Source organism: Aquimarina megaterium XH134 (genome assembly GCF_000520975.1).
In the GTDB taxonomy this organism is placed as follows: domain Bacteria; phylum Bacteroidota; class Bacteroidia; order Flavobacteriales; family Flavobacteriaceae; genus Aquimarina; species Aquimarina megaterium.
On sequence record NZ_JACB01000001.1, the window covers coordinates 346030 to 403700 of the forward strand.

Annotated in this window: 61 protein-coding genes and 1 tRNA gene (2 of these 62 only partly in view); 11 read left to right on the forward strand and 51 right to left on the reverse strand. The window is 34.0% G+C overall.

Annotated elements, in window-relative coordinates; translation table 11 throughout:
- The 20 genes from Z053_RS0101580 to Z053_RS31290 all read right to left on the reverse strand — a co-directional run.
- A protein-coding gene (locus Z053_RS0101580) for a hypothetical protein (RefSeq protein WP_025663279.1) crosses the window boundary here: on the reverse strand, positions 1-210 show its 5' portion. 144 nt of this gene lie to the left of the window's left edge; only the first 210 of its 354 coding nucleotides appear in the window; the start codon lies at positions 208-210; its stop codon lies beyond the left edge, outside the window.
- Positions 207-551 (reverse strand): hypothetical protein, encoded by a 345-nt coding sequence (locus tag Z053_RS0101585; protein ID WP_025663280.1) that lies wholly within the window; start codon positions 549-551, stop codon positions 207-209. The genes Z053_RS0101580 and Z053_RS0101585 overlap by 4 nt, the downstream gene beginning before the upstream one ends.
- Positions 552-562: 11 nt before the next feature.
- Positions 563-802, reverse strand: a complete 240-nt coding sequence (locus Z053_RS0101590; RefSeq protein WP_025663281.1) for a hypothetical protein — start codon at positions 800-802, stop codon at positions 563-565.
- A 5-nt stretch (positions 803-807) separates the two neighbouring features.
- A complete protein-coding gene (locus Z053_RS0101595; RefSeq protein WP_025663282.1) occupies positions 808-1239 on the reverse strand; it encodes a hypothetical protein in 432 nt (143 codons plus the stop codon).
- A complete protein-coding gene (locus tag Z053_RS29745; protein ID WP_025663283.1) occupies positions 1236-1676 on the reverse strand; it encodes a peptidoglycan-binding domain-containing protein in 441 nt (146 codons plus the stop codon). Before Z053_RS29745 ends, Z053_RS0101595 begins: the two co-directional genes overlap by 4 nt.
- 37 nt (positions 1677-1713) lie before the next feature.
- The gene (locus Z053_RS0101605; RefSeq protein WP_025663284.1) at positions 1714-2235 is read right to left on the reverse strand and encodes an LPXTG cell wall anchor domain-containing protein; all 522 of its coding nucleotides are present in this window, start codon (positions 2233-2235) and stop codon (positions 1714-1716) included.
- Between the two features lie 11 nt (positions 2236-2246).
- The gene (locus Z053_RS0101610; protein WP_025663285.1) at positions 2247-2741 is read right to left on the reverse strand and encodes a hypothetical protein; all 495 of its coding nucleotides are present in this window, start codon (positions 2739-2741) and stop codon (positions 2247-2249) included.
- On the reverse strand, positions 2738-3196 hold the full coding sequence (locus tag Z053_RS0101615) for a hypothetical protein (protein ID WP_025663286.1): 459 nt from the start codon (positions 3194-3196) through the stop codon (positions 2738-2740). Before Z053_RS0101615 ends, Z053_RS0101610 begins: the two co-directional genes overlap by 4 nt.
- An 11-nt stretch (positions 3197-3207) precedes the next feature.
- Positions 3208-3396, reverse strand: coding sequence for a hypothetical protein (locus Z053_RS0101620; RefSeq protein ID WP_025663287.1), 189 nt, complete (start codon positions 3394-3396; stop codon positions 3208-3210).
- A gap of 4 nt (positions 3397-3400) precedes the next feature.
- A complete protein-coding gene (locus tag Z053_RS0101625) occupies positions 3401-3901 on the reverse strand; it encodes a hypothetical protein (protein WP_025663288.1) in 501 nt (166 codons plus the stop codon).
- A 40-nt stretch (positions 3902-3941) separates the two neighbouring features.
- Positions 3942-4400, reverse strand: coding sequence for a TIGR02594 family protein (locus Z053_RS0101630; protein WP_025663289.1), 459 nt, complete (start codon positions 4398-4400; stop codon positions 3942-3944).
- Positions 4397-6130 (reverse strand): YncE family protein, encoded by a 1734-nt coding sequence (locus Z053_RS0101635; RefSeq protein WP_025663290.1) that lies wholly within the window; start codon positions 6128-6130, stop codon positions 4397-4399. Before Z053_RS0101635 ends, Z053_RS0101630 begins: the two co-directional genes overlap by 4 nt.
- A complete protein-coding gene (locus Z053_RS0101640) occupies positions 6127-6882 on the reverse strand; it encodes a hypothetical protein (protein ID WP_025663291.1) in 756 nt (251 codons plus the stop codon). Before Z053_RS0101640 ends, Z053_RS0101635 begins: the two co-directional genes overlap by 4 nt.
- A gap of 3 nt (positions 6883-6885) precedes the next feature.
- The gene (locus Z053_RS0101645) at positions 6886-7404 is read right to left on the reverse strand and encodes a hypothetical protein (RefSeq protein ID WP_025663292.1); all 519 of its coding nucleotides are present in this window, start codon (positions 7402-7404) and stop codon (positions 6886-6888) included.
- 48 nt (positions 7405-7452) lie between these two features.
- Positions 7453-7680: a hypothetical protein gene (locus Z053_RS0101650; RefSeq protein ID WP_025663293.1), complete on the reverse strand. Its 228-nt coding sequence runs from the start codon at positions 7678-7680 to the stop codon at positions 7453-7455.
- Positions 7664-8470: a hypothetical protein gene (locus Z053_RS0101655; RefSeq protein WP_025663294.1), complete on the reverse strand. Its 807-nt coding sequence runs from the start codon at positions 8468-8470 to the stop codon at positions 7664-7666. Before Z053_RS0101655 ends, Z053_RS0101650 begins: the two co-directional genes overlap by 17 nt.
- Positions 8471-8496: 26 nt before the next feature.
- Positions 8497-9270, reverse strand: a complete 774-nt coding sequence (locus Z053_RS0101660) for a hypothetical protein (protein ID WP_025663295.1) — start codon at positions 9268-9270, stop codon at positions 8497-8499.
- Positions 9271-9289: 19 nt separating this feature from the next.
- Positions 9290-9952 (reverse strand): hypothetical protein, encoded by a 663-nt coding sequence (locus Z053_RS0101665; RefSeq protein WP_051475973.1) that lies wholly within the window; start codon positions 9950-9952, stop codon positions 9290-9292.
- Between the two features lie 100 nt (positions 9953-10052).
- Positions 10053-10955, reverse strand: a complete 903-nt coding sequence (locus Z053_RS0101670) for a hypothetical protein (protein ID WP_025663297.1) — start codon at positions 10953-10955, stop codon at positions 10053-10055.
- A 107-nt stretch (positions 10956-11062) separates the two neighbouring features.
- Positions 11063-11233 (reverse strand): hypothetical protein, encoded by a 171-nt coding sequence (locus Z053_RS31290; protein ID WP_160170041.1) that lies wholly within the window; start codon positions 11231-11233, stop codon positions 11063-11065.
- Positions 11234-11594: 361 nt separating this feature from the next.
- Between Z053_RS31290 and Z053_RS0101680 the strand changes: the two genes are divergently transcribed.
- Positions 11595-12662, forward strand: coding sequence for a phosphoribosyltransferase-like protein (locus Z053_RS0101680; RefSeq protein WP_025663299.1), 1068 nt, complete (start codon positions 11595-11597; stop codon positions 12660-12662).
- Positions 12663-12683: 21 nt separating this feature from the next.
- Positions 12684-13304, forward strand: coding sequence for an NADAR family protein (locus Z053_RS0101685; protein WP_025663300.1), 621 nt, complete (start codon positions 12684-12686; stop codon positions 13302-13304).
- Between the two features lie 12 nt (positions 13305-13316).
- Here the strand turns inward: Z053_RS0101685 and Z053_RS0101690 are convergent, their stop codons facing one another.
- A complete protein-coding gene (locus tag Z053_RS0101690) occupies positions 13317-13532 on the reverse strand; it encodes a hypothetical protein (RefSeq protein ID WP_025663301.1) in 216 nt (71 codons plus the stop codon).
- Between the two features lie 178 nt (positions 13533-13710).
- Between Z053_RS0101690 and Z053_RS0101695 the strand changes: the two genes are divergently transcribed.
- The 3 genes from Z053_RS0101695 to Z053_RS0101705 all read left to right on the forward strand — a co-directional run bounded on the left by Z053_RS0101695 (position 13711) and on the right by Z053_RS0101705 (position 16785).
- On the forward strand, positions 13711-14958 hold the full coding sequence (locus tag Z053_RS0101695; RefSeq protein WP_025663302.1) for a TnsA endonuclease N-terminal domain-containing protein: 1248 nt from the start codon (positions 13711-13713) through the stop codon (positions 14956-14958).
- The gene (locus Z053_RS0101700) at positions 14955-15905 is read left to right on the forward strand and encodes a hypothetical protein (protein WP_025663303.1); all 951 of its coding nucleotides are present in this window, start codon (positions 14955-14957) and stop codon (positions 15903-15905) included. Before Z053_RS0101695 ends, Z053_RS0101700 begins: the two co-directional genes overlap by 4 nt.
- A gap of 184 nt (positions 15906-16089) precedes the next feature.
- Positions 16090-16785, forward strand: coding sequence for a hypothetical protein (locus tag Z053_RS0101705; RefSeq protein WP_025663304.1), 696 nt, complete (start codon positions 16090-16092; stop codon positions 16783-16785).
- A gap of 85 nt (positions 16786-16870) precedes the next feature.
- On the opposite strand, the gene Z053_RS0101710 is transcribed toward Z053_RS0101705, so the two are convergent.
- From Z053_RS0101710 to Z053_RS0101800, 19 genes are all read right to left on the reverse strand, one after another.
- Positions 16871-18169, reverse strand: a complete 1299-nt coding sequence (locus Z053_RS0101710) for a hypothetical protein (protein ID WP_152538242.1) — start codon at positions 18167-18169, stop codon at positions 16871-16873.
- A gap of 23 nt (positions 18170-18192) precedes the next feature.
- Positions 18193-19236, reverse strand: coding sequence for an exodeoxyribonuclease VII large subunit (locus tag Z053_RS0101715; protein WP_025663306.1), 1044 nt, complete (start codon positions 19234-19236; stop codon positions 18193-18195).
- Between the two features lie 196 nt (positions 19237-19432).
- Entirely contained in the window at positions 19433-20251 is an 819-nt protein-coding gene (locus tag Z053_RS0101720) for an adenine nucleotide alpha hydrolase family protein (protein WP_025663307.1), read from the reverse strand.
- A gap of 8 nt (positions 20252-20259) precedes the next feature.
- Positions 20260-21207 carry a zonular occludens toxin domain-containing protein gene (locus tag Z053_RS0101725; protein ID WP_152538243.1) on the reverse strand — a complete coding sequence of 316 codons (948 nt, stop codon included), beginning with the start codon at positions 21205-21207 and terminating at the stop codon, positions 20260-20262.
- 7 nt (positions 21208-21214) lie between these two features.
- Positions 21215-22174, reverse strand: coding sequence for a hypothetical protein (locus Z053_RS0101730; RefSeq protein ID WP_025663309.1), 960 nt, complete (start codon positions 22172-22174; stop codon positions 21215-21217).
- A gap of 6 nt (positions 22175-22180) precedes the next feature.
- Positions 22181-22636, reverse strand: a complete 456-nt coding sequence (locus tag Z053_RS0101735) for a hypothetical protein (RefSeq protein ID WP_025663310.1) — start codon at positions 22634-22636, stop codon at positions 22181-22183.
- Positions 22637-22656: 20 nt separating this feature from the next.
- Positions 22657-23145, reverse strand: a complete 489-nt coding sequence (locus tag Z053_RS0101740) for a hypothetical protein (protein WP_025663311.1) — start codon at positions 23143-23145, stop codon at positions 22657-22659.
- Between the two features lie 23 nt (positions 23146-23168).
- Entirely contained in the window at positions 23169-23435 is a 267-nt protein-coding gene (locus Z053_RS0101745) for a hypothetical protein (protein WP_025663312.1), read from the reverse strand.
- Between the two features lie 5 nt (positions 23436-23440).
- Positions 23441-24109 (reverse strand): hypothetical protein, encoded by a 669-nt coding sequence (locus Z053_RS0101750; RefSeq protein WP_025663313.1) that lies wholly within the window; start codon positions 24107-24109, stop codon positions 23441-23443.
- 18 nt (positions 24110-24127) lie between these two features.
- Positions 24128-24487 carry a hypothetical protein gene (locus tag Z053_RS0101755; protein ID WP_025663314.1) on the reverse strand — a complete coding sequence of 120 codons (360 nt, stop codon included), beginning with the start codon at positions 24485-24487 and terminating at the stop codon, positions 24128-24130.
- 3 nt (positions 24488-24490) lie between these two features.
- Positions 24491-24835 (reverse strand): hypothetical protein, encoded by a 345-nt coding sequence (locus tag Z053_RS0101760; protein ID WP_025663315.1) that lies wholly within the window; start codon positions 24833-24835, stop codon positions 24491-24493.
- Complete coding sequence (locus Z053_RS0101765; protein WP_025663316.1) at positions 24832-25851, reverse strand: DUF7192 family protein; 1020 nt, start codon at positions 25849-25851, stop codon at positions 24832-24834. The genes Z053_RS0101760 and Z053_RS0101765 overlap by 4 nt, the downstream gene beginning before the upstream one ends.
- 9 nt (positions 25852-25860) lie before the next feature.
- Positions 25861-26760: an AAA family ATPase gene (locus Z053_RS0101770; RefSeq protein WP_241459801.1), complete on the reverse strand. Its 900-nt coding sequence runs from the start codon at positions 26758-26760 to the stop codon at positions 25861-25863.
- 85 nt (positions 26761-26845) lie between these two features.
- The gene (locus tag Z053_RS0101775) at positions 26846-31189 is read right to left on the reverse strand and encodes a strawberry notch C-terminal domain-containing protein (RefSeq protein WP_241459802.1); all 4344 of its coding nucleotides are present in this window, start codon (positions 31187-31189) and stop codon (positions 26846-26848) included.
- 28 nt (positions 31190-31217) lie between these two features.
- Entirely contained in the window at positions 31218-31640 is a 423-nt protein-coding gene (locus Z053_RS0101780; RefSeq protein WP_025663319.1) for a hypothetical protein, read from the reverse strand.
- Entirely contained in the window at positions 31637-36937 is a 5301-nt protein-coding gene (locus tag Z053_RS0101785) for an Eco57I restriction-modification methylase domain-containing protein (protein WP_025663320.1), read from the reverse strand. The genes Z053_RS0101780 and Z053_RS0101785 overlap by 4 nt, the downstream gene beginning before the upstream one ends.
- Before the next feature lie 703 nt (positions 36938-37640).
- Complete coding sequence (locus Z053_RS0101790) at positions 37641-37853, reverse strand: hypothetical protein (protein WP_025663321.1); 213 nt, start codon at positions 37851-37853, stop codon at positions 37641-37643.
- Positions 37854-37943: 90 nt separating this feature from the next.
- Entirely contained in the window at positions 37944-38249 is a 306-nt protein-coding gene (locus Z053_RS0101795) for a hypothetical protein (RefSeq protein WP_025663322.1), read from the reverse strand.
- A 67-nt stretch (positions 38250-38316) separates the two neighbouring features.
- Positions 38317-38811, reverse strand: a complete 495-nt coding sequence (locus Z053_RS0101800) for a C2H2-type zinc finger protein (RefSeq protein WP_152538244.1) — start codon at positions 38809-38811, stop codon at positions 38317-38319.
- Between the two features lie 472 nt (positions 38812-39283).
- Here Z053_RS0101800 and Z053_RS0101805 point away from each other — a divergent pair, with 472 nt between their 5' ends.
- Positions 39284-39847: a GNAT family N-acetyltransferase gene (locus Z053_RS0101805; RefSeq protein ID WP_025663324.1), complete on the forward strand. Its 564-nt coding sequence runs from the start codon at positions 39284-39286 to the stop codon at positions 39845-39847.
- Between the two features lie 4 nt (positions 39848-39851).
- Complete coding sequence (locus Z053_RS0101810; protein ID WP_025663325.1) at positions 39852-40943, forward strand: helix-turn-helix domain-containing protein; 1092 nt, start codon at positions 39852-39854, stop codon at positions 40941-40943.
- A 54-nt stretch (positions 40944-40997) separates the two neighbouring features.
- Here the strand turns inward: Z053_RS0101810 and Z053_RS0101815 are convergent, their stop codons facing one another.
- From Z053_RS0101815 to Z053_RS0101835, 5 genes are all read right to left on the reverse strand, one after another.
- Positions 40998-42155 carry a glycosyltransferase gene (locus Z053_RS0101815; protein WP_025663326.1) on the reverse strand — a complete coding sequence of 386 codons (1158 nt, stop codon included), beginning with the start codon at positions 42153-42155 and terminating at the stop codon, positions 40998-41000.
- A 38-nt stretch (positions 42156-42193) separates the two neighbouring features.
- Positions 42194-42493: a hypothetical protein gene (locus Z053_RS27715; RefSeq protein WP_025663327.1), complete on the reverse strand. Its 300-nt coding sequence runs from the start codon at positions 42491-42493 to the stop codon at positions 42194-42196.
- Positions 42490-42981, reverse strand: a complete 492-nt coding sequence (locus Z053_RS0101825) for a hypothetical protein (protein ID WP_025663328.1) — start codon at positions 42979-42981, stop codon at positions 42490-42492. The genes Z053_RS27715 and Z053_RS0101825 overlap by 4 nt, the downstream gene beginning before the upstream one ends.
- Before the next feature lie 21 nt (positions 42982-43002).
- Positions 43003-44367 carry a hypothetical protein gene (locus Z053_RS0101830; RefSeq protein WP_025663329.1) on the reverse strand — a complete coding sequence of 455 codons (1365 nt, stop codon included), beginning with the start codon at positions 44365-44367 and terminating at the stop codon, positions 43003-43005.
- Positions 44368-44625: 258 nt separating this feature from the next.
- Entirely contained in the window at positions 44626-44919 is a 294-nt protein-coding gene (locus Z053_RS0101835) for a hypothetical protein (protein ID WP_025663330.1), read from the reverse strand.
- Between the two features lie 257 nt (positions 44920-45176).
- Here Z053_RS0101835 and Z053_RS0101840 point away from each other — a divergent pair, with 257 nt between their 5' ends.
- The 4 genes from Z053_RS0101840 to Z053_RS0101855 all read left to right on the forward strand — a co-directional run bounded on the left by Z053_RS0101840 (position 45177) and on the right by Z053_RS0101855 (position 48685).
- Positions 45177-45932, forward strand: a complete 756-nt coding sequence (locus Z053_RS0101840; RefSeq protein WP_025663331.1) for a hypothetical protein — start codon at positions 45177-45179, stop codon at positions 45930-45932.
- 128 nt (positions 45933-46060) lie between these two features.
- Positions 46061-46828, forward strand: coding sequence for a hypothetical protein (locus Z053_RS0101845; protein ID WP_025663332.1), 768 nt, complete (start codon positions 46061-46063; stop codon positions 46826-46828).
- Positions 46829-46925: 97 nt separating this feature from the next.
- Positions 46926-47288, forward strand: coding sequence for a hypothetical protein (locus Z053_RS0101850; RefSeq protein ID WP_025663333.1), 363 nt, complete (start codon positions 46926-46928; stop codon positions 47286-47288).
- 29 nt (positions 47289-47317) lie between these two features.
- The gene (locus Z053_RS0101855; RefSeq protein WP_025663334.1) at positions 47318-48685 is read left to right on the forward strand and encodes a tyrosine-type recombinase/integrase; all 1368 of its coding nucleotides are present in this window, start codon (positions 47318-47320) and stop codon (positions 48683-48685) included.
- A gap of 116 nt (positions 48686-48801) precedes the next feature.
- Here the strand turns inward: Z053_RS0101855 and Z053_RS0101860 are convergent.
- The 6 genes from Z053_RS0101860 to Z053_RS0101885 all read right to left on the reverse strand — a co-directional run.
- Positions 48802-48874 (reverse strand) — tRNA-Met (locus Z053_RS0101860).
- A 187-nt stretch (positions 48875-49061) separates the two neighbouring features.
- On the reverse strand, positions 49062-49244 hold the full coding sequence (locus tag Z053_RS30640) for a CPXCG motif-containing cysteine-rich protein (protein WP_081748194.1): 183 nt from the start codon (positions 49242-49244) through the stop codon (positions 49062-49064).
- 813 nt (positions 49245-50057) lie between these two features.
- Positions 50058-51428, reverse strand: coding sequence for a TolC family protein (locus Z053_RS0101870; protein ID WP_025663336.1), 1371 nt, complete (start codon positions 51426-51428; stop codon positions 50058-50060).
- On the reverse strand, positions 51400-54627 hold the full coding sequence (locus Z053_RS0101875) for an efflux RND transporter permease subunit (RefSeq protein ID WP_025663337.1): 3228 nt from the start codon (positions 54625-54627) through the stop codon (positions 51400-51402). Before Z053_RS0101875 ends, Z053_RS0101870 begins: the two co-directional genes overlap by 29 nt.
- A 2-nt stretch (positions 54628-54629) precedes the next feature.
- Positions 54630-55796: an efflux RND transporter periplasmic adaptor subunit gene (locus Z053_RS0101880; RefSeq protein WP_025663338.1), complete on the reverse strand. Its 1167-nt coding sequence runs from the start codon at positions 55794-55796 to the stop codon at positions 54630-54632.
- A 179-nt stretch (positions 55797-55975) separates the two neighbouring features.
- On the reverse strand, positions 55976-57671 hold the 3' portion of the coding sequence (locus Z053_RS0101885) for an ABC-F family ATP-binding cassette domain-containing protein (RefSeq protein WP_025663339.1). It continues 227 nt past the right edge of the window; the window shows 1696 of its 1923 coding nt (coding positions 228-1923); its start codon lies beyond the right edge, outside the window; its stop codon occupies positions 55976-55978.

Genomic DNA, 57671 nt, shown 5'->3' on the forward strand with positions numbered 1-57671 from the left:
TAAACTATCCGTCATCAATTCCATTTCCGCTATTTCTTTATCCAAAAGATCATTATTTTCCTTCAAAACAATGTTTTCCCGTTTCAACTCTTCAATCTCTATTTTTTGAATTTGATCTATCACACTTTCTTCTTCAGGAAGAACAAGAAAAAAAGTAATGACTACCCCTATAACTATGACAAGAGGTAGTATCCATTTATAATATTTCATAAAAGATCTTCATTAGAGGTATCAACCTTTTTCTTTGGAAGGAACTTATCAAAAGCAAACTCAAACAAAAACTTGTGAAATCCTGTTGCAAAGATGAATGACACGGGAATCCATAATAATTGTGACAGTTCACAGTCTCTTACGAAAAAATAGATAACTCCATATACCAATCCTATGATTGCTACCTGAACTCTATTTTTAAGTCTAATATCTGTACCATTGCCTATAAATTCAGGTAGTTTATAGTACTTTATCGCCTGAGTAATTAGGATAAAGGAGAAGATATACACCCAATCGAGGGCATTTAAAAATTCCGAATATTTTTCCATAACTATTTCCATAACTTTTAGATTTAAAGGGTTTGTTTAATGTTTATAATTTCTTTTTCGATAGCTGCCAACTGCGTATTCGGCAATACATTCTTGACTACATTCGCAACCACAATTATTGCTACTCCAGATAAGAGCAATCCCATAATGATTTTTAACAAGGTTTGATTGGTAAGGGTAATAGTTACTTCTGTTTTAAGCCCATCCTTGTCCACTAATGCATCCAGAATATTTCCGAAGTTTCTTTTTTTTCTTCTTTCCATTAGAATTATGCTTTTATGAGTTCGTGAATTGGTGTTCCCATTTGATGTTTATCATAAGTTACCTTATCAACACCTTCTTTTTTGAAAATCTTTTTAACCAGTTGCTCCGTCTGTTCATCGAACACTTTTGTAATTACACCTTTCCAACCGTGATGTCTAAGTAACCATATTTGTAATCGTTCTACTTCTTTCCCTGTACTACCTTTGGTCAATAACCAAGGTTTTTTAGTAGTAACCTCTGGAGCTATCTTCTCCATTTCCTGTCTTTTTATTAAGCAAGGCTCATCTTGCTTTATTTCTTTTTTAGTAGCTTCTAAACTTGGTTCTATAGGGTGTGAAACCATCTTAGGATTTCTTATTTTATTCTTAACAAGGTATACGGCTATAATGCCGATACTAATTCCTACTCCTGCAATAATCCAATCGTTTTTAATCATCTCTTAATCGTTTTTAAAGCTGTTCGCATTCCATTAATATCTTGTTTGGTAAAAAATGCTTTTTGCAAATACTTCTTTGCTGCCTTGTTTGTCTTATTTCCGTACATTCCATCTATTCCAATACTGTCCTTGTGGATTTTAGTGATATAGGACTGTAGTACCTTCACATCTCTATGACACGTTCCGTATTCTAATGGATACGCACTACTTACACATCGAAACCGTTTCACTTTTACAGGTGTATCCACTGTATCCACATCTCCATTTGTAATATCTCCAGAGGATAGAAACAATTCTGTTTCCTTTTCCTTCCTTTTTTTGTAATACCAGTATCCAACTCCTCCTAATAGCAAAGCAGTAAAACCAATACCTATCCAAATTTTCCCATCTCCTTCACCTGATTTAGTTCCTTTTGATTTTTTAGTTGCTACTCCCATATAATTCTGTTTTTAATACTTTTTTATAATAAACTGCCTATGTTAGTAACCTGTAGTTTGGTAGTCTACGAACGGGATCATGGACTAGTTTTTTCATTTCACTATCGCTTAGAAAACCTCTTAAATATTGCCACATATCTTTCTTATGATTAAAATAAAATGCCTTTGACAAACTTGCTACTTGCGTTTTATCTTGTAATCTTTTAAACACATTTTCTACAGCTTCCTCATCGTCATTAAAGCGTCCTTTTGCTCTTTTTAATTCAAGGGCATATTTACTGGCAGTACTTGTTGAAAGTTCCTTAATACGCTTCCTTCCCAACCATTTTTTCACATCTTTGATATAATTCATATCAAAAGGGTTTTTCCAGTTAGGTTCTTCTACTGGTGTGGCACTTCCCCCTCTTATCACTTTTACAGGTTTTCCTGAGTTACTAATTGTAGAAAAAGAAATTTCTTTTGATTTTTTTCTACGTTTAATAAAAAAGTAAGCTCCTACACCCAATCCAGCGATTCCGACACCTCCGATAGTCCACCACATTGTTTTTGTCATTTTCATTGCTTTAATTTTTATAATTTTCTATACTTCGGTAATCTTGAAATGATGCTCAAAACTGTCTTAATTTCATCTTTATCAAAACGATCTTTTAATTGGTCACTGAGTGACATCTTATAAGTACTCAAGTATGCTTTTGCCACTTGTGATACCTGTACCTTATCCTTTAGATTTCTAAATACTGCATATACATTTTCTTCCGCATCTCCCCCTCGATACCAAGGTTTAAATGCTTTATGGATCTCATTTGCATACCGCGTTGTTGTGGATTTCTTCAGAACTACGACATTTCCGCTAACTTTGTTCAATACCCGTCCCACATACTTTGCATCCAGAGCTTCTTCGCTCATTAAACCTTTGCTCACAGGATTCAGCATTTTACCTAACTTTAGTAATAGGGTATTGGCAACTTTATCACGTTTTCGATTTCGTAAAGTGACATAGGTAGTACCAACTAATATTAGTCCTACTGTTCCTGCTGCGATTTGTAACCCAATTACTTTTTTCATTTATTCAAAAATTTTATTCCAGCTCCTAAAGATTTACCCATTGGGGTAATACTAGCTATATCCGTTACATCTGCCTTTTTTGCCGTATTCCATAATACCATACCTATCATTACTAGCACCAACGTCAATGTTACTGGAAGGGCTACGGATGCAACTTTAGATAAGTTTTTTCCAAGCCCCATAAAATTGCTCCCAATTTGGGATGCATCTGCAATCGCTCTAGTAGCTGCACTTGAAACATCTATTTTATTCTTGCGTAGCCATTCATTGAACTTACCGTTTGTTGTACAACTAGATGCCCCGTTTGTTTTCCAAGTCACTAGCCAGATTGTCCTTGCGTTATTTGTACCCAAGTCAGCCTTGAGACTGTTGAAATAGCCTACCCATATTTCGCAGGGATCTCCAGACTCAGGAATCAGAAATGATTTGTTTTGTATGTTTACTTCAACGGGCATACTATTTTTCTTTATCTTTTAAATATCGTATTGGACTGTTCTTTGATTTCTCTTTTGGATAACCCCAAATCTTCCAAAGTGGCTATGATTCTTCTTTTGATTTGAGCTTCTTTACGATGTGCTTCTTTTTTATCACGATTGATATAGATATACCGACCAATAAGAAACCCTACGCCCAATGTGATTATGGTATTTTTCATCTACCTACTTTTTAACCTTTTTAAATATGTTTTTCTCGTCAATCCCAATTTCTTCTAACCAAATAGAAACCTCAAAGCCCGGATTATCTTCTCCTTTTTTAGCAGGAGCTTCGTTAAATCCAAGTATTTGAATGCTTGGAAATTTTAAGATGTAGAACTTAACAATCGTCTCTAATGTGGTCAATTGATCTTTTGTACGTGTGTCCTTCCCTTTAGTTTCTTTTTCTGTTCTCCCACCGACATATCCAATATGTTTACATATACCGTATATTCCTTTTTTCCCTTCAGAGATTCCCCATAGATCTACAGCTGTAGGATTATCTTCTGAAATCAAAGTTTCCATTGCTCCATCAGGTTGAATCAAATAATCAAGCCCTGGTCTTTTCCACCCAAACCCACCTTGTCGAACATCAGTAGTATGTAATTCAATAATGTCTGATTTTGTTACAGGTGTTCCTTCTCCTGATTCTGTGCTTTGAATGATTAAATAATCTACTTTTTTCATCTTTTAAATTTTTAATGTTATTACGAGTTCAACACCTGTATTATGCTGCATCTATAATTGGCTTGAAATTGCTTTTTACAATGGATCGAAATCCAAGAAATCGATAGGTTGGATATCTTTTAATACATACTTGGTTGTTCTGGTTGCCACCTAATACATAGATGTATTTTTTATCCTCGCTATAGCCGATAAAGAAACCAACGTGTCCTCTCCAATCACTTTTTTTTACTCTCCAAAAGACAACAACATCTCCTTTTTTTGGAGTAGTTACTTTAGTTCCTACCCTTAACCAAGAGCGTGCGTCTAGTTTTCCGCTTCTATAATACCCTGCTTTCATAGCCACCCAATTTGCAAAGGTGGAACACCAAGCGGTTTCGTCTGTAATCACCCATTTATGACCGATTTCCTTAAAATATTGGAGAATGCGAGAATTGTGGTTTCTACCTACAACCTCTGTAATTCCGTATTCTGCCAACGCTATATCTAATACATTGTTCATACCTTGCTGTTTTTCTGATTAAGTACTGCATGTTCTAAAATGTTTTCTGTTTCAAATTGTTTGTAATAAGTTAGTATGGTGATGGTTTGTTTTCCTGCTATTTTAAATACCCATCCATTTTTACCATCGATGATCGCCCCTTTCATTTCAAATACTTCGGCTACATTCCCAAAGTTTTGAGGATTATGATAACTGGAAAAGGAGATGGGCTTTACCTGTGTAGTTCCTGTCACGCTTTCTTCTTCTAGTTTTAAGACTTTAAAGCGCTGCGTTCCAGACAAAATAAATTTGACGTGTTGTACAATGGCAGGGTTGAAGGTAAAATCTTCCCGTTTTGCATAATATCCTTCATTAATAAGTATCACATTACTCTCCCTGCTATACGAAATCAGTGTAACTACACCCGTTGTGCTATCACTACTAAAAATCATACCTGTAGTACTGTCAATCCCCATTGATGTCCCTACCGTACCTAATGATAGTGTATCGATTACGGTATCGGTATCAATTATGGAATAGGTGTTATCTGCTCGATTTCCGACATACAAAAGACCGTTATTTGGATTGTATAGAATACGATACGGAGCTGCTCCAACTGGAATTGCTGTACTTGGTATATTCGTATCCAAATCGATAGGGATAACCGTACTCTCTCCAGAGGAAACCACATATAACTGATTATTCTTAGGGTTGTATCCAGCCGTAGTAAGTTCATTTCCTATATTCTCTATAGTAGCAGATACTTGATTATTGGCATCGATACTTGATATACTATTTGCTCCTGAATTGATAACATATACTTGACCGTTATCTGGTCGAATAGCAACACTTTTAGGAGCTTTACCCACTGCGATTGTTGTCAGTATTGTTTCGGTTATAGAATCAATAACACTAACGGTATCGTCCCCAATATTAGTTACATAAACATTCGAATTAAAAGCATTGAAAGTAATTCCAATGGGGCGTTTCCCTACTGGAATAGTAGTTGTAACTTCTAATTGCTGATTAATCACCGTTACGGTGTCACCTATAACATTCGCCACGTAGACCTTTCCAAAGTTTGGGGAACTAGGTTGGCTATTCACGGTCAGGTCTACGGGCGATGCCCCATAGGGGCTGCTACCATTAGCAGTTATAGGAATCAGGGAAATAACAATTCCGTCACTATTCAATACACTAATATTATGGGATAATTGATTGGCTATATAGGTGAATCCATTATAAGGGTTCACTACTATTCCTTGTGGATAAATACCTGTACTTCCATTCGCACTTGCTATGATCGTTCTAAAAATATGATCTGCAATGTCTCCTGGTAATGCAGGAGAAATAGGTGGTTTTTTATTGCCAGCCCATAAACGAACTTCACGCTCTATATCAGAGGTATTCGTTAGGGTTAGTTGTGTGGTTTCATAGTTTTGCTGTAATTTTTTATAAAAAGTTGCATTGTTGAGATTTACATTGGCTTTGCCCAATACTTTAAAGGGATTTTTAGGCTGTCTTTTATAATATGGATAATCTGTTTTGATAAAAGAATCATACGGATCTATACCTTCCAAAGCTTCCTGAAATGCATCTTCTTCATTCTCCTTTTTTGGAATAGCATTTGCCCCACCTTTTATAGGTGCTTCTATTAGACTTGACCTCTTACGGTTTCTCCCAAGCATTGCCCATAATGCAGCAATACCGATCCCAGTCATTATAAATGCTATTTCCGTGCTTTTCTTCATTGTGTTAATACATATCCGTCTATAAATTCAACTATTTCTTTTGTTCGTTTCACTTGTATTTCACCCACTAATTCGGGATATTGACTAAAAATTTTTGTAGCAGCGTACACCGCTTCTATTTTTGGAAAGCCAAAGTCTAAATAATGCCGAATCCCGCATAAATCCGCTGTAGTCTCACTACGGGTATTTAAAAACCAATGACATCCTTCATGAGATAGTATAGCTACCCGTACTGGAATCGTATATGTTTTAAACAATCGTTGCGATATCTGTACCCTTGGCATCTTACGATGTATTCTTGCCGGTGTAATCAGTTCTTTTCCAAATTCATTAGTAATTGCGGGTAAGTATTGAAACAAAAACTCATTATTTGGACTATCATAAAATCCTGAAGGGACATGCCCTGCCTTTTGAGCAAACTGGATGGCAAAATCCATAAATCGCTGTTGCTCTGGTGTTGCCCAAAATTGTGGATCTCCCATCATAACCACTTTAAAATCCACAATCTTAATCCCTAAATCATCTCCCGTATTTTTATCATACACTTCTAGTTCCAATTCTTCTGGCGTGACTGGCAATGGAATTTTAATACATCTTTTTTGTCCTTTTGTCAAAAAAGCTTTTCTACGGAAATAATGTGTATTGGGTACGGTTGGGTCATACACCTTAAAACCAACATGCATTGCCTTTTTTACCTTGATGGTAACTGCCAAAGTGAAACGTTTTCTATTGGATGGAATAGGTATAAGCATCTATCAGTTTTGTTTAATGTGTACGTACTTGCCTTTTTGACTTTGGTAGATCGCTAGCCCCACAATGGATAACATAACCACGACACCTCCAATAATTAAAATAGTGTTGGTATTATCTTTTTTTTGAGGAGCTGAAATAGTACTTTTATTATCTCCGCCATATATTTTTTGATCTCCTATATCTACTCTAAAATCAGAAGGAGTATTCCCCACTTGTTCAGGATATGTATTGTGTATTGGAGTTGGAACGGGTTTACTAATAATAGTATCAATTGCCCCTCCAATGGCAGCTCCTCCGCCTAAGTCTTTGTACACATCTCCTAACTTCGATAAAAACCCTTCTTTATCCTGTTTTCTTAGGATACGGTCTGATCTTCGTTTAGCTCTACGTTTAGCTCGCCTAGCTTTTCTGGCAGCCCTTCTTTTCGCTCGTTTTTCTTTATTTCCAAAAAACAAGAAATCATCATAGACATCATCGTCTATATGATCTGCTAATAACATTTCTGTTTCTCCTGCTATCATAGCTATTTTTTTAGATTGAATTCTATATTTTTATCTTCTCAGTCACCCTTACAACACGTATAATACACGTAATGTCGAGTCTTGTGGATCAAATGGGATTACACCGTATGGTTTACCTACAAATGGATACCCTTTCGCTTTGCCCGCAGCGAGTTCAACATTATTTACCATAACTGGTGTTTGTCCTACATTTTTTACCGAAGCGTATAAAACTCCCAAAGGAATTTCCCCTGCTTCTGTAAAATCTTGCTCTGTTATGTTAGCTAATACGTCCATTTGCTTCGGATTTCGTTTTAAGTTTATATGCTACAATACCAACAACAACAACACTTAGTGCTGCTATTCCAATAATGTTCTTTATTGTCCGTTTCTGTTTGTCCTTTTGCTCTTTTGCATTCTTGGCTTCGCTTTTTCCTTTGGACACTTCTCTTCCTTCTTTGCTCATATCTTCATCCATTAATGACATATCTTCCATAATTGGTAATTCCTCCTCCAAAGGTGGAATGTTCACTTTTGGTATTCTTCTAGGCATTACCCTTGGTTTACGCTTTCCATATCTTCTCTTGTATGGAATAACAATATCCCTAGATACTTTTGGTTTTTTTCTCTTATAAGGCTTGCTAGTAAATACTGGAGGTTTTCCCTTCAGTAATGGATTACCTGGCATTATGGGTCGCCCCCTTCTGATACTGTAAGGAAAACCACGACCTTTTTTTATACCTTTCAAATCCCGATGCATAGGATTGCCGAATGGTACTGGTGGCAATCGAAAGGGTTTTTTATTCGTCCTTGGTTTGGTGACTAAGGTATTTCTAATAGGTCGGCGCATTGGTTTTGCATACCTTCTATGCACCGTTCTCACTGGGCGAATTCTACGCCTTCTCCTACCGATACCTATAGCACGTAACACTCTATTTTTAGGGTGTTTTCTTATCAACCTACCTAACCTTCTTCGGTTCTTTTTTTTACGAAGTTTATGCCTAATTACATGATGCAGAAAAGGATCATATTCGGCAGTTTCTATATCACTCTCAAAATCATTTAATTCTATGGGATAATCGATCATAATTGCTGTGTTTTATTATCCTTAGTTTACCTATTGGATATGGGTTGTGGTGGCACATAAGGCATCATAGGTTTTTGACTATTTGATTTAGCCATAAAAATGCCTGCTATTAACAATAGTCCAACACCTCCGCCTACCATTAGCATCATATTGGATTTCTTCTTTGACTCTGCTTCCTTCTTACTTTTTGCTTCATCTTCCCTTCTTCTACGTTCTGCTTCTTCTCTTCTTCTACGTTCGGCGGCTGCGGCTGCGGCTGCCTGTCTTCTTCTAGCTTCTGCTTGCTCCCTTCTTCGTTGCGCTTCCATTGCTTGCATTTTCATCTGAAAATCCCTTCGAACTCTTGCTGCTTGTGCATCTGCTTGTCGTTTTGCAGCAGCAGCACGAGAAGCTGCCAGTGCAGCAGCATTTCCTCCTCCGCTTCGTCTTCGTCGTCGCCTTTTCTTTCCAAATAATCCTCCGATAATACCCACAGCTCCTTTAGCTAATGCACCCCAGAACTCATCTTCATCCTCATCTCCATCATAAGAACTATACTTACTCCTATCTAATGCAAGCATTTCCTTTCCTCGAAATTGAATATGAACAGTTAGTAAATTGCTCAAATCTTCTTGGAATTTTTCATTGGTAGATTTTAATACTTCGACCACTTCATCTGCTAATTCTTTTTTAGTAGGTTTTTCTTCAAACCTCACACCGTACTTCATTAGCAGGGTCATCACAGGTTTCGGTTTGGTCAATATCAAATGACTTATCAAATTGATAGTGTCATTATATTGTTGTCGCATATTCTGTTTCATCTCTTGTCTTTCTTTAAAATTATGTTGCCAATTGCCCTTTGACCGTAGTCGTACCCACTAAATACCCAGCGATAAATACCAATCCTAAAAGAACCAACTCATCTTTCCCAAGCATAGATGCTTTTTGTGGTGTTGGATTAGTAGGTGCTGAGATCGTAGGTGTTTTTTCCTTATCCGTAAGTTTTCGTTGTCTTACCTCATTCCATACCATCTGAACTTCTGATGCTAATTTTTGATCTTCAGGGTTCGCATTTGATTTCTTAACAATACGATCATAATAGCTTTTCACTTCCTTATCAGATGCATCCGAAAACTGATCTAAAAAACTATCTTCGTCTCCTGATCCATTATAATTGGAATGCCCACAAGCCCCACAAAAGTTATCTTCACTATTGTAACTATCATTGCTACAAGAGTTACAAGGCTTCTTCTTTTCTTTGGGGTTTAATGCTAGGATCGCTTTCTTATCGGGGTGTATCTTCAGTAATTCAGTAATGATGGATTTACCTTCTTTTTTAATCAACTCTTTAGTAGCTCGAACTAAAGTATGGAGACTCTTAGGAGCTTCATATCCACAATCATAGATGATCTTGCGAACGGGCTCAGGATTACTAAATACGATATAGTCTATACTATTCTGCGCTAAACCCTTCTTAATTTTCTTTCCTTTTGATGTTTTCATAAGCATTTCATTTGTCTGTTAAAAAGAACAGCCAAAGCCTTGGGAATATTCCTATCGCTTTGGCTGAATCACTTTATTTAGTTGTACTGCTTATAGCTAACTATCTCCGTCTACGTAATGCAGACATTGGATATCTTCGTCTTGGTCTATATCTACGTATCGGTCTTCTACGAAAACGTCTACGTCTTCTAGGACGCATACCAAAGGCTGTCTGTCTCTTTCTTCTACGGATTAAGTCAATCTGAGGTAAACCTGTGGTTCTTGGCACGCTGGATAACTCCGCTACATTATGTCCTTTTAAAAGGTTACCCATATTTGCTCTTGCCTTGATTGTAAAGGTGAATACTGCCGTAGTCTCTGGATTTACCGTTACACGTAAAGAATCCTGACCTGTTACATTTAACTCAAAATTGTCATCATCAATTAATTGTTGGGTGAAATTTTGAGGTGAGGTTGCATTACGAGGTTGATATACACGAATGGTATTCGATCCTGTAGCCGTCCTTTTGGTAAGCTTCAACACGTTGTCAAATTGTAAAGGGTTCGAAACCGAATACTTCATCCCTGAAATCTTAAACGGATTTGCCTTTGATTCTTCTTTTACTTCGTTATGACTACTTTCCTCAACATCTACCGTAACCCCTGTAGGTTGTGCTGCATTTTCATTTCCTCCGAAAACAATTGCTTCGGCTGCGTCACCTGAAGTATTTTTAACTACTACGGTAAGGGTTCGGTCATTCGGGTCAATCTTTCCGATCGAGGTGTGGGTATAGTCGTCATAGCTATCATCTTCATAACCATCATAGTCATCATAACCATCTTCCTCATATTCCTCATCATAATCATCATAGCCATCTTCATTTCCTTCAAATCCAGAATCGAAGTCATCTTCACCATCCTCATCGTCATAATCATCATACCCTTCCATATCTCCTCCTTCAAAATCATCATAACGATCTTCCGCATCGTCCTGATATCTCATTAATTCATCATTGTAACTCATTTTCTTTGATTTTTTATCCCGCTTAAAGCGTGACGTTTAACTTGTTTAGCGCCTCAAATCCTTTCAATCGTCATAACTAAAACCGCTCTGCGATCCTCTCTAAAGGGTTATGCTTTTTTACTGGCGATTTGAGATTTCTTTGCTGCTGCTAGTTTTTTTTGCTTTTTCTCAACCCATTTTGGACCTAAATAAAATGTTCCAAGTGCTGTAAAAGCTATTGCGGATACCACGATAACTGCTCCAATAGCTCCGTAGTCCAAATCTTTTTCGTTTGCCATTTCTCTATTTATTTTACGTGAATATTTGGCGATGGTTTCTAAACCGTTGACTGCTAAATTCAGGAGGTATTTTGGAAAAAACACGCAACTTTTTTGCTACGCGTTTTCAAAAAAATGAAGAATATGGAACTGATGGGGTGCCCCGAAGGGCGTGGCGTAGTAAAACTTTTTTATAGCCAAATGCAATCTCCCTTTTATTTCACATATTATCTTATGTGAATAACAAATTGATCTTACAATTTTTCGTTTTAAATTTGTACTATGCTTTCTTGAAAAATGAATAAGAATTAATCATTTTTGTTATTATGAAGAGATTTATTGTCTATAAAAATTAATCTAATTAAAATTACTCCATCTTAGAATGATTGAATTTGCTGAACAGATATATAAAATATTAAAAGATTATCAATGCGATTATGAGAATAGAAAATTTGAAATTAATGTTGAGCATATCATAAAATGGGCGAGCCAATTTGATGATGATGCAGAATTTGTACTTTCTGAATTACTTCATTTCCTACCAGGCGTTTATATTTCCAAAGAGAAAGCCAAATCTTTTTTACGTGAAAGGTTATTGGAAATTCAAGAGTTTTATAACTATAAAACTATGAATGAGCTTGTGTTAAATACTCATTTTTTTGATGTACAAAAAAAATATAAGAGTCAATCAGAAATATTGAATATTGTTGATGAAATTCTGCAAACAGAATATATGATAAATTATAAAGATCATGTAGATAAACCTAAAACAAACTTTATATATTTTGATGATCTTTTAGCAACTGGAGGTACGGTATATGGCGATTTAAGTAATTGGTTAGCATCTAAAGATGAGGATGATATAGAGAATTACAAATCTATTCTAAACAAGTCCAAAACTCTGGCTGTTAGCTTATTTTGTTATCATCAATTGGGCTTTGGCAATATGGAATATCGATTAATGAAACAATTTGATGATAAGATTCGGAATAGATTAATCATTGGTCATAATTATAAAATTGAAAATCAAGTTAAATGGTCAGAACAAAAACTAAATTGTATGTACCCCACAAAGGAACAATCAACTAGTTCTTTAGAATATTTAGCAAAGCTTGAAATTCCTTATGAAAACAAAAGTGTTTCAGCTTTCAGGCCTTCTAATATGCCAAAAGAAGAAACTTTTTTCAGTAATGCAGATAACCGAATCAGACTTGAAAATATATTTTTAGAAAAAGGTATAGAACTATTAAATAAAGTTCAAAAAGATAGTCCTGATACAAGAAAACGACCTTTAGGAGATACGGTTCGTTCTCATAAAACATTTGGTACAGGAACATTATTTTTTACGTGGAGAAACATTTCTAATACTTGTCCATTAGTCTTTTGGTGGGATGTGCCTGGACACAACTGGATACCGCTTTTTTGTTTAAAGAACAGAGGTATGTATTAATTTTTTTTTATATTGTAAAAAATGAAAATTTCAGAAAGAGTATATAAAAAAAATAAAGTAATAGTATTTAAAAACACTAAAACTAAGTTTGGTGGACTTTCTAATATGGCTGGCGGTTACTCTATAAGGGTAAATGACGTTATTATCCCTTCTGCAGAAGCTCTTTATCAAGCCTGCCGTTATCCATTATTTCCTGCTGTACAAAAAGAGATTATAGAACAGAATAGTCCTATGACTGCTAAAATGATTAGTAGGAAATATTTGAATTATACCAGACAAGATTGGGAAGAAGTGAAATACTCTATAATGTATTGGGTTTTAAAAGTTAAGCTTTCTCAAAATTTTGATAAGTTTTCTCAAGTATTAAAAGAAACTGAAAACCAAGCCATTGTAGAACTTTCTAATAAAGATAAAGATTGGGCAGCGGTAGAAGTTGAAAAAAATCAACTTATTGGTAAAAATGCATTAGGTCGTTTATTAATGCAACTTAGAGAAGAATTCATTTTTAATAATAATAGTATTGAATGTGTTCAACCTATTGGCATAACAGGTTTTTTACTTTATGGCTCTCAAATTGAAGCTGCTTGTAACCCCATCACAGAGTTTGAAAAAAATATGCTTTTTGACTTAGATTACGCTTAAATTCTGATAAACCTAATTGACAAATTCTAAAGTCCAAAATATAATACTATTCTCATTTTCTATATCTGTTTTTTCATAAAACTGAATAGATTTACCATTAATGCTTACTGTTCTCGTTTGATGAGCATCATCTGGAAACTTACTTACATATTTGACTATATAGATAGCATCTTTGCCTGTAACCTTATAATACTCTAATAGCGTATCTTCTATTCCTATTTTTGTCATTAATTCTTCGATATTACCCAAGATCACAAAAATAGTAACAATTTACAAAACACAAACCTACTTAAAACCAAGTATCATACAACTTGATTTAATCTATTCTTCAGTAGAAAAATCTAAAAAAAATAGATAAATTTAGAGTTCAAAACTTAATGTAAACTCTTAGAACCTAAATATTAAAATGACTCCTATTGGTCAATACTTTATAGATGTATTCTATGGAACCTTAATAACTTCCAGACCAAACGCTAAGAAGAAATCCAAGAAAGATCGAAATATTGAAATTTTGAGAAAGTGCTATGATTTTGATAAATCATCATTTCTTGATTTTACGGATATAGCCTTTGAATATAACCTAACCAAAGAAAGAATTCGTCAAATACATGATAGTTCTTTACAAAAAATAGTAGCTTCTGGGAGTATTAATTCCAAAGACACCATACCCTCCATAAAACTTATTAATTTTACTAAAAAGACTTTTGATAAACATAAGATTAATAATGATAACATTCAGGTAATTCTATTTTGGAAAGAAAACCTACCTGAGTTCCCTGGAGAAATAGTTACCCGCTTACTCTCCCATTTAATTTTTGAGAAAAAAGAGGAGAGAGTAGCTATTATTAATCAATTTAAAAGATGGAGAACCTCTGAATTTAAGAAAAAACGTAAAGCCGAACAGAACAAGTTTCGTAGAGAAGGTGAACTCAAACTAATAAACCAAAACCAACAAGAAGCATTACGAAATGTGATATGGTTTGATAAAAGGACAAAATGGAAATTAGATAGTATAAAATTGACCCCAAAAAGGCAAGTAAATACTGATTCGGATTTTATTTCTGGTACTATAGAGAGTAAAAAATGCGGAAGGGATATACAATATGAGTCCGGTTTAGAATTGGACTTCATAAACAACATCGAGCAATTTCCAATAGTAAAAACCTATGTCGAACAACCGGTAACTATAGAATATATTTTCAATGGAAAATCACATATATACACTCCTGATTTTGCTGTTTTCTTGAACAATAACCAAGGTGTTTTAGTAGAGGTAAAAGATTTTACAGGAATGGTAGATGCAATAGTACAGCGAAAAATAGAAGCCCTCATAGATTATTGCCAGAAACATGGTTTTGGTTTGCTATTGACTACAGGAAAAGATTATATAGATAAGCTCATGTGTCATACATACAATAAAGATTTTGAGGAAGAATTAAGAAGAAGGTTACAAGAAAAAGGTGGAAGAACAATGTTTTTCAAAGAGTTCAAAATGATAAGGGAGCAATATAATGCCGTGTGGATCGAACTTTTGGTAATTGTTCTTAAAAATGACTGGTGTCTATATCCTATGCCATTCAAGTTAACTATGAGAAACAATCGACAAAAATTTAGAAAGACTATTGTGACCCCAATTTTAAACAAATACAAATGATTACATTAAAATTTATGTCATCTTCACAACTCAATATCAATTCCAACTCCTTTAATTTTGAATGGTTGCGTATTCCAGTTTGCATCATCAAAACAATAACTTTTCCGTTTACAGAAAAACTACATTATTGTATTAAATATCTTTTTTTAACCCCTATAGTTTTACTATTATTTTCTTGTCAACAACCTGGCAACGAAATAGAGTTGCCTTCTTCTAGTTTCTCTAATTTTGACATAAAGAAAAATACTAAGGACTACTTTATAAGTGTAAAACAATTAACTGACAAAAAATATCAAATTATATACAGGGATACTATTGTTGCGAGATTAGATTCAACACTTCACAGCAAAATAATTGATTTAAAAGAGAGTAATAGAGGGTATCACGAATATCCTTCAATAATGCTAAGTCTGGATAAAAATTTACCTTATGATGATTATAAAGAATTGACGACAGAATTCCGTAAACTCTATTACCACAGGTTTGTATTAAAACTCGGTAATCATGAACACTTTAGAACCTATATGTTTCCTTACCAAAAAATTGAAAATAAATATCTTGAACCTAGAATTTCAACTAATAAAGCTCCTTCTATATATAATGAGTTTAGGTCTTATTTTGAAGAAAATAAATATGTGATTTTTAGTCTAAAAAACGAATCATTTATTGTTAATGATTCAAAAGGAAATCTTATTGAGGATTATGTGGAATATGCATTACAACATAAAAAATTCATAACATTTTACACTTTACATCCCAGTGCTACTTATCAAGATTACATTGATTTAATTTCACATATTGAATCTTTGCACACAACTATTAAAGACACTATTGAACATCAAACCAACATAACGTATCAAGAACTTAATGATACTTATATGTTTGCTCTCATGGAAGAAATGTACCTACAACATTACAGTACTTTTGATGATAGTCATAATCATTGATCTATTTATACAAAACCGTAACTAAAAACGAAATTCTCTTTTTGCTAATTGTTTGGACTGGATAATACCAACCCAGCCTAACGTTTATATAAATCATATTAATAATTTAATTCGAGGTATATTTGAATATCATTGCTCACAAACAAGTGATAATGGAAAGTATTAAACTTGGAATTACCTGAATATGATCTATGAAAACACCTATATAGGAACTTTTATTTACCTTTTTGGATATTATGCTGGTATAAACGGCTTGGAAAAACTTACGTCTTTTAACTTATATCAACAAACACCTAAAGACAAAACAGTAGGGGATTTATTAAGTTCAATTGGAGGTAGAAATTTTATTTTCGAATTTAAAAGAACTAAAGAAAGAATAAAAACAGAATTTGATAAAAAGCAAAGAGTAAAACTATTGCAATTCTTAGGAAAGAATCAGGAATATAGATTATTATCACAAAAATTACATTTTATTGCATATCCGGATAATAATGATTTTATGATTGATTTTTATATTAAGGTTAAAAATATTAATAATCTAAAACCTTTAGGTTTTAAATCGTTCTGTAATGGGATTTTGAATGATAGTCTTAGTTTCGATTCAAACGATACTTCTGAAAAACTTGGAGGAACTCATGATGAGCTTAAAAAATACATTTTACTATTAAATCAATTTTCTCCACCATCTAAAAAATCTGGTGGCGGCCGATATTCAGGGATAATGGTGAATTATAATAAAGAGAGGAATGAAATTAACTTTTATGAATATGAGGATATCTTAACATTAAAAAAAGAAATAATACTTGATTTAGGCATAGAAAATAAAAAGACTAAAAATATAGATAAAGACAAGGATTATGGACATTATAATAGCTTGTAACTTTTGTGTTGAAAAATTTAGATGAATATCCCAATGATATTATTATATTTTTATTCCAAATTAAATTTAACTGTTCAAAGTACAACTAAAAAGAGATGTATCCGGAAAAATCAAAATCATCGAAACGTGAATTAATTTTATTCTTTATTTGACCAATAGTATGCGAAGCATCTCTTCGATTATAAATCTGCCCATTTTTATCTATTCTTTTGAGTAAAATTTTAAAGTCTTCTTCTGAAAACTTGTCTAAATTAGGAAGAATTAGCATATTATAACGATTATCCGCTTCGTTATAATTACTACTTTCCCCAAACATTTCTATTAAAAATAAATTTGCTTCTTCAATATCTCCATTACTTCTTGCATATTCTGCAACTTCCATTATTGTTTGAGCAGATATATGTGCATAATCATATTCTCTATTCCAATCCTTTCGATATTTAATAATATTTAGCAAATGAGTTCGAATATCTCCTGAAATAAACCAAGCATAAGTTTCTAAATCAGCATTTTTTCGTGTAACACTTTGTATTAAAACCTTTGCACTATCGGTCAGTATATCAAAGAACTCTGGATAATAATTTAAAAGTCTAATATAAAGTACTATTAACTTTTCATTAAAATCACTGTAGTAATCTTTTTCTTCAAGTATGATGTTTTGATACTTTTTAAAATTATTATCAATCATCAATTTAAGAGCTTTAAAATTAATCTTTCTATTCTCTTGTGACTTTTCATCAGTGGTTTTGAACACAATTCTCCAAAGTGATTTAAACACACTATTTTCTACTTTTGAATTGAATTTCTTAAAATATCTGGAAAACAAATGTTTTTTTAAATCTTCTTCGTTATCTATATCTATCATTGATTTAATTCGAGAAAGATTATCCAGAAAATCATGAAAAATATTCTTTGATAAAATTGGTGGTTTTGTTAACACACCTTCTAACGCATTTCTAATGTGTGCTCTTGTAGTTTCTTTATTAGGTTGATATAAATCGTAGCCATCCGATAATAAAACGGGATGGGCACATAAGTTACGAAGGCTTTGTAAACTGTTAAGGTTTGATTCATCAGCGGGTTCTAATAAATTTGTTCTTTCAAAAACCCAATTGACCAATTTTTTCTCCCAATCAGGGGATTTAGGATTTTTTTCTTTTAATTCTTCAATTTCATCCAATATTTTAATCGCTTTTTCATCAGCATATATGTCCTTTAAATCTTGTAACTTATATAATAAATCAGTAATTACAATTGAATAAAGCATGACAATTGCTGACCTATAACTATTCCCATAATATGATTTAACAACTTCATTAAAATATTCCTTAGTCCTAGACGAATGTATTTTTTCTGTTGCAAACTCAATTGAGAAATCTCTCATAAAACTTAATTCAGTTATTAAAATTATTTTAAAAAATATATGATTAAAAAGCTGAGTATCATAAAAACAATACAACCAATAAGGATCTTGGTAAGTTGAGTAATTCTTTGTGACAAGATCTCTTTTTCCGCCTTAAACACCTTCATTTTTTGTTGTATTTCATCTTTATGCAATTCCTTATTTTTTACGATAACATGCTTCAAGTTATCTTGACCATTCTTAATAGCTCTATCTTTATCAACAAGTTTTTGCAATGCTGTTCCAAACGCACTGGGTGTAGCATAGCCAATGTCGGCAACTTTTTCCAGTAAAGTTTGATCTTCTTGATGACCTATTGCGGTTATAATTGGAATATTAGTTTCAAGAAATTTTTTACATAAATCTTCTTCATTAAATATCTCTAAACCAGATCCACCACCTCTTACAATTGCAATTGCACAATATTTCTCGTATTCTAAAGTATCAAGAAGTTCAAAATAAGGAGTTTTTGAAGAAAGATTAATACGTCTTATTTCTATATCATAATAATCTTTATCTTCTAGTTGATTGTAGAAATCATTAACAATGATACTTGTTGCACCTGTTAAGAAGAGTAATTTTGGTTGTTCCTTACGATAAAGCTGTTCAAAAAAAAGTGCTTCAACATTCACTAAACCTCTATCATATCTTTCTCTTATTAAATTATATTTACTTTCTGGAATAAGTTGTATTTCTTCTTTACTCTTTTTAAAAGTATCGGGAACAAACAATATATTTAAACTAGAATTCCATATTGTTTTAGTAATCTCAATTCTACCAATAAAATCATAATATTCTCCATTGGTAAGAATACGTTTCTGTTTTTCAGTAAGGAATAAAGTAATGAATTCTTGAGAGTCAGTATCTTTTAATTTATCATAATAGTATCCTCCTTTTCCTCTTTTACTGTCAATATAATGTCCACTGATTTTAAATTTTTGACCATTACATGATGAATGTAATGAGTTTCTATATACAGAAAGTAACCCATTAACATTTAATTCAATAATAGATGATGTAGAAGACTCTGTAGTTCCTGTATCACTCATTCTTTATGCATTCTAAAATATTGCAGTATTAACCTATCTCAAAAATAAGTGTTTAATTTAATATCCATAGAAAAAAAATAAGAGGAATTCTTCTCTATAAGTAGAAATATGGTATAACCGTAATTCCACACTTTTCTTTTCATACTTTTATCCTATCCTTTGGTAAGTTACACTCGTGTTTTAAAAACAACCTTTCTTAAATCCCACAAACACCACTACACTCATCTATTAATTCTGGAAACATATTGAGTTGTTTTGATGCTAATTCTTTGCCTTTTAGTATATCTACTATAACTTCTTTAAGTGGTCTACAGGAGCGATGTAAATAGCATTCATTATTAATACCAGGATAACACCTTATCTTTTCATCCAATGAAACCGTAGCAGCAAAATTATCAGGTTCATTTTCATAAATCCATAACCAATAATTATCGGAATGGTATGGACATATTACACAACTAGATCGAACAGGAACAGGGATTCGCTTTGCCTTAAAATTGTTTATGCAATCAATACGTTTTATTCTATTTTCTATTAATGGAAATCTATGTTTAATCCATTTAACATTGGCTTCTTTCATTCGTTGCATTTCATCATAACTTATACCTAACCATAAGGACACTTTTTTGACTTTTGGTAATAGCTTACGAATCTGTCTTCTTACAGGTCGGATTTTATAATCACCAGTACATTGTCTCCTGATAATTGCTTTTTTACCCGTAATGGGATTTTTTGTGTAATATGGAATACCTTCTGAGCTTTTCCGGTCACCATGTAGATACGCCATCGCATCTTTAAAAATGTTTCCTGAAGAAACTACATCAATTGTAAAATTGTATTCTTTATCAACGTATTTCATCAACCACTCCAAGTAATTATACACTCCTTTAGGTTCATTCCCTGTATCCGAAAATATTGCGTGTGAAGGCACTTTATCAAATTCCCCTCTAAGTCCACGTAATAGAAGATCTGTGGACTGTGTTCCAGCCCCCAATGAAATAATAGTATGTTCCATAGTTTTTTTTAAACTGGATTCGCCAGTTTGTCATCGTGATAGCGCAAGTAATCTGCAATCAGCTTAATAATAGCCGCATTTCGATTTGGATAAATCGCTTTGTCATAAAAATCCCGTTCATTCAACATCATACGAATAGTCGACTTTTCTTCCTGATCGATAAACCGTTTGCAAGCCCTGATATATGCAGCTCTGGTACATCCGCTGACTTTTCGTCTACGCATATCGATATACACAAAAAAGCTTCTTTGTTTTTTATATTCCTCTTCTGTTGTAAACTTTCCTTCATCCATAGCCCTTGAACATAGGTCATACTGTTCATTAATAATGAGTTGAGCTATTCTAACAATAGGGTAATTTGGGATTCTTTCCTTATATTTTGTGATTGGGTCAACTTGATGATGAAGCCGAATCCAAGTACAAGCTTGAAACTGAGTGGTAGTAACTTTTCCTAACGATTGATGTGAAAATAATATATCGATCCCTTTATGCCTTACAGTTGTCAATGCCCCTATCAAAGATTGACCTTTTGCACCCGTCATATAACTATCTGTATCGTCTAATACTATAAGTCCATTTTTAAAATGATTAACGATTTTTTCAGCTACTTCTCTCTTTTCAATATTACTCATTGCTTTACTACCTTTCTTGAAAGGAAGGATTCTTCTAGCTGCAACTTTTGTTAGAGCTTTAATGTGATTAGGGCTTACAGTTCGGAATGTGGGATAGTCGTGTCCATTCGTATCAAATGCCAAAACCTTTCGACCTTTTTTACCTTTTTCTGGATTATCTCTCATATAAAACTTGATCTCCAGATTGGTTCTATAAGTTTTTCCGACTCCCATCTCTCCAATGATAAGCATCACAAACGGATCACGTTCTAAATCTTCATTACTGTATACAATTGGTTTTCTACCTCTTGTAGATCTTTTCTTAGTACGCGATTTCGTTGCCATACCTTCCTCATTTTGTGCTATCTTCTGCCACTTCGATAATCGAGTTTTCCATTCTTGGTTCTTCATCATACTCTTCTTGAACAATTACAGGGTCTATTACTTCTTTTTCGTTTATGGATACTTCATCTTTCCTTGATTCAGGTTTTCCATTAATTTCCTCATAAGCTGCGTCAAGTATGTCTCTTCCATCATCATCAGTTTCCAAGTCTTGATCTGAATACCCTTTTTCCTCCCGCACGATATCCAAAATACGCTCTACTAACAGGTCATTTTCTGCTTTGATCTCCATAACTACGCGACCTTTCTTAAATAGAATGGATAACACCACAGCCATTAACTGTCTCTCTGGAGTCAGTTTTTTTGCTTTTCTTTTTAAGATTTGAACCAGCAATGGTTTTATCATTGCTTTATCTTCCTTATCAAGTTTGATCCGCTTTACATTCTTTTCATTCTGAATCTCAATGAGTTCTATTATTTCTTCAAAATCATAAAACTCTTTGTGTTTTTTGATCTTGACAAAAAACCCCCCTCCTAGATCAATAAGATTGTTAACCGTTCCAAAAATGCTATCAGCAGCTTGTTTAGCAGCATCCGTCGGTAATTCAAACTCCTCCTTCTCGGTATCATTCTTTGCCCCTGAATCTTCATCATCCGTATTTGAATCGCTTCTGATTTCTTCTCCAATTTCCTGTTCTGGTGCATCCAAAGGCGTTTCATCTCTTACATCAAAATTTTCTTGCTTCATTTCTTTTCTTGACTTTTGTTCTTCCATTCTTGGGGCAGTCCGTTGTCCTGATTTATCTGGTTTCCAGATATTCCAATCATTAGGTTTGGTTACACCCGCAATTTCCTTTTCAATGACCGCCTGATTTAATGGACTAAGTTCCTCGTCTTGTATATTTTCAAAACCAATATCTGTTGGTTTTTTTAACACATCTATCACTTCTTGTGCTAACTCTTTCTTCATATCTTCTTAATCTATTTTTGTTATAAATTGAATAAGGTTTTCCTCTAGTGCTTCGTACTTACCAACAAAGGATTTATTAAATTGAGGAACTGACAAAGCTTCTTTACATTTATTGATGTGGTAATACGCCCCAAATTTTCCCTGATCAAAATGTTTCGCTATCTCACTATAACTTAACCTTGTGTACTGGTTCAAAATATGATAGCTTGCCATACGCGCTTCTTTAAACTCCTTGGTAGTTTTCCCTTCTACATTTTTATGCTCAACTCCAAAAATTTTGTATCCTTCAGAGATCACAAAAGTTGTAATCAGTTCAATACGCTGCTTTTTATGTTTTCGAATCTTCGTCGTACCTGATAATTGCCGTATAATTTTAATGGTCTTTGGCATCCCAAATTTCCCAATCAGCTTATCAATTCCTTGCTGTAAGTCTGAATACTCTTTCCCCTGTATTTTTTCCATACTGCATCCCTTTCATTAGTTTAGTTACTTGGAATTATGTCAAATCGGTAATAAAAAAAAGAGGTTCTTTTAAGCGTGTGTTTACCTATTGTTTCACCTCCTGAAATTCTGGTTTTTAACCCCATAGCAACCAGTTTTGACCTTTTAATACCTTTGGTTCTTTTCATCTTTACTAACTCATCCAAAATCATTTCATCAGATTTCGCCTTGGTTGAAACCTTTTTTTTGGGTGGAGTTTTCTTGATGACTTCTATTTTCTCTGGAGAAGAAGAATGCTCATTATTTGTAAGCTTATCCTCATATTCTTCCTCAATATCTTCTAGGATTTCGATATCTAATTGTTCTACTTGCTCCAACAACTCCTGAAGGTCAGGTTCTTGAATCGTTTCTAATAGTTCATGTAATCGATAAAAAATGTCGATCTTCTCCTGTATTGGTTCTGGAAGGTCTATAACTTTTAACTTATTTTCCTTCAAGAAATGTTTGAATTGAATCACCTTATATTCCATAACTTTTTCTTGTTTTTAAATGATTATGCCATCTGGCTATTTCTTTTTTCACTTGTTACCGCATTTTCAATCCCCTTCGATATGAGTGCGGTTAAAACAGAAGTGACAGCAACTACCGTAAGTGTTTGTAGTAATTCCTTACCTTTTGGGATTCCAAACTTGAAAGATTTACTATTTGCATTCTTACCGAGGTTGTAATACAACAATGCTTCAGCTAAACCAATTGCTACACCTGCACCAGTTACAATCATTACTGTCTTATCTCTTTTCTTATTTTTTTCTCTTTTCATACTCTCTATTTAGCTTCTATTTTTTCTTCTATTTTTTCAAAGCGCTCCTCTAGTTCTTTATTATCTTTCTGTCCTCGGATAGCGTTCATCCCATAGATTTTTAACAGGCTGCGATGCGTGTTTTTAAGTAGTTTTTTGGATTCCTTTTGTACTTCAAGATTCCCTTCTAGCTTCTCAGGAATTAAATTTCCTAAAGCGATAATATGCCCTCGTATTTTGATATAGGGTGAAGGTTTTGGTTTTGGCCCTTCTTCTTTTCTTTTCTCTTCGTTATACTTTTTAATCTTTACACGACATTGTTTGATTTCGTCAAGAACTGCATCCACATCCTTTTTGGTTGCTGTTCTTTTAGGTTTGTCTTTTGTACTACTTTTTTGCTCTTTTTTAGATGTAGATTTCTTTTCATCTTTTTTAGATGGACTCTTTTTTTGTGATTTTGAGGTTTCTGGTTTTTCTTCCTCCGGATCTGCACAAGGGTTTTGGACTACCGCATCTGGAGATATTTGTATGACCACATTGTATATCTCTTTAATATTCTCTGCTGCGTTTTTTTCAAAAATTTCTTTGGATTTAACTTCTGAATAATCATTAATAAGTTCTTGTACTTCTAATCGTAATTCTTCTGGTTGTACTTTAGAAATATCTAATTTTAATAAATCCTGTATTGTTGCCATTTTTGTTGTTTTTAAGGGTTATGCACTCTTTGTATTCAAGCCTAGATTTAATTTGATTTTCAAAATTTTAATCTTCCTTGCTCGCTCTCTTTCTCGAATTTGTATTTCCTCTACGGAAAGTTCCTTTTTTGATTCTGCATTTTCCTTTGAAGGGGTTTTTGAAGCGCTTTTGGAATCACGGTTCAATAGCATATATAAAAGTTCGTCTGCTTCTTGTACTTTAACATTGGCAATACTGAACCCTTTAGACTCATTTTTAATTACTTCAAAGGCTTGTACGGGATCAAGTTTCCTTTTGGTTCTTGTTAAAATTTCTTCCTGATTCTGGATCTCAACTGCTTTCAGGTCTTTTACTTTTGTATCTTTTGTCTTGTACATAATTTAAAGGGTATGATCGATTGAAAATTCTTGTTTATAAAGTGTTGTCAAACTCAAAAAGAACTCGTTCGCTTCTTCTTGATCCGAATAATGAATAGAACAGTTTTGTGGAGTGCCATCCATATCAAAACATTCGTAACGATAGCATTGTACTGGGCGATCAACATTGCTAATATCAATGGTTGTCCACCGTAAGATTCTGGTTTTTTTATGCATCGATGATTCCATAATTCTGAAATCTCTGCAATGCTCCTTGTACGCCTTATTAATCTCAACGGCTCTATTCATCATAGTATTGATGATATTCTTGGTAATATTTTGAGTATCCTCAGTATTCTTCTTTTTCATTTTCCAATAATTTGCTGGGTGTAATTCTCTATAATCTGTGTGACTTCATTGATTGCTGCGTCTATGGAATAACTCTGTTCAAAAACAGCATAGCGATCTTGCTTCTCTGTTATTTCCTTTACAAAATCTTTCCCCATATTTTCCTTTAATGATCCTAACCCATCAGGTATGTTTAGTCCAAAATGATCGCTTAATGCAATAAGTGACTTAAATCCTCTATAGCGAAAATATCTTGGGTCACTGGTCATCAAAAGCAATTGGTTCTTATCTAATCTATCTTGAAACCTCTTAATTCTAATAACACTCATAGCTACACTGCTATTAAAAGAAGTCCCTAATAGTGCATTCACTTCTACTGCCACTCCTCGTATCTCCATAAACTCAACTAATTCAGCACACGCCAAACCAACATATAAGAGTGCATCACCTTCTACTCTTGCATTACCTCCTGCCATCAGATATAATCTCAAAGCTGGATAAGAGGATTTTCTATCTTTGAAATAAGCAAACACACTTTTGACCGCAGTCGTTTTATTTGAGGTGTCTAATTCGATTTGAAGTTGACTAATAGTATTTTCAACTGGATTTTTTGACGCGCTAGGTTGTAATCGATATAATCCCATAGCTGCGCGATCAAAGGAAAAAACTCCTAAACCTCTGTCATTATATGCCACCTTTGGTTTTGAAAGGATTTGACTATCCATTAGCTTTATATACTCGGCTAACTTGTCTTTGATCTTAGGCTGAATTGTCCGCAATAGTTCCATTCCAAGAAAGTATCTATGCGTATTCAATTCACTTACGTTTTTTGGGCTTGGTGATCCATACCAAGTACTACCTCTCCTAATCGATGTAGTTATTCTTTCATTCATCCGTTTCAATACGCCACGATTATTTTCATTCAAGGAAGCAGATTGTATATCCACAAAGTCATTAAATACTTGTACACTATCGAAAAAGGAATAATAAGTGGTTCTTCTTCCTCTCTTTTTTATATGTATTTTAGTTACGGCCATAGCAATTCCTTATCCTAATCTCTTTTTATATTCAGTCTTGAACTCATTCAACATTACTACTCCTTTATATGAATTAAGGAAGCCCTCCAGATTTACTTCGAGTTTGATCTTCTTTGCCTTATCATCATTCATTACCATAAAGTAGCTCTCCAATGCATCCTTCAAAGTTTTACCGTTTGGCACTTTTCGATAGGGCTTTCCATGTTCATCTTTTAGTCCCGTAGCCCTTTTCATCTCCAGTTCATAAGCACGTTCCATATTGAGCATTGTTCTAAGGGTCATTATATCCTCAGTATCATCATCACCTATTTCTTTCCCTTCATAGGCTAAAATGGCTTTACGTATTTTTATACATATATCCGCTACAGGAGCATAAACTAATTGACGTTCCAAAACTTCATTAAACCCTATCCTATATATGCACCCACTAAAGCGATCTAAAAGAGATGCATCCTGCTTGTTATTTCCCACATAATTCCCACTTGCTCCTTTGCCTATAACATTTCCTGTTGCAATGCAGCCAAAATCATGGTGTTTTACAATGGGTTCATTAAGTCCATTAAAAATGATGGCTTCAGATTTGGAACTCTTTGCCAATGCATCATTTAATAAGCCTGCGGTATTGGCATCCAATTTGGGCATCTCATCAAGGATGATAATTTTTCCATCTCTCCAAGCTTCTATAAGCGCACCTTCCTTGTACCCTGAAATCGTCTGACCTCCCTTAATGTCAATAGGTGATGTCCATTGATTACAATTTACCACGACAAAGGGTAATGCTTTCTTATCATTTTCGGTTCTTCCAAATAAGGCATAGGCTACCTTTTCTCCTAGTGTCGTTTTACCAGTACCAGCACTTCCTACCAGAAACACATTATTTCCGCTACTCAAATCATCCAGTACCTTCATAAAGTTTGGAATTTGCTTGATCTCTGGAATATCCAAGGTGTATGTTCTTCTTTTCATATCAATTCTATTAAATGTTGATTACTGCTTATGAAGCGGTTTGAAGACTATGATATAGCCTTAACTGATCCAATACTTCATCTATAGCATTAATTTCCTCTATCATATCTTCATAGGCTGTTCTTCCAAGTTCCTCCTCGTTATACCTTCCAAAAACAAACTCAGGATTTCCGTCTTCGTGGGGGTTGTTAGTGATAAAGAACCCCAAAGTATCTTTAGCTTCGTAAAGCGCTTGTTTTGATGCTTCTTCAACAATTGTCTCAAATTCTTTTTCTACTGGAGTACCAATAATTGCTTGCTTCCACGCTCTATAAGGAATCACCACATTTCTGAAAATGGGAATAAGGGAATAGTTGTATTTTTCTTTATCACTTAGGGGTCGAGTATAGGATACCGTACCAAAAGTATATTTTGTGTCTCCTGGTTCTTTGTACTCTGCAAACCCTGTAATTGGATTACTTCCTTGACCATAGGGTCTACCCAATTCATAAGAATAGTTCCCTTCAGTTTCTTTAGTATTCTTATCCCAATCTTTTTGATTTTCAATTTCCCAATCTTCTAATTCTTTTGCTTTACCTAAAAACTGTAAACCATAGGTGTCCAATTGTTTTAAAAAAGCCTTTAGATTGTTCAAGTGAAGTTCTCCTGTCATTTCACCTCCATTTTGTACAAAGTCTGGTAATTCATCCTCAGTCTGACCTTCTGAATGCCTAATTAATTCCCTAAGTTTAGGGTCAATAGCCATTTTATAATTCTCTCCTTTATGGATATATACCTGAAAATAATTCTCTCCAATTCGTTTGAAACGGAGCTGATTCTTTTGATCTGAAAAGAATTCGTCAATAGAAAGGGCTTTGATACTATTGAAGGCTTCTGACATTGGCAAGAGGGCTTTGTTTATGCCATCTTTACCAAATTCTTTATCCATCAGAATGCCATTCTTAATTTCACCTGTTTTGGTATTGTATTTTACTAGCTTGTTTTCTCCTCCGATAGCTCCAGATGCAGCAACAATATTTTCAGTTAAAATCTGTCTGCGTTCTCGTTTAGAAGATGCCTTTTTTATCAGTTCATTCCATTCTATTGGGATCTGCTTTATTTCTTCTTCTGAAATATCAGCACTATGTGTATAAATCAAACTTATATACGCGTGTTCTTCAGGCTGTAATGAATAAGAAATAAGCCTACGGGAATCAGCTACTGCAAATCGTAAATGTATGTTACCATAGGTGTATGGATTTTTGGCAGATGTACCCAACGAAATCCCTAAAAACATACCCCAAGAAGGTTCTTTGGTAGGATTTAGAAATGGTATTTTCAATACTTGTCCAATAGCAAAATAACCAACATATTTTACAATTTGTTTCTTGGTATATTCTAACTTTTGAATATACTCATTTACTGCACTAAGTTTTTCTTCAATCAACTCTTGCAGTTTTTCTCGGTCATTCGCTATTTTATCATTTTCCTCCTCATCGGTACCACTTCCTAAATCAGGTAAACCCTTCAGTTCTTCCCGAAGTTTATGAACAACCTCCATTCGTTTTTCCCTACGTTCTTCAATAAGCAATGGAAATTTCTCGTTGATATCGCGGACTAAGTCCGATTTAACAACCTCTGGTTTTCTACCATCCAAAGCTTTTGTTATTCTACTTTCAACATCTTGTTTGGTTAAGGGACGTTTTAAATTATTAACAATGCTTACTTCCCGAACGGTATCTTTTCCAAAGGGTGTATTTCCACCATTCCCTTGTTGGAACAGGTATCTTTTTTTAATCTCAGCATCTAAGGGAAGAAACTCCGTTTCTAAATCATACGTTCCTTGTTGTTTCTCAAGCTTGATCTGGTGGTCATAGCGCTCTAGTAAAACATTGTATAAATTATCCTGATCCTCCACTAAAAGTAATCCTGCCCGTCCCGTAAGTTGCCTTATAGCACCTTCTTTCCCGTCATTACGTTCGTAGTACTTTCTACCTGTTTTTCTATCCGTTACTTTATGATAGGTTGGATGCCCTAATTTTTGCATCATCTCAGGATTTTCATTAATCCATTGCCAAGCAACTTTATCCCCGTATTTATTTAAAAAATCTGCACTTTTAAGGGTATCATCATTCGTATTTTGAGATCCTGTAGTATTTGCATCCAGTGATTTTAGTTTTGCCTTCAGCATTGTCATTAGTCTACGCTCTGTTGGAATATCACTTGTGATGTAATAGTACTCAGGTAAATTAACCTGTCCCGTTCTATTAATACGCCCTCGTTTTTGTACTTCAATATTGATATCCAACTCAAATTGATGGATAATCATAGTGCGTTGTCTTTGATCTGCAAAATCTTTTGATGCGTGGGCAGAAGAACCTGTACTACCACTTTGATTAATCAGTAATACATCATAATCCCCACCGTTAAATAATCGAAATGATTTCTCGGTATCACTTCTAAAAGAAGACACCACCACATCATCACCATTGTATTGTACTTTTTGATTCCTTCCTGTAACTTCAGTTACCTTAAAAAACTCATCATCGTGCCCTCCTATATGAGAAGGTTTATTCTCCTTTTCTATTAATTGTACCAGTTGGTCAATAGGGGAAATACTAAGCCCTGAACTTTCCAAAAGCATTGCTTTTTTTATTCTGGTATATTCCTCTTGCCCTTTTCTGGACAATTCTTCTACTGCAATACGCTCTCTACTTTTTTTACCCTCAATACCTGTATAGCTGTAGAAGAAAATGCTATTTAATCCTTTAATCAATGTTCTTACAAAATCCAATTCTTCTTTCGGTAGAACATCACCACTTGACAGATTAAGGTCTTTTAAAAATGCTCCCATTGTAGATTTGAAAGCGATGACCACCTTCTTATTCTCTTTTAAAAGTGACACCGTTTTTTTAGCAACTTCTTCAACTTTCAAAGCAAACAGCATTTGGTCTACAATATTGAATACCCTAGAAAAATAAGGAGCTTGTTTTACCCCTAAACCTTTAGGCTTATTATCCATTCTCTCCCCTTGGGCTTTTGCATCCGAGTGGATTAATGCAAGTACCGGTGCTACGTATTCTTCTTCAAATCGAACTACTTCATTCATCAATTTGATGATTCGATTTACACTTGCTCGGTTTTTACTTCGATTTGGTTCTTCATCCAAGGTGATATATTCCACTTTAATACCTTCATTGGAGCGTTGTCTTCTAATGAGTTGACCACTTTCTGCAAGATTAGATGCTACGATTTCCTGAAGTGCTAATCCTCCTTTACGCATAGAAGTTACAAATGCGCCATCCTTTAAACCTGTTTCGGAAATAGCCGTTTTTTTTCCATAGAAAGGCATTACTTCTGGATACTTGGCAAAAGTTGCACTTAAAAAACAACAAGAATGTGTTTTCGGTAACACCTCACGCATCCAATTTCCAATAATAGAATCAAATCCGCCAGCACTATGAGATTCATCCAAAATAAATACCACTTTTTTATAGCGCTTACTCCCTTCAATTCCACTCTCACATATACTTTCTATCCAAGAACGTTTGTAATAACTAGCGGATTGAACTTGACTATAGGTGGTAAAAACCATATCGTAACCACTTGGCAAATAATCTATATTCTCATAGATCGTTACGGTTGGTGTGGTTTCGGGATTCGGTAATTTTCTACCAATTCTTTTATGCCATTCTATAGACTCCAAACTCTCAGTAGCTAAAGTCTTAGAAGTAGTAAGCAATTCTTCTTGAGCTTTTCCCGATAATGGTGTAAATACTACATTCCCATCTGCATCTTTTATTTTTGCTCCTGAGTCGGAACTGGAATTGACAATAAAGGGTTGAATATCTCCAAAACCGATTGCCCTTAAATCGCGATACATATCTGTAAACAAACTAGGACTTTTGGTAAAAAAAATAGGTAAATATCCTTGCATTACTGCGTGGCGAATAACTGCTGCTGCTTGTCTTCCTTTTCCAATCCCCGTTTGATCTCCAATGATAATACCTTGTCCACGTTCAAACTGTGTAAGGTACAATGCCACCGCATCGACCTGTTCTGCCGCAAAAGCCTTCCACAAGGTTGCTGTGGATATATACTTTAATTCATTACGAACGTAATTATCAATATTCCCTTTTTCCTTTACAATACGGTTCAAAGCCTTTTGAACTTCAAAAGCCATATTTCTAGGAATCAGAGTATCCATTTTAAAGCTTGCATTTGATTTTGGCATGTATGGAACAAGGGCAATCTGATCGGCTGCCAGTTTTGCTACTTGTTCTGCATTCTGAGTGAACCCGTCTTGTTCTTGCTGTAATTCGATATTCTCCATAATTCTATTTTTTAAAGGGCTTTCTTCTACTTTTTGTAGCACACCAGCAAGTGACATCATCACTTGCTGTGCTGCTACCAATCAATGACTACACGCTTTCAAATCTTGATAGTACTTCTAAATATCTTCGTAAATTAGTATCCACATACATTTGGACAGCATCTTCTTTTTCCATTCCACCATACATTAGGGAATCACCTGGTACGGTATCATCCAGAGTACTCCAGTTTTCTTTGAGTGTCCACATCGCACTTTGCATTTTATCGTGATACATCAAGAAATTTGCAATTTCTTCTACGGTTCTACTATCCGTATAGACAGTCTCCAAGTACTCTTCAATAAGAGCTATAGGGTCATCTCCTTCTGCTATTGACCAAGCTATTAAGTTGTGTAATCTGATAAAGATTCCCGTTTCGTGGTCTTCGAAATTTTCAAATGGTATTGGATTACTGACCATAAATAGGGTAGCGCTTCCATCTGAAGGCATTAATTGATTATTTAAAAATATCATAGTCCTAATTCTATTTTAAGTTGGGAAATAATCACTCCTAATAAATATTCTCCTGGTCTTTTTATATGAGAATTAATACGTTCCCATAATTCAGGAAAGCTGTTCACTATTTCTTCCAGTAAAGGGTTTTCTCTCTTTGTTGGAGCAACACCTTCCGATGTTTGTTTTCTTCCATTAATAAGGACCAACATCGTCTTGGTAACTGCTCCCTGCTTATTGTATAATTTATAGCTGTTCATATTAATAATATCATCCACATTATAATGGCGGTACAACCAATTGAAAAAAGGTTTGTATTTCTCTATATATCCATCCGAACCGAAATACACATGCCCCATAATAATAATGGCTGCCTTTCCTTTATTTTTTAGAGTATACAAGGCTAGTCCTGCCATAAAATGCTCTAAACGCATATGCTGTGCTACATCAATTTGATTGTTAAAGTATTTTTGCGCCCATCGTTCTTTATCAAATTTTGAATCATCCCAACTAGCAAATGGTGGATTCGTGACCATAACATCAAATGATTGGATCAACTCCTCTGGAAAGGGTTCGGCTGCATTAAAGTGGGTAATAGTATCAAATCTTTGTAGTTCCAAAGAATACCTTCTACTCTTATCAATTTCATTTACGTGTGTTTTATCTGGATTCGCACCCAGAACTAACAAACCATTTCCTGCACTAGGTTCAAAAATGCGTGTCGCATCAGACATTTGTGTATATTCTGCTACCATTGCTCCTATGGGACAAGGCGTAGAATACTGCTTAAACAATTCCTTACTACTATCAGAATAAGCATAGGTAGGTTGCACTGTATCCCAAAACTGGGTCATTTGATCTAGGCGTTGTTCAAATGGAATTGGAAGGTTATAGATCTGCTTATACCATAAAAGCCAACTGAGTTCTACTGCTTCCCATAAAACACCTAAATTGGGTGCACCAGCTTCCTGTTTTACAGCTTCAATTTTCTTCCTACTTAATCGTTCCCCTTTGATATAATGGTCGTGCATAATTGCCACCACTTGATCCAAATAATCAGGGTTCCAAGATTCCTGTCCTTCTTCTTTTTCATTTGTCACAAAGAAATCATCAATTAGAATCCTAACCATCTTACCTATAGGTTCATCAGGGTAGTTTTCAACTATCCTTCCTTCAAATAAGTTTTTTATCATATAGTCACGAAAGTTGGCTATGTCAGAATCCAATATGACATAGCCTAATTCTTTCGCACGAACACCAATCTCTACAAACAACTCATCTCGAAATACCTTTTCTTCCTTCTCAACTAATGCAGTTAAATCTTTCGATTCTTGCTTTAAGGCTGCAATTCTCTCTATTCTAAACTCCTTGCTTTGCTTACTTTTCTTATCTGCTTTCCCCTCTAATTCTTCAACTTCCTTGCTAAGGATCTCAATCCATTTATTGAACTCCTTTTCTATTTTTTCATCTAGCTTTACTTGGTTATAACCCCATCGTAACCCTAACTCCACTACGGATAAGCTTCGAGTAAATGCTTCTTTTCCAGTGAAGAGAACCTTAAATCCTTGCGCTTTAAACTTTCTTCGGATACGGTCAGCTTCGTTTGCATCTATATATAAAAACTCTTCCCAAGATGTATTCTTAATTTGTTTAGAGTCTTGTGATTTTTGGGTAGATTTCTTCTTTTTTGAAGTTTTTAAAAATGACTTTATTAGCTTTTTTGAATTTTCGAGGTCTTCAATTTTGTAATTGATTTTCCGATATAATTCTTTGTCTTTTTTGTTGGATTTTGGCTTACCTGTTTTTGGATTGGTATGTGTTAATTGCTGATTTTTGAAATCCGCTTTTTCTTCTTCAATAATCTCTATTGCTTTTTCCAAATTGGCAATGGGACGATAATTTTTAGCAGCAGACCACCACGATTGAGCTTTTCCATATTTACCTATGATATTCTGTAATCGATATACACCTCTGTAACCTGTATTGACATTTACGTATGGATAATTAGCATCCGTGGGAAATCCTAGCTCCTCAAATATTTGTTGCCCCCTTTTTTCCCATTCTCTAAGCATTGCTGATCTGGTAACAGCAAATCCATAGTCATTAGGGTGCGCCATTTGTATCAGCTCAAATAATTCCTTCGCTGTCAATTCCGAAAGATTGTCATCCGAAGCTTCTAATAAGTAGGGAGCAACTTGTTGAACCTTTTTAGCATCTTTTACATACAATCCTGAATTAAACAGTTCAATGACCCTATATGGAGATAAAACATTAGGAATTGTCTTATCATACCGTTTAATATCTGTTGTTACTGGATGCTGATTCTCTGTTTTAGTCTTTTCCTCATTTTTTTCAGGAATAACTACTTTATCTGGATTTGATAAGATATAACGAATTGCTTTTTTAAGCTTCGTCATCGACATAGTACTGCCTATATAACCTACATTTTCAACAAATGGTATATGACTATCTACTGTAATACGATTGTTTTCAAAAATTTGAAAAGAGATTCGATCACGATCAGAAGCAATTACAAGTCCGTGTGGTTCTGATTCGTCTGGATAATATGTATGTGTTATAAGATCAGGTCTGGAATTGATAAACTCCTCAAAGTCCGTTACTATTTTACTATCCAGTTTAGTCCAGGCTTGTTCTAATATATAACCAGAGCTGTGAGGAACAATGAAAGGTGTGTATCCCAATGCTGCCGCATTTGAAAGGATCAAGTCTAAAAAAGTATTCCTGACAGCTTCTGGTTCTATATCATCAATCCAATCTTTTTGATCTTCTATAGTTTGTATTACACTATCTATAAATGTTTCCTCATTTTCAATTTGTAAGGCTTCTTCTAGTGCTAATCGAAAGGTTGCTATGATCGTTTCAGTTACTCCTTCAGTATCAATTTCTAAATCTGTAAGTTTATCTATAATCGATTGAACAGTAACACGTTTTGAATCTGTTGTTTTTGTAGTAGTTTCTTCTATAGATCTTTTCTGTGTATTTCCAATTATGGAAGTAGTCCCTTCATCATCTTCTTCAATTTCCAATTCACTCGAATCATCCGTTTTCTTCTCTGCCTTTTCTCTCTTTTTAGATTCTTCTTCATCTATTGATAAAGGGAGTACTGCTTTTGATTTTTCATCTGGTAACTTGATTTCAATACTATCTGCAAAGTCGTATATCGCAAGAATGGTTTTCTTATATGCTTTTTTTAAAGCTTCTGATGCACCTATACGTAATGCTTCAGTATGCTCATATTGCACTCCATCTAAGACTTGTAATATGGCTGCTTCTAATGCATCTTCTCTTGACCAATATGCACTATCCTCTTTACTTGGTGAAAATGAATATCCACTCCATCCTGACAAAGTATTGGTTACACTTAAACCATATAGGTATTGATTTTGTTCATCTTGCACTAATTTAATAGTAGCTTCAAACTTTAGGTTTTTGGTAAATGGTATGGATAACACTTCATATCTATCCTCCTCCGTTTCAGGTGTGTATACTCCATTTTCGTTAGTCAATGATGTTGAAAGATTAACCAAAGACTTAACTCTCAATAACCTCGCAAGCTTATTGATGCCTTCTATATAGTCGTTCTTTATGTGTTCTGGTTCTAAGAGTAATGGTTCTTCTGCACTTTCAAGTCTATTGATTATCTCTTTTAAATCTCTGATAAATGATTCTTCATTGCTATGTGTTAGAGCTTCTTCCAAAAATAATCTAGTGCCGATAATTAAATCTTCTGTCTCCTTTATTTCCGAAAGGTCTTCTAGGTCTGCTAATTTTTCTATGAACTGTTCAACAATAGTACTTAACGAATCATTATCAAGTTTTTTTGATTGTAACTCTGGGAAGTCAATCAAAAGGTTTTCATTATTTAAATCCTTAATAATATTTTTGGATTGTTCTGTTATTAAAAAAATGCTCTGTTTCTCTGCAAAATCTCCAATGTTTTTTAGAGCAATTTTTAATACTTGTCTCGTTTCTTTTAATTCACCTGTACTTTTATAACTTTCTCTTAAACCTTCTTGAATATTATCAACAAAGATCATAAGAGCATCTCTTATGGCTTCACTTTTAAGGTTATATTGATCGTGTCGTTGGTGCGATATACCCCCGCCTTGAGAGCTAAAATGAGTACCTACGTTTCTACTGAAATCAACCGCAAAACGAAACTTCTCATTTTCATCTTTTACTAATCGTATAGTAGCTTTGTATTTAGCTTTCTTCGAAAATGGAATTTCAATGATTTCATAACGATCTCCTGCGGTTTCAGGCGTATATATTCCTTCTTCATTGGTTAATGAAAGTTGTTTTGTTTCTGACTGAACAATTATTTCTTTAGAACCTTGGAACTCTATAGTTGGTAGATCAATTCCTTTTTCGGATGCATAATTAAAGAGAACTTCTAAACCTTTATAAAGAGGTGTTATTACATTTTCATTACCTTTCTCTAACTTTCGAATAACAGATTTTATATCATCAAAAACATTTAACAAGACGGCTGACAAAGCTTCTTTTTTTGTAGAAAACGAGTTATCTGTTTTCATCGGGAAATACATAAACTCCTCATTGATGAATTCATTGGAAATTCTTAATTCCATTCCATTAACAAACTTTCCTTCTTTATTTTTTACAATAACTACTATTGCTTCAATAGGTAAAGGAAGGGGAAGAGGAAATTCCTCATATCGTTCCCCTGCGGTAGTTTTTGTATATATTCCTTCCTCATTATTGGTCAAAGACTTTGAAATTGGAGATACAGAACTTTCTTTTCGCGTTGCTACAGTTTTTTTCCGAACATCATTACTTTCAGAAACTCCTGTTATAATTCGTCCTTCATCAAATGCGTTTCTTGCTTTTTCTTTAAAATTCTTAGCCGTAACCTTGAGTCCTTTAAATTTATCTCCTAACAGAGATGTCAAAAAACGGTTTGCAATATCTTCGGCTGAAACCCTAAAATCTTCGAAAACGACATAATGCTTATTCTTTATTTCCTGATCTTCAAATTCAATCGAAGCTGTAACCAAACTAAAAAGTTTGTGATCAATATTATCTCTTATAGCCTTATAGGATGGTTCTATTTTTACCTCCAAAAGATCCTTGCCCTCTTTACTAGCATTTTCTAATGCACTTGCATATCTATCATAGGAAGGTCGTACCCCACGGATATACCAAACACTTTTATTTCGATTTGCATTTTTAAATCCTACCGAAATAAGATATTGCTTCAAATCGGCATTGGATAATTCAGGATCAAATTCAAGCTGAATTCCTTTAGGTGTCTCGTTATATGATTTTGTTATTCTCATTTACTTTTTTTCTTATCGTTAAATGAGATTATTGAACTTCTTCCTTTACTAAAAACTCTTGCGTCATCCTTATAGGAAAAACCTTGGTCATTGCTATAGTAAAAACTCATGTGTCATTCCTATAGGAAATACTTGGTCATTGCTATAGTAAAAACTCACGTGTCATCCCTATAGAAAAGACTTGGTCATTGCTATAGTAAAAACTCACGTGTCATCCTTATAGGAAAGACTTAGTCATTGCTATAGTAAAAACTCACGTGTCATTCTTATAGGAAAGACTTAGTCATTGCTATAGTAAAAACTCATGTGTCATCCTTATAGGAAAGACTTAGTTTTATAATCTCAAAATGTGTACAGAAATCTCCTTGTAGCGGGAGTAAAAATGTAGATAACGTAGTTGATCTATTCGATCATAAATTAGTTCGGAATTCTCCTTGTAGCGGGAGTCGTTCCTATTAGGTTTTTTTCAATAAATAAGTATTGAAAACGCCTTAAATCTTATAAATCCAATGACTTATATACCCAAATATAACGAGTCTTTTTGGATTTCTTTTTCACATAACCTTACTATCGTTGTGTAAAATCAAATTGAAAAAACAGTTAAACCCTGTTTAGCTTAATAATAATGCCTTTTCCCAATTTATACCCCCCATAAATTCACTTATCTAAAACGTAGTAAAAAAAATATAGGATACATAAATACCTAGCCAATAATTGACTGAATCTTGTTAATATCATAACTAAAATTTCCAGCCTTTACGTTTACCGTTATTATACCTTTTTCATCTTCATATAGTTCTAATATGGATAATATTTCAATTGGAATCACAGTTTCAAGATCAAATAACTCACCCATACCTGATTCGATTGTAATATCTTTTGATTCATCCTTTACGGTATAATTATATAATGTCATAAGCTAATTTTGTTGATTATAAATTTGAAATTATTAGTATATAGATTTGAGTTAGTCATACCCATTTGAAGGATAACGAAATGTATCCTGTTAATTAACTCCTTCCTTATCCCCAACCCAAATATGCAGAAAAGTAGTTCCCTCTTCGTGATCCCATTTCACCATTTCTACTTCCCATCCTGTAGTGTCTTCAATCCAATCAAATACATTTAATTCTATGTCATTATGCATAAATGTTTCATCCGTTTCATAATTACATTTGATGAATTTGGGAATATTAATTGCTTCGCCTTCCCTTGGGATCGCTTCCCCTTTAATCCAATTGATTGTAAGATCACGCTGCCCCGCGTTATATAGACCTGTCTTACTCCAATTTATACTAAAATGTAACTGCATAGTGATTGATGTTTAATTTATGATTATATGAATTCCCCCTAGAAACTATTGTTTCTGATATTTTAAATTAAAATAGTATTTCTGACCTACTTTCATTTTCAAGTTCCCACTCCCCATAGCTCTCTGGATTCCATTCTCCACGCGTTTTATGCCCAGAGATATGTCCATTTAATTGTTTGGATGTCGCAAAGGATTCTTTACATTCTGGACATATAAATGGTTGCGGTTGAAAGCGGACACCCGCATTCATAGCTTTATGAATTTTTATAATTTCTTTTGGAATATTTGCAATGCCATTAAGTCCATTAATATTTACATTCTCAATGAACAAATGACATAAACTATAAACAGTTATTGCCTGAATTGTACTTAGTAATATTCCACTTAAATCGCTAACTGGCATAAAGACATATAGCAAATTATGTGCAATCATTACAAATAAATAAAAAAGAGAAGCTTTTATCCATCCTGACAATCCGAATATGAGTATAGCAAGATCTACTCCGATGGCATAGCACCATGAGAACCACGGATTTTCAAAGTGACTATTCTCCGCGAACAAGTAATTCGTATGTTGGATTTGAGAGACTAATAACAAGCACATTGTTATGGTTGCGCATACCCTGATAATAACTAACTTTTTCATCGCTTTTTCCCTTTAGCGTTAATGAATAATTATAGATAAATACAGTTTTCGTAAGCAAGAAAGAACTTCCTTACTATTATTTTTTTCGTTGAGTTAGTTAGTTGTACTGTGAGTAGGTAGGCACTGTAAATGTAACAGTGTTATTTGAATAAAAACAAATTGAATTTCTCGCTTTTCAAGAAAAACGATCCTGTTTTTCTTGAAAAGCAGGAATGTTTTACGGTTATTCCATATATCTAGTAGGGTAATCTGTTAACTTGCTGTTAAATTGAAACAATTTTTTCTTAATGCTGTTATTTATACAGTAACAATACATCTTCTATTTACACTAATACATAGAAGAACACACACAAACTATTAATAAACCTACACTAATTCATTGCGCTATATGGGGATAGCTTCTAATGCAAACAAAAAACGGATCATTGAAATCATTTCTGAATCGTTTAAAGACAACCAATCTATTAACTACATTGTAAAACAAGATCAAAAAAGACTTGAACGAATTAAAAAACTAGTTGAATATTCATTTTTTCAAGGAAGTGAATTTGGACAGCTATTTATTTCCGATGATGAGAATGCTGCTTGTATCCTTTTATTTTCTGATCAAAAAAAAACTACCTTCAAATCGATACTATGGGATATTAAGTTAGTCGCCCAGGTTATCGGAATACAAAAAGTAAGAGCTGCACTCCGCAGAGAGTCTATACTAAAAAAGAACTATCCGAAAACTCCTTATGTCCATTTATGGTACATTGGTGTCGATCCTCTGTATCAAAAGAGAGGTATTGGTAGTAAACTCCTTCAGGAAGTTATTACCTATTGTGGGGATAAACCTATTTATTTAGAAACTTCTGTAGTTTCTAATTTAGGATGGTATAAGAAATTTGGTTTTAAAATAATCAAGACTCTAAACTTAGGATATACGCTTCATCTACTAAAAAAAGACTAACTATATGTTTGATACAGAAATCAAACCTATCACCTTTGTGATTTTGGTTTTTCAGGTATTGGTTCTATTTGCACAATTATTATTTGTGATAGCCAGACCACATGATAAAACGAGAATGCGATTTCTAATACTTACAATCACCTATATTATATATAACCTATGTTCAGGGTTATTTCCAGATAAAAACATAGTAATAATAAGTATCTTACTTCAAACTATCCTTGCATATGCCAGTGGTATTTTAGCCCCTGTATATTTCATCTATTATACATATAAGGAATATAACATTTATCCTTTTAAATATTTTGGTGTAAAAACATTGCTGTACACCTTAGTGATTTCATTCCTATTATTATTCGTACTCCCTTACTATTTTATTGGAAGTTTAGAGCTTTCTCGAAGACTATTTTTAGGAGTACCTCTAATTATTTCTGCTTCTTTTTTAGTGCAGGTAACTAAAGCTTTGATAAAGGTCTATAAGACGGATAGTCGGAATCAATCAATGCTTTTTAAATATAAAGTGATTTCAGGAAATTTAGGATTATTCACCTTATCCTTAATGCCAGTTGTGGTTGCTTTTGGTGATTATCAAACAATAGAACAGTCTATAGTCAATTTTGGATTCATCATAATGATGACTATGTATATTATTGAACTTGTCACACAAGCAAAAAAAGAAGCAATTGTGCTAACGCAAATAGAAATTAAAGCAAATTCCACTACTACCTATGAAATGCAGATTGCTGATAATCTAACAAAAGATGTTCTGGAGAAGCTTAGAGTGTTTGAAGACAATAGAGAATACCTTAATGGTAAAGTTACGCTTAACATTTTGGCTAAAAGGTTTGATACCAACCCAAGGTATCTCTCTCAAATAGTTAACTCAAATAAAGGAAAGTCTTTTAAACATTATATTAGCGATCTAAAATTAGATTATGTCAAGTATAGGTTAGACGTTGACGAGAAATTCAGGAATTATACGCAAACAGCAATTGCTTCAGAACTAGGATATACATCTGATGCCTTGGCAAAGGCATTTCACAAAAAAGAACAGATGAAATTGTCCGAGTATATAAAAGGAATAAGGGATAATTAATAAAATTATCCCTTATCGTTTACTTTAGTAGGGTTCATTCCCTTAGCAAAGTTTTTAAACGAAAATATTTTTAAATACTACTAAGTTTTTCTGAGAATAAGCGCGGTTTTTCCAAGCCCATTTTTTAGCGTTTTCACCTATTTTCTTACGAAGTTCCGGTTTATCAACAAGTCGTGTTATTGCTGACTCCCATTCTGGTAATTTCCACGCCAATAGTCCATTTGTTCCGTGATCTATAACTTGAGCATAGGAAGAGGGTTCTAAAGCAATTACAGGAACACCAATTGCTGCTGCTTCTATAAATTGTACGGAACTGGCATATATGTAATACTGCAAAGGACGCTTTGGAATTAGGATCACATCGAAATGTAAATTTTTTAAGGTCTGATAGTAATCCAGAAAGCTAACCGATTTATGATAAGTAACATTCACTCCTTTTAACACCTCAGATCCATCTGAACTCATACCATTCCAACCAAATATAACCAGCTCTACTTTTTCCTTATATTTTTCCTTAATCTTTTTAAATACAGGTTTAAAATACTCATAATCGGCTGCTGATTTAATTGACCCTATCATCCCTATCCTAACGATATTATCATTTGGCTTGGCTACTGAAGAAATATCTTCAAATCCTATACTGGAGATCAAGGATGGAAGCCAAAAAAACTCTAACTCGGTTTGTTCTTTCAAACTATTATCCAACCACTCCTGGTATAATTTGCACAATCGCTTGATTGGAGTGGTAACCATATCCATCTGAAGAAGGTTTTCAAATAAATTGTCTTGATCTTCTTCTTTAAAAATATCATAATCCGCATGCATTTTTGGAATCTTATGAATCTGTCTTGTAATATCCATAACCAAATAGACTTTCGGGTTCAAAACTCGTATTGCTTGAAATAGATAGATATAATTCTCTGTTAACATTGGAAAAATGATGTAATCTGCCCATCGAATTTCTTCTTCTTGTAACGTATCAGTTCCTATCGTAAAAGTTTTCGCAAAATCCCACTTAGTTACCGAAGTTACTCTTGTATCAAATTCCTTTACTTTATTCAATTCCAAATAGGGAAGAATCATACGATAATAACCATCCGAATTGAGTAGCGGTGCTACATACAATAACCGTACTATTTCAGTTGACAGCTTTTCTATTTTTAAATCTTCCTTTATTTCTGATTTTTTTAATAATTCCCGAACTTTTTTCATCCCTGTTTCTTATTTTTTAATTTCAAGTGATTTTTTAATCAAACTTCTACTGGTTCTCCTTCAAAATACTTTTCTATCAACCTATCGGTGGTGCGGTCATAAATGAGTATAAAGTTTGCTTTTTCTCCATATTCTTTAATTTTCTTATGTAATCCATTCAATCCTTTTTCTGGATCAAGGAACCGTGAGTACCCACTTTTCCAATCGAATGAATAAAACGTACTTGCCTGATCGTCCTTTTGCGGATCTGTAGCTTCTTTATCCTTGAAATACACCACCATTTTGTATTTAGAATGTTCTTTTGGATTCCAGCGTTTTCTCTTTTTCCCTGTCTTCATTCCATAAAATGTTTAATTAATACTCCCAATGGAATGTCCTCCACTAACTCAATACCGCTATACCCTTTAATCCAAACTTTATCATGGCTTGTGATAATGCAGATTTGTAATTGTTCAACATTCATTTGATGAGTATTAGAAAACCCGTCCATAAATGTTTCTATTCCTCGTATCACTTTAGCTTCCAGACTAAACAATCCTGACGGTTCGGAATTTGTAAATAGGGTAATCAATTCTTTTACAGGAATCTTTTTAACAGGTCTTCCTTGATTGTGTACTGCTACATTTATGGTTGTTCTATCCTTGAAAATTCGTACTACTAACCTGTCTTGCGGTAAATCTGTTTCTTTGGATAATTTTGAAAAATAACTAATGATATTCGTAGTTACTTTTGATTCATATCCAAAAACATCAACGTTCAAATTCTGAACTGCTTTTCTTAATTTTTGTGCCAATCTTGAGCTTTTTTTCTTCGTTTTTTGTTCCATTTTTTACTTTTTTTAATTCAATTACTCTTTTAATTCTGGGTTCATTACGGCAGCATAAAACGTACTCAACAACTCAGGTATCCCCAATTTACCTATGCGTTGTTCACACTCCCTGAAGACTGTTAAACGGGGGCGTGCTTCCGCTGTATCCTTCTTTTCGTTCTTTCTAAATTTTCTGATTTCTTCCCGTAATACCTTTTTTAGTTTTAAGGCTTCCTTATGTCGTTTATCTGCCTGATACCATGGCATCGTTCCCGAAAAACCACCTTTAGATTTCGGATTAAAATATTCATACGGTAGTTTTATAAAGCGATTTTCAGGATCACGATCCACATAATCACGGGCAATGTGAATTCTGGATTTGTAGACATTATGAACATAATCCATTTTTTCATTGGAAACAGGTTCATACCATTGATACAAAAGTGTGAGCGCAAGGTTACATTGACGTTTATTTAACCATACATCTTTGTACAGTACCTCTTTTGCCAATCCCCATAACTCATTGACATATTTCGATAGGAAAGCGTGGCGGGTTGCAGCGCAAGGGTGGTCATTGCCCTCCTTGTTTCGCCCAATCTCAATGTTGCTCGCACTAGTTTGCCTACCCTGCGCGGTTTTTTCATCAAGCTTGGTTTCTTCCCGCCAAGCATCTTTCCTTCGTGCATCTTCTTTCAAAAAGTCTTTCCTTCGTGTTTTTTCAGTCTCTTTTTCAGCTTTTTTTTCTGTTATATCTATAGCCGTGAGCGAGAGCGAACACCTTTCTTCTGTTTTTTCAGCACTTTTATTGGTCTTTTTATTTGTGTTTTTTTGAGTCAATCTCAATTCTTCATCGAAATTCACTTCCCAATTGTTTTGAAGCTTTTCAACAGCTATTATTCTATTATTTCTTTTATTAGTTTTTTTATTAGTGTATGAATGCGGACATTTTGGAAGAATGATATTTCTATCATCCTGATTTTCAATGTTTAAATTTTCATCACCCTTCCTACCATCTTGTACCTTATCAACACTGCCAACCCCTTTTATCCACAGTATTTTAGGGTTTATGAACAGCTCATAACTGGAGTGTGAACCGTGCCATATTTTTTCGGTTAATATCCCGCACTCTAACAGACGATCTATATGTCTCTGGATTGTTCTACCACTCGCCTGTGTAATCTTAGCCAGTTGCATATTATTTGTCCGTAAAGAAGGTAGGTTGCAAGGGTCAATTGGGGTCACTTTATTAGATTTCACAAGAGAAACCCCATAAATCTTTATGACTTCTTTTGCTGTGGCTAGCATTGACTGTCTCACCTTTGTACCAATAGTTTGTTGATCATTATTAAATCGTAGTACGAATTGATCCAATGCCTGAAATGAAATGGAATAATTAATAATCATAGTTGTGTTATCATCTTTTCAAACTGAAAAACAGGGCATAAAAACTCTGCAATTGCCATAAAGCAACTGAAATCGATACCTGATTTTCAATAGAATTTATAATGCTTAATCTTCCCTTTTGACCTGTATCTTTCGGTAATGGATAGGTGTGGTGTCGGGTCGGGTCTTACGCTTAAATACGTATTGTATTTTACTAAGAAGTTCTTCCCTTTGTGGTTCTTGAATTGTTACTATCTTCATTGCTTTCTCCAGGCTTTATTATGCAGATTCACTTTTCTCTATGTTTTCCCCTTCAACTAGTCCTAACTCTAATTGTATAACACGTTTTCCTCGTTCCTGAAGGGATCTTCTTTTTACCTGAGCTTCTTCATTCATTTTGATTACAGCTTCAATTAAAGTGTCTTGATTATAAGATCTCAAGGTTTTCCCTTCTAAAAATTTAGTAACCGTTGGTCTGGTTAATCCCGAACGCTCCACTAGCTTATGAATAGGCGCTGCATAGTAGTTGTAGAGCGTTTCCAATTGTTCTTCAAATTCCTTTTTTGTGTACATATCCCCAATTGTTTTAAAAAATTATTGAAATTTTATTGAAATTTTCTGTAAAATTTATATACATTTGCCACGTATTGAAGAAAAATAAGTTATGAAAGCAATTGTTTTATAAATCTTATAGAAATATTCTCAAATCTATGGAATATTTCTATAAGATTTAAATAGAAGTGATTACCCCTCATTTAATTAACAATATAAACATCTGATTATCAATGCAGAAAGTTTCTGTAAATTTTCTATTTTAACACATATTTAACATGTCAGCATTAAAAATTACAGATAGACAAGTACTTAAACTCGTAGATTATCTTATAGAATTACACAAAAAAAACCAAACCAATCTTGACCTTGTTAGCGAAACCGCATTTGGGTTAAAATTTTACCCTCACAATAGAAATATTATAACCCATATGCGAGGAAAAGATGTTAAAGGAGGAAAAGGAAAAAGCGCACCACATCTATTAATAATTAATATTGGTCAGGAATTTAATGTTGATTTTAATTTCTTCTATAACGAATCTATAGAAGCGAAAGACGCTTTCCTATCCAAGAAAAAAACAGCCTACAATCTCAATAAAGAGTTTATTAATGACTTGTTTAAGGAAATCGAACGAAAGATTGAGCTGTTTAACAAAGAAGAAAAAGGAAAAGAAACTAACAGATATTATAAGGAAGCAGAAACCGAATTACTCCATATCAAAACACATTTAAACAAATCAATATCTGGAGAAACTCTTATTGAAAAACGAACGGAAATTTTAGAAATGTTTGATAAGGTAATTTCACTAAGCAAAAGAAAAGTAGATACACAAATCGCCAAAACTAATCTTGAACTAAAAACTGATCAATTAGAAAAGGAAAACGAACAGAATAAAGACACTAAAGTAAAGCTTGAAGAAAGTATCCAAAAACTGAATACAGATTTAATCGAATGCAATAAGATGGCTTTTGAAGCTCAGAAAGGGCAGACAGATGCCCTTAAAGCACTTTTAGCCATAAAGAATAAGGATTAACCAAAAACTAAAAAACAAAGCCTAAATAGGTGACTTATACCTGAAAGGTTTTGTTAAATTATATGTTACGTTAGTGTAACGTAATATAATATTGTTATATTAGCTAAAACACATTTATAAAATAAAATATGAACTCAAAGCAAATAAATTTTAAAAATCATAGCAAAGCTTTAAATGAACTGATTTTTGAAGCAAAAGATCTACAAGGGGTTTCAAGAAGAACTGTACATAGCTGGAAACAGTCTGGTGTATTAGATGACAAAAGAGATCCTAATGCATTGCGTAGATGGAACTATTTTAGCGCAATCGACATCATCTGGATGGGAATATTAAACGAAATGAAACAACTACGTTTTACCCATTCCGAAATGAAAGCCTGCAAGGAAGTCTTGTTTGAAATGATTATAGCAGAAGACAAAAAAGAATATCCAGCATTAGAGTATTACACATTCTTAGTCCTTCTATACAACCAACCCATCTACATAGTCATTTCTTACGATAATGGCATTGATGCTATTTGGATGCTCGATGAAAAAGATTACTTCTTAAAACTTAAATCTGGAGAAATTGAAAATCATACTGCACTTTCATTACACAAAGCAGTTAAGATAAATCTTAATCCCGTTTACAAGCTCCCTGTTTTTAATGAAACAGCAGGATTAACAAATGAAGAAGCGAAAGCATTATCCTTAATCCGGAGCAAAGATTTTCGTAATATAAAAATAACCAAAAAAGATGGAGAGATCAGTATCATCGAAAGCACAGAAAGGATAGATGGCACTGAAGAAATTGCCAAATTATTGACCGAAGGCAAATACCAGAACATTGAAATAAAACAAATCAATGGCAAAATAGTATCCGCCCACCGTACAACCAGAACACATTTTAAAAAGTAATATCAATTAACGCAAATGACCGCTACAAGTCAAGCACACTTAATCACTACTGTATTCACCGACACTACAATTGGATGTACAGCAACTAAGTATCAAAATGAAAATTAATGAAAATAAAGAAAGCGTATATATCGAAATGAAAGAGTTAGCTGATCTTATAAATGCCAAAGATTGGAGAACAGCCCAGAAGTGGTGTCAAGAATTCAACCTTCCCATTATTAATATAGGCAAAAGCAAAATGACATTTAGAATTATGGCGACAAGCGAAATAGATCAACAAGTTCTTAACGCTTTAAAACTTAAACACCCTCAAAACTGGGAAACTTTATTTAAACATTTTAAAAATAAGGATTACTTAGAATATGTTCTAGCCACTTGTGATGAAAATCCAGTAGCATTTAGATCAGTTCAAAAATCTACTCCCAAATCAAGATTTGCAAAAGCTTTTGCTAAGGATTAAAACTAATTATTAATATTAAAACAGCAATTATGAATCGAAGAAAAAAGCTTCCCTTAAAAAAACACGAAAGCCTTTGTATTTACTGTAACAAATGCAAAAAACATTTCTTCTGGACACAAAAAAATGAAAAACAGCACGATGGAAAAATCAAGAGGACAGAACCTAATTGCGGAGAAACCTCGAACAAATTCTCAAAATGTCCAAACTTTGAAAAACATAAATTTAGATCAAGGTTCCATATACCAGGAAGCAACATGAGCAGAGTTAGCAAGACATTTGATGTAACCACTTACCAAGATGCTGTTCTAAAAACTATTGAATTCCGAAAAAGTTTCATGAAAGACACATTCGCAGTAACAACCGAACCAAATGAAATAAAAAAAACTGGATTCCTTTTTGATGTTCAGATTGAATATCTAAATTTTTTGGACAATGTAGATGTACCTGAACACCAAAAAGTTCATCGCTCAGACAAACACATCAGCGAACAATCCAAAAGTTTGGAACAGTTTAACGAAGCTTTATCTAAAAAAGGGATCAACAAAAAAGTACTTCCTATTCACAAAATAACAGATATTCATGTTGGTTATTTTCATTCATATTTAACAAAAGATCACGAATATGCTAACAAAACATACAACAAAAAGATATCTACTCTAAAAAGCTTTTATCAATGGGCAATAGAGACCTATGATCTTCCAAACAAAAATCCTTTCCTAAAAGTAAAACCAAGATCAACCAAAAAAAATAATGACACCATTACTGAAAGAGAATATTACGATCTTGTTGATCCTAAAAACATGTGCAAAGAAAATGGGGAGATCATCATAGGAATAAAGAGAAAGTTAAAAAGAAATTTATATAGAGATTATCTTAAAGATGGTGTTGAGCTTTGTTTACACACAGGAGGAAGACGAGAAGAGGTGGTGGAGTTGAAATGGAATATGATCCACACTTTAAATAATGAAATGTATTACATCGAATTTAACAATCTTAAAGTTGAAAGAATGTTAGGCGATGGTTTTAACGATAATGTAAAAACTAATATTATTCCAATCACACAAGATCTAAAAGATTTGTTATTACGTTTAGGGTACAATCAATGCAAAAATTCAGATAATTATATATTATGTCCTGATCGATCCAATCAATCCACAGAAACAATTATGGATAACATATCAAAAGGCTTCACCCATTTTTACAAAAGACTTAATACTGGAAGGGAGCTGCAACTTAAATGCTTAAGAAAAACCTATATGACCTATCTCAAATTTGCCACTAATGATGATATGAAAAAATTAGATTCTCACACCACGGATGAAATACTAAACAAACACTATTTAGATGCTAGTGTAATTAACAAAGCTATCTCTGAGATGCGTATTTTCGGCAAATAGTTTTATAAAAATAGGTACTTCAAATAGGTACTTCACTGATATTTCAACTCAAATGGCTCAAAAAAACACTTTCCTAAACCAAAATAACCCCTTGAAAATCAAGAGGTTGTCGTTAGTAGCGGGAACAGGACTCGAACCTGTGACCTTCGGGTTATGAGCCCGACGAGCTGCCTACTGCTCTATCCCGCGATGTATATTATGTAAATCAGAAATCTGATTTGTAAATTTTATTTTATAAGAACTGCCGATTATATCCTGTTCATATCTCATCTTCTAATCGGAGTGCAAATATACAACCATTTTTAATTTAAACAACACTATTTTTATTAAAAAAAAGTAAAAATATCATAACCCCCTTGAAGTAAGCTATTTAGTCTCATTGTTCGATGTTCAATGATTCAAAAGATACTAATTCCTGATCCTCAAATCGTGGATGCAACTCCATAGGGTTACAACATACTTCACAGTCTTCAACATATACCTGATACGGTACAGAAGGATCCAGAAGCATCGATATTTCCTCCCAGCAATATGGACATTGAAAATAGTGTTCGAACATAAACTAAATATAACACCTCTTATTCTTTTGTGTAATCAAGAGTTTAATTTTAACAGTTCTTGTTAAAAAACCTCACAAAATCACCAAAAAGGCACTTATACAAGTGGGGAGGGGGTACTTACTATAGTGGGGGTACCACAGAAACTGAAGCACAACACCCTCTTCAACAAGTGGGTATATCTTGTTATCATACAATGTATACCCACTTCAGAAGTCCCCAGGGGGTACCTCAAACAGAAGATAAACCTAGTAAAAAGAGAGGTGGCACCGAGTTCTGAGATAGGATCATCCTGTGTTTGAAGTAGGGGGTCCCCACTTCTATAAGTGGTAGGGGGTACTTATGAAGTACCCCCTACCTATCAAAAACTCTTAATTTTTTAACATTAGAGAAGAGATTATAACCCAATATTTGGATAAACACACTAGTTACCGCTTAATGAATAGATAAGAAAAATTCATGTTTATAATTACTTCTCAGCACTTTTATCGTTTTGACTACGGGTTGTTTAATTTATGAAATATCTAAATGCAAATCTAAAGGACACCCCACTTTGGGGTGTGGTTGTATCGACATGTATCTTAACCAAGTAATTTGTTACCCCAGATTTGATCTGGGGTTCATTTTTAAGGGATGGATTATGGATTCCGGATCAAGTCCGGAATGACAGGATAATTATTTGTAACAAACCACTCAAACTGGTCAAAAGATTTAAAACACATATTAGAACAATAGTTAAAAATGCCTTTGAACACCTTATGTTTTTAGTGCCTTAAAAAAGAAAAAAACAGGAGTATAATCTGATATTTTGTTCTTTAGAATTCAATATTCAACAACTGCCCTGTTAACTGTAATAGCTGAAGTTCTGCAATTTTAGCATCATATTTTGCCGAATTCTTATTGGTTTCTGCCAAAATCAGATTGATCTGCGCCTGCCTGAATTCTATAGAAGTGATTTGTCCTAGTTTAAAACGCTCTTGCGAACGCTCAAAATTATTTTGATTCGTGATTACATTCTGCTGCTGAATCTTAAACACATTCAAACGGTTTTCATAATTTCCTAATGCATTGGCAATATCTCTTTTTACCTCTTTCTCTATCTGGCTTTTTATAATTTCCTGATTATCCAATGCTATTTTAGCATTTTTTACTCTTGTGATCGTATTTCCTCCGTCAAAGAGATTCCAGGTAAGACTTACTCCCGCTCCTAGTGTGTAGGTATCTGAAATATTACCAGGAAAGAATGTTGATGGTGGATTTCGGTTTTGGTTCCAGCCATAAGATCCGGTTAATCCAATCGAAGGTAAGTACCCGGATTTACTCACTTTAATATCATAATCACTAATTCGAATATTACTTTCATTTTGTAAAAGTGTTATGTTATTCTCTGTCGATTTTGATAAATACTCCTCTAGTTCCAGTTTTGGGATAAATTTTATAATGGTATCTACCTCAAATTCATGTGCTAGATCATTATCCAAAATTACATTTAGATCTCTCTTTGTATTTATTAATTGTTGTCTTGTATTTAATAAATTAATACTATCATTTGCGACATCAACCTCTGCATTAAGTACATTAAGTTTTGTATTCTGGCCATACTCAAACTGATAATTAGATCGTAGAATACGTTCTTTCGAAATACGAAGTGTTTCTTCGAGAATCTCTACATTTTCAGACAACCTGGCTACTTCGTAGTATACAGAGAACAACTGCAAAATTGTATTTTCTATAGTTTCCCTGGCTTGTAATTCGGTAAGATTATATTGCTCTTTTAATCTTTTATAATTATAAAAACGTCCCAAACCATCAAACAATGTATAATTAAGATTTAGCCCTGCATTATACCGTTGCGTTTCGGCATCTTCGATCTTGATATCTGCTCGTGGTTGTCCTGTGTTTTGATCTATTGCTCCCTGAAAATTAGTGTTCGATGTTGCCGATTGATAATTCGCTCCGGCATTACCGGTTAACGTAGGCAAATATCCAGAATTAAGAATTCCTTTATTGTTTTTTGCCACGGCTATAGTATTGGTAGCGATTAATATCCCAAAGTTATTTTCTAAGGTAAGTCGTATAGCTTCCTGCTTTGTTAATTGCTGACTGATTACATTTCCAGAAATCAAAAACAGAAAGAACACTAATTTTAGTATAATGCTACCCTTGCAATTCATGATGCTCTTCATTCTCTTCTTTTTGTTCTTTAATGGCACGTTCTACTTCTTCTTTGGTAATCTTATTTCCGGTAACTAACCACTTGGTTCCTACTTTCACATTGTTACTAAACGATAAAAATAATGGTAACAGCAATAGGGTTAATACAGTCGCAAAACCAATCCCGTAAGCAATAGAAATAGCCATAGGTTTTAAAAATTGCGCTTGCCTGCTTTTTTCTAATAATAGAGGAGCTAACCCGGCAATAGTAGTAAGTGAAGTAAGAAAAATAGCCCGGAAACGTGATCTCCCAGCCTGATAAATAGATTCATCAAAACTCAATCCCTCCCGAAGATTACTATTAAACTTACCGATGAGTACCAAACCATCATTAACCATAATGCCTATAAGAGCAATAATACCTAGCATAGATAATATATTGATAGGAAAATTATGCGCCCAATGCCCTAATGCCACTGCTGGTATACTTAGCGGAATCAGTAATAAGAGTAGTAATGGCTGACTATAGCTTCTAAACGTAAATGCAATGGTTATATAAATTAATGCAAGCACAGTAAGCCCTACGGGTTTTAAAGATCCCAAAAGTTTACCTGCTTCTCTATTTTGCCCTTCATAAGAAGGTGTAACTGTTGGGTATTTAGAAATAATCTCAGGCATGGTCACCGTTCGAATTTCTTGTAATATATCTGTCGCACTGGTATTTTCTGCATCTTTTAAATCTGCAGAAATCTGTATTTCACGACGTCCTTCGAGGTGGTTAACCGCTACATCACCTCTTTCTATGCTATAAGTTGCAATTTCATTAAGTGGTACTCGTTCTCCACTAATCGTAGTAATACGCATATCATCCAGATTAGATATCGAAGAACGATTATCTCTATCATATCTCACCCAAACTCTAATTTCGTCCTGCCCGCGCTGAAAACGTTGTGCCTGTACCCCAAAAAAACCTGCTCGAACCTGTGTCATAATATCCCGAAGATTTAATCCCAGCAGATATGCATTTTCTTTTAATTCTATACGAATCTCTTTAATTCCTGCCGGATCATTATCTGTAACATCCTTCAACAATGAATTATTTACCAATGCTCCTTTTAGCTCTGCTTTAGCTGCTTTCAACTCTGCTATATTATTTCCTAATAATGAAACTGAAACCGGTCTTCCCCCAAAATTACCTCCACTGCCGTATACAAGGCTTTCTACACCAGCTACTTCTCCCATTTTTTTACTAATAAGGTTTGTAACCATAGCCGATCCTACTGCATCGGGACGTTCTTCTCCCGGTAGTAAATTAATTCTTAATGAGGCCGAAGACGATCCGGGGCCAATATTGGTAATCACATTTTTAAATAATTTCTTACCTGTATATTCGGGCCCTTTTAAATACTGTTCTGTTAATTCTTCATTAGTTTCCCATGCTTTTTCTGCTATCAAAGAAATGATACTGTCTGTTATTTTTTCATTAGTTCCATTGGGCATTGCCAGGTTGATTGATACTTGATCACTTGCTATCTGAGGGAAAAAAGAGGTTCTAACTATTCCTCCTCCTACAGTTCCTATAGTTAGAAAAAGAAGAACAATAAAAATAGAAAACGTAAAAAGTTTATTTTGTAATGAAAAACGCAATGCCGGACTATAGATTTTGTCTCGTAGCCAACTCATAATAGCATCTCCAAATGTATTGATATATCGTAATTTTGCAAATAGTTGTCCAATTCCTGTTTTAGGTTTTGAATCTTGTGGTTTAAGCGCTTTGGAATGTGCTAAATGAGCTGGTAGAATAATCAAAGCTTCGATCAGAGAAACTGTTAATGTAAGAATGACAACTACAGAAACTTCTCCAAAAAACTCTCCTATACGACCATCTAAAAACAAGAAAATACCAAAAGCTAGTATCGTAGTAATAATAGCAGAAATAATGGGTGGTATTACTTCCATAGTGCCATCTATAGCTGCTTGTACCGGGGTTTTTCCTTTTTCGTAATGTTGATATATGTTTTCTGCAATTACAATTCCATCATCCACCAGAATCCCAATTACGATGATCATCCCGAACAGGGATAATACATTTATAGTAACATCAAATGATCCTGCAAAAATAAACATTCCCAAAAAAGCTACGGGAAGTCCAAAAGCAACCCAAAATGCCAAACGTGTATTAAGGAATAAGGATAAAAAAGTGAGCACCAGCAACATTCCGATAATAGCATTTTCTGTAAGAAGTTCTGTACGTTGTACAAGTGTAATAGATCGGTCACTAATCACATTAAGTTGTACGTTATTATACTTCTGATTAAATTCTGCTATATATTCTTTTGTTTTTTCTGCTGAAGAAATAAGATCTTCGGTATTTGTGCTTGTAATTTCGACATTAACAGCCAAGTTTCCATTAAAATAAGTAGCGTTTGCGGTTTCTGAAAAACGATCACGTACCTCGGCTACATCTTTAAGGCGTATTACACTTCCTGAAGCATCTGCACGTACGATGAGGTTAGAAAGCTCATTGCCATAATACGAACGATTATTTGCCCTGATCAAATATTCTTCGGCATCTGTTTTTATGGTTCCCCCGGTAGTTAGAATATTGGCTCTACTTACTGCCTGTGCTACTTCACTAAAGCTAAGGTTATATGCAAGTAAGTTTTTTTCGTTTATAGCGATTTCAATCTCCTCTGCAGGATAGCCACTCACAGAAATCTGGGAAATCCCTTCTATCCCACGAAGATCATTTTCTACCTGTCGTGCAATCTCTTTAAGGGTAACCAATGGTATATTATCTCCGCTTATAGAAAAATTGATTGTAGGTCGAATCGCTTCTTGTTTTGCCACTACCAAAGGTTCCATACCTGTTGGGAATGAAGGCACACGATCTACAGCATTTTTTACTTCTAACAGCATGAAATCGATATTCTTTCCTTTTTCGATTTCAACATTTATTGTCCCGTTATTTTCTCTCGAAGTTGAAGTTACACGTTCTACTCCATCCAGCCCTTTTAGGTTATCCTCTATCTTAAGTACAATTCCTTCTTCTACTTCTAATGGAGAAGCTCCCGGGTATGTAATATTTATAATGATATTTTTGGAATCTATTAGTGGAAAAAATGAAGATTTTAAGGATAATGCTCCTACAACTCCAAATGCAAAAAATGCAAGTACAATCACATTTACCGCTACGTGATATTTAATAAAAAAAGCAATAATTTTACGCATCACTATTGTTTTTTAGCTGTACTAGCAGAACTATCACTATGCACATTATTATTTTCTTTCTTTCCCCGGTAGATCTTTATTAGCATTCCTGCATATGCTCCCGGAACACTTTTGGATAAAATTACGGTCTCTTCAGGAACTCCCTTAAGCACTACTTTTTTATCAGAAAAATATACAGGTTGTACATCTATAATATCAAGAATACTGTCTCTTACCACAAATATCTTATCCCCTTCCTGAAGCAATCCTCTTTCGATTTCGATAGCATTTTCTTCTTTCTTAGCATCAAGATTGGCCTCGAGATACATCCCTTCTCTAAGAGATGGATCTGCTACTTCGATAAAAGTTGTAATGGTCTGGGTGGCCTGATTAACACTACTATTAATCCTGGACACCTTTCCTGTAAACGTCTTTGTTTTATTAAGGTTAGAAAGTTCTACCGATTCTCCAATACGAAGCAGATCTCCATATTCCTTGCCTATAGCAACCTGCATTTCATATACTTTGGTATCTATGTACTCTCCTAATTTTTGTCCCTGCCGAATTAAAGTTCCCTCGGTGACCAGGGCTTCGGTAAGCACTCCATTAAAAGGAGCAGAGATCGTATATTTTGCCAATCGTTGCTCCAGATTTTTCACATTATAATAGGTGGTATAAATATTTCTTCCTGTTATAAAATATTTTTCTTTTTCTGAAGTAACTTCTGGTAGCTTTGGTGTGGCTTTACTCATATCAAAGGTATTGAGATACCCTTGCCATTTTTCATAAATATCTGGATAATCCAATCGCAAATCTGGCATAATTGAAGTAACCAGGTTGTATAAATTACTCTTGGCAGATTGTACACTAGCATAATATTCTGAGGCATCAATTCTTATTAAAGCTTGTCCTCTTTGATATTTTTGACCGGGTTTAAATAAGTGAGTTCCTCCTTTAAAAATCCCCTGAACTTCGGCATATAGCTCTAACCTTCTTTTTGCAGTTAAATTACCATTTGCTGCAATTTGAATAGGAATAGTTTTGTTTTTTACCGTATCTACAAAAACGGTTTTTATCACTTTTGCAGGTCTGGGTCTGAGTCTTTTTTTACTATCTATTATTGTATTTGCAGCAAAATAAGCTGCTACAATCAAAAGTATCCCCAGGATTGAAAGTATAATTTTTCTCATAGTGTATTGGTAACCACAACTTTTTGTAGAATCGCTACAAAACTATCAACCACACACTTGGGATGCAGTTAAAGAACTCATAAAAGTTAATACGAGAGATTTTTACACTATAAATAGGTTAGCTATATAGAGAGATATGATAATAAAAGCAAAATTAGAAGACAATATAAAATAACTTCTTATACATTGTTTAATGCATCCATTTCTTCTTGTAATATTTCCCAATCTTCCATTAGTGAGGATAAGAGATCCTTTTTTGCCTGGTAATTATCAAAAAAGTTGGGTTGCGCAATCGTTTCATCATAATTGATCGCCAGTTCTACATCAATTTCCTTAATTTCTCTTTCCAGCTTATTGATTTTGGATTCTATATTACTCAATTTATTTCCAAGTGATTTCACTTTTTTCTGATCCTGATAAGATTGTTTTGCTGTTTCTTTGGTATCAGAAGTTGTTTTTTCTTGCTTATCTTTCTTTTCTATATCTCTTAGATCATTTATTCTTTTTTCTTCTAAGTAGAAATTTATATCACCGAGATATTCTTTGATTTTTTTATTCTTAAATTCATACACTGTATTGCTTAATCCTTGAAGAAAATCTCTATCATGCGATACCAAAATCAGGGTTCCATCAAAATTTTTCAAAGCTTCTTTTAATACATTCTTAGATTTGATATCCAGGTGGTTTGTTGGTTCATCCATCACCAATACATTAAAAGGCTGTAAGAGCATCTTACATAGCGCTAATCGGTTTCTCTCTCCTCCAGAAAGTACTTTTACCTTCTTATCTACCTCATCCCCTCTAAATAAGAAAGCTCCGAGCATATCACGAACCTTGGTCCGTGTCTTTTCGTCGGCCGCATGGATCATAGTATCATGAACCGTTAATTCTCCATCAAGATATTCTGATTGATTCTGAGCAAAATATCCTATCTGTACATTATGACCTAATTTAAACTCTCCTGTATACGGTATCTCATCAATAATAATCTTAGCCAATGTTGATTTACCCTGACCATTCTGACCCACAAATGCTATTTTAGATCCTCTCTCTACCAGTAGATCAATGTCTTTTAGAATTTCTTTATCACCATAACTTTTGCCTACACTATCAGCTTCAATAACTACTTTTCCTGGTTGTACACTTACAGGAAAACTAATATTCATTACTGCATTATCATCTTCATCTACTTCTATTCTATCAATCTTATCTAATTTTTTAATTAAAGATTGTGCCATAGCCGCTTTAGAAGCTTTGGCTCTAAACTTTTCGATCAGTTTTTCGGTCTGTTCTATCTGCTTAGATTGGTTCTTTTGCGTGGCTAATTGTTGTTCTCTAATCTCTTTACGAAGCACCAAATATTTAGAATAAGGTTTGTTATAATCATAGATACGTCCCAAAGAGATTTCTATAGTTCTGTTGGTAACATTATCCAAAAACATTTTATCGTGTGAAACAATAACTACAACTCCGGTATAATTTTTTAAAAAATTCTCTAGCCAGATAATAGATTCTATATCCAGATGGTTTGTAGGCTCATCTAATAATAAAATATCATTATTCTGTAATAGAAGTTTTGCCAGTTCGATTCTCATTCGCCACCCGCCAGAGAAGGTATCTGTAAGTTTATTAAAATCTTCACGAGCAAATCCGAGGCCTTGTAAAACCCTTTCTGTTTCTCCTTGGTAGTTATACCCACCCATGATCTCATAATGGTGTGTAAGATCACTTAAATCGGTAATTAGCTGGTTATATTTTTCACTTTCGTAATCTGTGCGTTCTGCTAGTTGAGCATTAATTGCATCGATATCTCGTTCTGCTTTTTTAATTTCTACAAAGGCTTCATAGGCTTCTTCTAGAACTGTACGCCCAAAT

Bases quoted from the DNA above. Each gene is read 5' to 3' on its own strand.
- Z053_RS0101585 (WP_025663280.1), bottom strand. From the start codon at position 551: ATGGAAATAGTTATGGAAAAATATTCGGAATTTTTAAATGCCCTCGAT.
- Z053_RS0101590 (WP_025663281.1), bottom strand. From the start codon at position 802: ATGGAAAGAAGAAAAAAAAGAAACTTCGGAAATATTCTGGATGCATTA.
- Z053_RS0101595 (WP_025663282.1), bottom strand. From the start codon at position 1,239: ATGATTAAAAACGATTGGATTATTGCAGGAGTAGGAATTAGTATCGGC.
- Z053_RS29745 (WP_025663283.1), bottom strand. From the start codon at position 1,676: ATGGGAGTAGCAACTAAAAAATCAAAAGGAACTAAATCAGGTGAAGGA.
- Z053_RS0101605 (WP_025663284.1), bottom strand. From the start codon at position 2,235: ATGAAAATGACAAAAACAATGTGGTGGACTATCGGAGGTGTCGGAATC.
- Z053_RS0101610 (WP_025663285.1), bottom strand. From the start codon at position 2,741: ATGAAAAAAGTAATTGGGTTACAAATCGCAGCAGGAACAGTAGGACTA.
- Z053_RS0101615 (WP_025663286.1), bottom strand. From the start codon at position 3,196: ATGCCCGTTGAAGTAAACATACAAAACAAATCATTTCTGATTCCTGAG.
- Z053_RS0101620 (WP_025663287.1), bottom strand. From the start codon at position 3,396: ATGAAAAATACCATAATCACATTGGGCGTAGGGTTTCTTATTGGTCGG.
- Z053_RS0101625 (WP_025663288.1), bottom strand. From the start codon at position 3,901: ATGAAAAAAGTAGATTATTTAATCATTCAAAGCACAGAATCAGGAGAA.
- Z053_RS0101630 (WP_025663289.1), bottom strand. From the start codon at position 4,400: ATGAACAATGTATTAGATATAGCGTTGGCAGAATACGGAATTACAGAG.
- Z053_RS0101635 (WP_025663290.1), bottom strand. From the start codon at position 6,130: ATGAAGAAAAGCACGGAAATAGCATTTATAATGACTGGGATCGGTATT.
- Z053_RS0101640 (WP_025663291.1), bottom strand. From the start codon at position 6,882: ATGCTTATACCTATTCCATCCAATAGAAAACGTTTCACTTTGGCAGTT.
- Z053_RS0101645 (WP_025663292.1), bottom strand. From the start codon at position 7,404: ATGATAGCAGGAGAAACAGAAATGTTATTAGCAGATCATATAGACGAT.
- Z053_RS0101650 (WP_025663293.1), bottom strand. From the start codon at position 7,680: ATGGACGTATTAGCTAACATAACAGAGCAAGATTTTACAGAAGCAGGG.
- Z053_RS0101655 (WP_025663294.1), bottom strand. From the start codon at position 8,470: ATGATCGATTATCCCATAGAATTAAATGATTTTGAGAGTGATATAGAA.
- Z053_RS0101660 (WP_025663295.1), bottom strand. From the start codon at position 9,270: ATGAAACAGAATATGCGACAACAATATAATGACACTATCAATTTGATA.
- Z053_RS0101665 (WP_051475973.1), bottom strand. From the start codon at position 9,952: ATGAAAACATCAAAAGGAAAGAAAATTAAGAAGGGTTTAGCGCAGAAT.
- Z053_RS0101670 (WP_025663297.1), bottom strand. From the start codon at position 10,955: ATGAGTTACAATGATGAATTAATGAGATATCAGGACGATGCGGAAGAT.
- Z053_RS31290 (WP_160170041.1), bottom strand. From the start codon at position 11,233: ATGGCAAACGAAAAAGATTTGGACTACGGAGCTATTGGAGCAGTTATC.
- Z053_RS0101680 (WP_025663299.1), top strand. From the start codon at position 11,595: ATGATTGAATTTGCTGAACAGATATATAAAATATTAAAAGATTATCAA.
- Z053_RS0101685 (WP_025663300.1), top strand. From the start codon at position 12,684: ATGAAAATTTCAGAAAGAGTATATAAAAAAAATAAAGTAATAGTATTT.
- Z053_RS0101690 (WP_025663301.1), bottom strand. From the start codon at position 13,532: ATGACAAAAATAGGAATAGAAGATACGCTATTAGAGTATTATAAGGTT.
- Z053_RS0101695 (WP_025663302.1), top strand. From the start codon at position 13,711: ATGACTCCTATTGGTCAATACTTTATAGATGTATTCTATGGAACCTTA.
- Z053_RS0101700 (WP_025663303.1), top strand. From the start codon at position 14,955: ATGATTACATTAAAATTTATGTCATCTTCACAACTCAATATCAATTCC.
- Z053_RS0101705 (WP_025663304.1), top strand. From the start codon at position 16,090: ATGATCTATGAAAACACCTATATAGGAACTTTTATTTACCTTTTTGGA.
- Z053_RS0101710 (WP_152538242.1), bottom strand. From the start codon at position 18,169: ATGAGAGATTTCTCAATTGAGTTTGCAACAGAAAAAATACATTCGTCT.
- Z053_RS0101715 (WP_025663306.1), bottom strand. From the start codon at position 19,236: ATGAGTGATACAGGAACTACAGAGTCTTCTACATCATCTATTATTGAA.
- Z053_RS0101720 (WP_025663307.1), bottom strand. From the start codon at position 20,251: ATGGAACATACTATTATTTCATTGGGGGCTGGAACACAGTCCACAGAT.
- Z053_RS0101725 (WP_152538243.1), bottom strand. From the start codon at position 21,207: ATGGCAACGAAATCGCGTACTAAGAAAAGATCTACAAGAGGTAGAAAA.
- Z053_RS0101730 (WP_025663309.1), bottom strand. From the start codon at position 22,174: ATGAAGAAAGAGTTAGCACAAGAAGTGATAGATGTGTTAAAAAAACCA.
- Z053_RS0101735 (WP_025663310.1), bottom strand. From the start codon at position 22,636: ATGGAAAAAATACAGGGGAAAGAGTATTCAGACTTACAGCAAGGAATT.
- Z053_RS0101740 (WP_025663311.1), bottom strand. From the start codon at position 23,145: ATGGAATATAAGGTGATTCAATTCAAACATTTCTTGAAGGAAAATAAG.
- Z053_RS0101745 (WP_025663312.1), bottom strand. From the start codon at position 23,435: ATGAAAAGAGAAAAAAATAAGAAAAGAGATAAGACAGTAATGATTGTA.
- Z053_RS0101750 (WP_025663313.1), bottom strand. From the start codon at position 24,109: ATGGCAACAATACAGGATTTATTAAAATTAGATATTTCTAAAGTACAA.
- Z053_RS0101755 (WP_025663314.1), bottom strand. From the start codon at position 24,487: ATGTACAAGACAAAAGATACAAAAGTAAAAGACCTGAAAGCAGTTGAG.
- Z053_RS0101760 (WP_025663315.1), bottom strand. From the start codon at position 24,835: ATGAAAAAGAAGAATACTGAGGATACTCAAAATATTACCAAGAATATC.
- Z053_RS0101765 (WP_025663316.1), bottom strand. From the start codon at position 25,851: ATGGCCGTAACTAAAATACATATAAAAAAGAGAGGAAGAAGAACCACT.
- Z053_RS0101770 (WP_241459801.1), bottom strand. From the start codon at position 26,760: ATGAAGGTACTGGATGATTTGAGTAGCGGAAATAATGTGTTTCTGGTA.
- Z053_RS0101775 (WP_241459802.1), bottom strand. From the start codon at position 31,189: ATGATGTCACTTGCTGGTGTGCTACAAAAAGTAGAAGAAAGCCCTTTA.
- Z053_RS0101780 (WP_025663319.1), bottom strand. From the start codon at position 31,640: ATGATATTTTTAAATAATCAATTAATGCCTTCAGATGGAAGCGCTACC.
- Z053_RS0101785 (WP_025663320.1), bottom strand. From the start codon at position 36,937: ATGAGAATAACAAAATCATATAACGAGACACCTAAAGGAATTCAGCTT.
- Z053_RS0101790 (WP_025663321.1), bottom strand. From the start codon at position 37,853: ATGACATTATATAATTATACCGTAAAGGATGAATCAAAAGATATTACA.
- Z053_RS0101795 (WP_025663322.1), bottom strand. From the start codon at position 38,249: ATGCAGTTACATTTTAGTATAAATTGGAGTAAGACAGGTCTATATAAC.
- Z053_RS0101805 (WP_025663324.1), top strand. From the start codon at position 39,284: ATGGGGATAGCTTCTAATGCAAACAAAAAACGGATCATTGAAATCATT.
- Z053_RS0101810 (WP_025663325.1), top strand. From the start codon at position 39,852: ATGTTTGATACAGAAATCAAACCTATCACCTTTGTGATTTTGGTTTTT.
- Z053_RS0101815 (WP_025663326.1), bottom strand. From the start codon at position 42,155: ATGAAAAAAGTTCGGGAATTATTAAAAAAATCAGAAATAAAGGAAGAT.
- Z053_RS27715 (WP_025663327.1), bottom strand. From the start codon at position 42,493: ATGAAGACAGGGAAAAAGAGAAAACGCTGGAATCCAAAAGAACATTCT.
- Z053_RS0101825 (WP_025663328.1), bottom strand. From the start codon at position 42,981: ATGGAACAAAAAACGAAGAAAAAAAGCTCAAGATTGGCACAAAAATTA.
- Z053_RS0101830 (WP_025663329.1), bottom strand. From the start codon at position 44,367: ATGATTATTAATTATTCCATTTCATTTCAGGCATTGGATCAATTCGTA.
- Z053_RS0101835 (WP_025663330.1), bottom strand. From the start codon at position 44,919: ATGTACACAAAAAAGGAATTTGAAGAACAATTGGAAACGCTCTACAAC.
- Z053_RS0101840 (WP_025663331.1), top strand. From the start codon at position 45,177: ATGTCAGCATTAAAAATTACAGATAGACAAGTACTTAAACTCGTAGAT.
- Z053_RS0101845 (WP_025663332.1), top strand. From the start codon at position 46,061: ATGAACTCAAAGCAAATAAATTTTAAAAATCATAGCAAAGCTTTAAAT.
- Z053_RS0101850 (WP_025663333.1), top strand. From the start codon at position 46,926: ATGAAAATTAATGAAAATAAAGAAAGCGTATATATCGAAATGAAAGAG.
- Z053_RS0101855 (WP_025663334.1), top strand. From the start codon at position 47,318: ATGAATCGAAGAAAAAAGCTTCCCTTAAAAAAACACGAAAGCCTTTGT.
- Z053_RS30640 (WP_081748194.1), bottom strand. From the start codon at position 49,244: ATGTTCGAACACTATTTTCAATGTCCATATTGCTGGGAGGAAATATCG.
- Z053_RS0101870 (WP_025663336.1), bottom strand. From the start codon at position 51,428: ATGAAGAGCATCATGAATTGCAAGGGTAGCATTATACTAAAATTAGTG.
- Z053_RS0101875 (WP_025663337.1), bottom strand. From the start codon at position 54,627: ATGCGTAAAATTATTGCTTTTTTTATTAAATATCACGTAGCGGTAAAT.
- Z053_RS0101880 (WP_025663338.1), bottom strand. From the start codon at position 55,796: ATGAGAAAAATTATACTTTCAATCCTGGGGATACTTTTGATTGTAGCA.